Source organism: Luteimonas wenzhouensis, from assembly GCF_007859305.1.
GTDB classification, from domain to species: domain Bacteria; phylum Pseudomonadota; class Gammaproteobacteria; order Xanthomonadales; family Xanthomonadaceae; genus Luteimonas; species Luteimonas wenzhouensis.
On sequence record NZ_VOHE01000001.1, the window covers coordinates 398,789 to 452,904 of the forward strand.

Consider the following 54,116-nt stretch of genomic DNA (forward strand, 5'->3'; position numbering starts at 1 on the left):
GTATTCAGCAGCATGACGGCCAACGACGCAAGCCCCTATCCGCACCTGTTCGCGCCCCTGGACCTGGGATTCACCACCCTGCGCAACCGGGTGCTGATGGGCTCGATGCACACCGGGCTCGAAGACCGCAAGCGGGATTTCCCGAAGCTGGCGGCCTACTTTGCCGAGCGCGCCGAAGGCGGCGTGGCGCTGATCGTCACCGGCGGCTTCGCGCCCAACTTCGAAGGCTGGCTGACCCCGTTCGCCAGCCGCCTGGCCTGGCCGTGGGAAGCGCGCAAGCACCGCCAGGTCACCGGCGCCGTGCATGCGCATGGCGCCAGGATCTGCCTGCAGCTGCTGCATGCCGGCCGCTACGCCTACCACCCGCTGGCGGTGGCGCCATCGCGGATCAAGGCGCCGATCACTCCGTTCACGCCGCGCGAGCTCGGCGCGCGCGGTGTGGAGCGCACGATCGACGCCTATGCGAACGCCGCGAAGCTGGCGCGCGACGGCGGCTACGACGGCGTCGAGGTGATGGGCTCGGAGGGCTACCTGATCAACCAGTTCCTCAGCGCGCGCACCAACCGTCGCACCGACCGCTGGGGCGGCGACACCGCCTCGCGCATGCGCTTCGCGGTGGAGATCGTGCGCCGCGTGCGCGAGGCCTGCGGCCCGGACTTCATCATCGTCTATCGCCTGTCGATGCTCGAGCTGGTGCCGGACGGCTCGGACTGGAACGAGATCGTGCAGCAGGCGCGTGCGATCGAAGCCGCTGGCGCCACGATCATCAACACCGGCATCGGCTGGCACGAGTCGCGCGTCCCGACCATCGCCACCTCGGTGCCGCGTGCCGCGTTCGCCGGCGTCACCGCCAAGCTGCGCCCGCACGTGTCGCTGCCGCTGGTCGCCACCAATCGCATCAACATGCCGGACGTCGCCGAGCGGATCCTCGCACGCGGCGACGTTGACATGGTGTCGATGGCGCGGCCGCTGCTGGCCGACCCGCAGTGGGTGGCGAAGGCGCGCGCCGGCCGCCCGGAAGCGATCAACACCTGCATCGCCTGCAACCAGGCCTGCCTCGACCACGTGTTCCAGCGCAGGACCGCGAGCTGCCTGGTCAATCCGCGCGCCTGCGCCGAGACCGAACTCAATTACCTCCCCACCACGACGCGCAAGCGCATTGCCGTGGTCGGCGCCGGCCCGGCGGGCCTCGCCTGCGCCACCATCGCCGCGCAGCGCGGCCACGATGTGGTGCTGTTCGAACGCGACGCACGCATCGGTGGGCAGTTCAACCTCGCCCGCACCATCCCGGGCAAGGAGGAGTTCGGCGAGACGCTGCGCTGGTTCCAGCACCGCATCGTCGAGACCGGCGTGCAGCTGCGCCTGTCGACCGAGGCGACACCGGAACTGCTCCGGGACTTCGACGAGGTCGTGCTCGCGACCGGCGTGGTGCCGCGGCAGGTGGATTTCGAGGGCCACGACCATCCGAAGGTGGTCGGCTACCTCGACGTGCTGCGCGGACGGGTCGAGCCGGGGCGTCGCGTGGCGATCGTCGGCGCCGGCGGCATCGGTTTCGACGTCGCCGAATTCCTGGTCCAGCCTGCGCCGTCGCCGACGCTCGACGTGGAGGAATGGATGCGCGAATGGGGCGTGGATCCGGCGTTCGAGAGCGCCGGCGGCCTGCGCCCGCCGCGCGTGTCGCCGCCGCAGCGCGAGGTGTGGCTGCTGCAACGCAGCCCGGGGCGTCCCGGCGCGCGCCTGGGCAAGACCACCGGCTGGATCCATCGCGCCACGCTCAAGCACAAGGGCGTGCGCATGATCGGCGGCGTCGAGTACGTGGCCGTCGACGACGAAGGTTTCCATGTCCGCGTGGACGGACAGGCGCAGGTGTTGCCCGTGGACCACGTGGTCGTATGCGCGGGCCAGGAGCCGCTGCGCGCGCTGCATGCGCCGCTCGAGGCGGCCGGATGCCGCGTGCATCTGGTCGGCGGCGCCGACGTGGCGGCCGAACTCGACGCCAAGCGCGCCATCGCCCAGGCCAGTCGCCTGGCCGCGGCGCTGTGACGTATTCGCACGCGCACGCGTGCGGACGCGCCGTCGCATCATTCATCGCTTTCAATGCAGATGGCAAGTCATTGAAGCGGCGGCGCACGGGCGCGTGCCATCCGCGCTGACACGCCAATCACATCTTTCAACCCGGCACCACGTTCAGGAACGATTCGGGTTTCGCCCCTTACGGTGCGCGCACTTTTCCCGCCCCATCAACCTGGCGGGTAACCGGCCCGACCCGCGTTGCGCGGACTCCGGAGCCCGGGCGAAAGCGCCGCAGAGTCGCTGCCCTCCCCAACACGCCATGCCCGGTCATGCCGGCGCTCCTCCGTGGGCGCACGGCCGGGCGCAACGGAGCAAGGAGTTCCCGATGAAGCTGGACTGGATCCTGTGGCTCGCCTCGCTGATGTCCCCCGAGGCCGCCGATTCCCTTTGCCTGAGCACAACGCTGTACCTGGAAGCGCGCAACCAGTCCGTGCGCGGCCAGCAGGCGGTGGCCGAAGTCGCGCTGCGGCGCGAGGAAAGCGGCCTCTGGGGCGACTCGATGTGCGAGGTGGTGACCGCGCGCAAGCAGTTCGCGCCCACGATCGTCTCGCCGCGCACGCGCATGCACAACACCCGCGCCTGGGCGCAGGTGGTGGACGTGGCGCTCGAGGCCGAGCAGAACTGGGCGCTGCCGGTGGGCAAGCGCCGCGAGATCGTCCCCGGCGCGAGCCACTTCATGGCCCATTCGATCGCGAGCCCGAGCTGGCGCTACGCGCACCAGGTCGCGACGATCGGCGACCACACCTTCCTCAAGGTGCAGTCGCTCAAGCCCAAGGGCTGATCGACCTTATTCCCGCGACGGAACACGCAGGGACGGCGCGCAAACGCGCCGTCCCTTTTCGTGCCGCAATGCTCAGCTTCCCGCCTGCGGCCCGTCCTCCAGCGCGCGCCTGATCTCCTCCAGCGCGGCAGGATCGTCCAGCGTCGACAGGTCGCCCGGGTCGCGGTGCTCGGCGAGCGCCTGCAGCGAACGCCGCAGCAGCTTGCCCGAGCGCGTCTTTGGCAACGCGCCCACCACGTAGATGCGCGCGGGCCGGGCCACGCCGCCGAGCTGCTCCACCACCACCTTCTGCATCTGCTCGGCGGTTTCGCCCGGATCGGCGCCGCCGATGCGCTTGAGCGTGGCGAACACGATCGGCACCTGGCCCTTGACCTCGTCGTGCACGCCGATCACCGCCGCTTCGGCCACAGCCGGGTGGCTCGACACCGATTCCTCGATCTCGCGCGTGCCCAGGCGGTGCCCGGCGACGTTGATCACGTCGTCGGTGCGGCCGAGGATGAAGGTGTAGCCGTCCTGGTCGCGGATCGCCCAGTCCAGCGAGCTGTAGAGCAGCTCGCGGAAGTGGCTGAAGTAGCTGTCGACGAAGCGCTGGTCGTCACCCCATACCGTGGTCATGCAGCCGGGCGGCAACGGCGGCTGGATCACCAGCACGCCCTTCTCGCCGGCCGGCGCGTCCTCGCCGGTGACCTCGTTGATCACGCGCAGGTGGTAGCCGAGGTTGGGCAGGCCGGGCGAGCCGAGCCGCACCGGTTTCATGTCGAGGCCGGGCAGCAGGGTGAGCACCGGCCAGCCGGTCTCGGTCTGCCAGTAGTTGTCGATCACCGGCTTGCCGAGCACGTCGGAGATCCAGCGCGCGGTCGGCTCGTCCAGCGGCTCGCCGGCGAGGAACAGGTGCTCGAACTTCGACAGGTCGCGGTCGGTGATGAACGAGGCGTCGTGCTTCTTGAGCACGCGCAGCGCGGTCGGCGAGGAGAACATCGTGCGCACGCCGTACTTCTCCACGATCCGCCACCAGATGCCCGGGTCCGGAGAGGTCGGCAGCCCTTCGTACAGGATCGAGGTGGCGCCGGCGATCAGCGGCCCGTAGACGTTGTAGGAATGGCCCACCACCCAGCCGATGTCGGAGGTGGAGAACATCACCTGGCCGGGGCGGATGTCGTAGACCGACCACATCGACAGCGCCAGCGCGACCGCGTAGCCGCCCACGTCGCGCTGCACGCCCTTGGGCCTGCCGGTGGTGCCCGAGGTGTAGAGGATGTAGCTCGGCTCGTTCGATTCCAGCCAGGCCACCGGCACCTGCGCATCCTCGTGGTCGCGGCGCAGGTCGGCGTAGCGCGCGTCGCGCCCCTCGCGCAGCGGCAGCGGGCCGGCCAACCCGCGATCGACCACAACCACCCGCTCCGGCGGGTGCTGCGCGCGCTCGAGCGCGTCGTTCACCAGCGGCAGGAACGGAATCACCTTGCCACCGCGGATGCCCGCGTCCGCGGTCACCAGCACGCGCGGGCGCGCGTCGTCGATGCGCACCGCGAGGTTGTGCGCGGCGAAGCCGCCGAACACCACCGAGTGGATCGCGCCGATGCGCGCGCAGGCGAGCATCGCGATCGCCGCGTCGAGCGTGTGCGGCATGTAGATCACGACCCGGTCGCCGCGGCCCACGCCCTGCGCCTGCAGCACCGCGGCGAAGGTGTTCACCTCGCGGTGCAGCTCGCGGTAGGTGAGCTCGCGCACGCTGTCGGTCTCGGTCGACCAGCCCACCAGCGCGAGCTGGTCGCCGCGTTCGTCCAGGTGCCGGTCGACCGCGTTGTAGCAGAGGTTGGTCAGCCCGCCGACGAACCAGCTGCGGAACGGCGGCCGGGAATAGTCGAGGATGCGATCGGGCTGGCGGTGCCAATGGATGGCCTGCGCCTGCTCCGCCCAGAAGGCTTCAGGCTCCTCGATCGAGCGTCGATACCAGTCTTCGTACTTCACGACCATGGCTCCACGGAGACATGGCGCGAAGTCTGGACCCGCCCCCGCCGGGGGAGGTTAAGACCTTGGTCTTATGCCGGCAAAGCCTTGCATATCAATGGCTTGCGGCGCATCCGACATATTGATCGATCGGCTCAACCGGGTTGATCGAGACGGTCAATACCCGCATTTGCGCAGCCCGGCCAAGTGCCGGGCGCGCGAGGGAATCGCGGAAGGCGCAGCTGCCGCGCCTTCCGCATCGGCTCACAGCAGGTGGGCAACGCCCGCGCGTTCTTCCTCGAGCTCGGCCAGGGTCTTGTCGATCGCCTTCTGGCTGAACTCGTCGATCGGCAGGTCGCGCACCAGGGTGTACTCGCCGTTCTCGGTCGTCACCGGGAAGCCGAAGATCAGGCCCTCGGGGATACCGTAGGAGCCGTCGGACGGGATGCCCATCGTCACCCACTTGCCGTTGCTGCCCAGCGCCCAGTCGCGGATGTGGTCGATCGCCGCGTTGGCCGCCGAGGCCGCCGACGACAGGCCGCGCGCCTCGATGATCGCCGCGCCGCGCTTGCCCACCTTCGGGATGAACTCGTTGGCGTTCCAGTCGGCGTCGTTGATCCTGTCCTTGAGCGACTCGCCCTTGACCGTGGCGAAGCGGTAGTCCGGGTACATGGTCGGGCTGTGGTTGCCCCACACCACCAGCTTCTCGATGTCGCCCACGGCCACGTTGGCCCTGGCGGCGAGCTGGCTCAGCGCGCGGTTGTGGTCCAGGCGCAGCATGGCGGTGAAGTTCTTCGCCGGCAGGTCCGGCGCGGACTTCATCGCGATGTAGGCGTTGGTATTGGCCGGGTTGCCGACCACCAGCACCTTGACGTTGCGCGAGGCGACCTTGTTCAGCGCGGCGCCCTGGGCGGTGAAGATCTTGGCGTTCTCCAGCAGCAGGTCCTTGCGCTCCATGCCGGGGCCGCGCGGGCGCGCGCCGACCAGCAGCGCATAGTCGGCGTCCTTGAACGCGACTTCGGGATCATCGGTGCCGACCATGCCGGCCAGCAGCGGGAAGGCGCAGTCCTCGAGCTCCATCATCACGCCCTTGAGGGCGGCCTGGGCCTTCTCCATCGGCAGCTCGAGCAGCTGCAGGATCACCGGCTGGTCCTTGCCGAGCATCTCGCCCGAGGCGATGCGGAACAGCAGGGCGTAACCAATCTGGCCGGCGGCGCCGGTGACTGCGACTCGGACGGGAACTTTCATCGGGATTCCTCTTGCGAAGTGGACGGCGGGCGACGCTGGCCCGTCAGATGGAACCGGGTGCGGCCGCGCGGCCGTCGCGGCAGCGCGACGGCGCCAGGCGCAACGGACGCATGCGATCGGCGCGCCCCCCATCGGCGTGCCCCCCGGCGACGGCGACGCGCGTGCCTTCCCGTGAGGACGGGCCCGGGCTCGGCACGGCCATGCGGCGGGCGGCTGGGGGCATCGCGGGGGTCTCTTGGGGGGCCGGCGGCAGGCGCCGGCGGACCGATGGTGCAGCGCGGAATTCTAGCACGCGGGCCGCGGCGCCACCCCCGCCGCCCCCCCCCGCCGGACAGGCTCAGGCGGCCAGGATCCGGTTCCACTCGGCCACGCGATCGGCCTTCGCGGCCAGCACGGCCTCGGCGTCACCTTCGATCCGGATCGAGCGGATGCCGTCGCCCTGGCGGATGGCATCGACCACGTCCATGCCCTCGGCCACCTTGCCGAACACGGTGTGCTTGCCGTCCAGCCAGTCGGTGCGGATGTGGGTGATGAAGAACTGGCTGCCGTTGGTGTCGGGACCGGCGTTGGCCATCGACAGCACCCCGCGCTCGTGCGCGACGCCGTTGTCGGTCTCGTCCTCGAAGCGGTAGCCCGGGCCGCCGGTGCCAGTGCCGCGCGGGCAGCCGCCCTGGATCATGAAGTCGGCGATCACCCGATGGAAGTTCAGGCCGTCGTAGAAGCCGCGCCTGGCCAGGTTGACGAAGTTGGCGACCGTCAGCGGCGCCTTGTCGGGGTACAGCTCGACCCGGATCGTCCCGCGGTCGGTGTCGAAAATGGCGGACAGGCTCATTGGTTCAGCTCCAGATGGCCGGAACGGCCGGCAGGCCCGCTATAATAGCCGGCTTCCCTTCCGCCCTCCCTGCGCCCTGCCGGCACCCGGCACCGGGTGCGGCCCGCCCGATGCCCGGATCCATGTCCATCGAACGCCTGCGCAACATCGCCATCGTCGCCCACGTCGACCACGGCAAGACCACCCTCGTCGACCAGCTGCTCAAGCAGTCCGGCACCCTGGACGAACGTGCGGTCCTGCCCGACCGGGTGATGGACAGCGGCGACATCGAGAAGGAGCGCGGCATCACCATCCTGGCGAAGAACACCGCGATCCGCTGGACCCACCCGGGGACCGGCCAGACGTGGCGGATCAACATCGTCGATACCCCGGGACACGCCGACTTCGGCGGCGAGGTCGAGCGCGTGCTGTCGATGGTGGACTCGGTGCTGGTGCTGGTCGACGCGATGGACGGGCCGATGCCACAGACGCGCTTCGTCACCCAGAAGGCGTTCGCGATGGGCTTCAAGCCGATCGTGGTCATCAACAAGGTCGACCGCCCCGGCGCGCGCGCCTCCTGGGTGCTCGACCAGACCTTCGACCTGTTCGACCGCCTCGGCGCCAGCAACGAACAGCTCGACTTCCACACCATCTACGCCTCGGGCCTGCAGGGCTACGCCGGGCTCGACGAGAACGTGCGCGGCGGCGACATGACCCCGCTGTTCGAGGCGATCTGCGAGCACGTGCCGGCGCCGCCGGTGGACCCGGACGGCCCGTTCCAGATGCGCGTGACCTCGCTGGACTACAACAGCTACGTCGGCGTGATCGGCGTGGGCCGGATCCAGCGCGGCAAGGTGCGGACCAACCAGCAGGTGGTGGTGGTGGCGCCCGACGGCAGCCGCCGCAACGCCAAGGTGCTGCAGGTGCTGGGGTTCATGGGCCTGGAACGGGTGGAAGTGCCCGAGGCGCAGGCCGGCGACATCATCGCCTTCTCCGGCATCGAGGGCCTGGGCATCTCCGACACCCTGTGCGACCCGGCCGCGGTCGAGCCGCTGCCGGCGCTGACCGTGGACGAGCCCACGATCTCGATGACCTTCCAGGTCAACGATTCGCCGTTCGCCGGGGTCAAGGAGCGCTCGGGCGGCAAGTTCCTCACCAGCCGCCAGCTGCGCGACCGCCTGGTGCGCGAAACCCAGCACAACGTCGCGCTGCGGGTGGAAGACACCGCCGACGCCGACAAGTTCAAGGTCTCCGGGCGCGGCGAACTGCACCTGTCGATCCTGATCGAAAGCATGCGCCGCGAGGGCTACGAGCTGGCGGTCTCGCGACCGGAGGTGATCATGCGCGAGATCGACGGCGAGCTCCAGGAGCCCTACGAATCGCTGGTGGTGGACCTCGACGAGCAGTACCAGGGCGCCGTGATGGGCCGCCTGGGCGAGCGGCGCGGCCAGCTCAGGAGCATGGAGCCCGACGGCAAGGGACGGGTGCGCCTGGACTACGTCATCCCCGCGCGCGGGCTGATCGGCTTCCAGACCGAGTTCCGCACCCTCACCGCCGGCACCGGCCTGATGTTCCACGTGTTCGATCACTACGGGCCCAGGACCGATGGCGACATCGGCCAGCGCAGCAACGGCGTGCTGATCTCCAACGGCACCGGTCCGTCGCCCGCCTACGCGCAGATCGCGATGCAGGAGCGCGGGCGGCTGTTCATCGAGCCGGGCGAGGAGATCTACGAGGGCCAGATCGTCGGCATCCACGCCAAGGACAACGACCTCACGGTCAACGCCCTGCGCGGCAAACAGCTCACCAACTTCCGCGCCGCCGGCAAGGACGACGACGAAGGCCTGGTGCCACCGATCAGGCTTTCGCTGGAACAGGCGCTCGAGTTCATCGACGACGACGAGCTGGTCGAGGTGACCCCGAAGGCCATCCGCCTGCGCAAGAAGCTGCGCACCGAAGTGGAGCGCAAGCGCGCCAGCCGCGCGGCATGAGCCGGGCGCTGTTCCCGGGCTGGCGGCCCGATGCGGCCGGTCGGGAGCAGCTGGCGGCGATCCTCGCCCGCCTCCGGGCGGCGTGGCCGGCCGGTGCGCCGCCGCTGCGGCCGCGGCGTCCGGACCAGTGGCATGCCACCCTGTGCTTCCTCGGCCACGACATGGCGCACGTGGTGACCCCGGCCCTGCTCGACGCCTTGGCGGACGTGGCGGCGCGGGTGGCGCCGCATGCGCTGGAGATCGGCCGCCTCGACTACTGGCCCCGCCCCGGCGTGGTCGTCGCCCTGCCGCGCAACCCGGCGCCGCTCCAGACGCTGTGCGACGCGGTCGACGCCGCCGTGCGCGCCTGCGGCGTCGCCGCCGCCCAGGCCACTACCCGCCCGCACATCACCCTGGCCCACACCGATCGCGGGCTCGCCGCCACGCCCTGGCTGGCCGGCGTGGACTGCCGCAGCGCGCCGCTGCGCGTGGACGACTTCGAGCTGCTGGTCAATCCCGGCGGCCGCTACGAACCGCTGGGCCGGTGGCGGCTGTCGGGCGGAGCCGGCGGCAGCTGAACCCGACCCGCGCCTGCCCATGGACCGGGCGGGGGCGCGATCGCGCCGCGCGGCACTGCCGCCGGGCGCGGGCCCCGCTCAGGCGCTGACCGGTGGGTTGAGCTGGGCGTGCTTGCGCACGATCAGCATCGCCGTCTCCAGCGCCTGCTCGTAGTTCAGGCGCGGGTCCACGGTCGAGCGGTAGGCGCGCGAGAGGTCGATCTCGGTGAGGTCGCGCGCGCCACCGATGCACTCGGTCACGTCCTCGCCGGTCAGCTCCAGGTGCACGCCGCCCAGGCGGGTGCCGGCCGCAGCGTGGATGTCGAACGACTGCTCGATCTCGCTGCGGATGTTGTCGAAGCGGCGGGTCTTGTAGCCGTTGCTGGTCGACTCGGTGTTGCCGTGCATCGCGTCGCAGATCCACAGCACCCGGCGCCCCTCGCGCTTGACCGCGTCGAGCAGCGGCGGAAGCTTCTCCGCGACCTGGGACGCGCCCATGCGGTGGATCAGGCCAAGCCGGCCCGGCTCGTCGTCCGGGTTGAGCACGTCGATCAGGCGCAGCAGCTGGTCGGGCGTCACCGACGGACCGACCTTGACCGCGATCGGGTTGCGGATGCCGCGGAAGTACTCGGTGTGCGCGCCGTCGAGCGCGGCGGTGCGCATCCCGATCCACGGGAAGTGGGTGCTGAGGTTGAACCAGCCCCACTGCCGCGGCACCTGCCGGGTCTGCGCCTCTTCGTACGGCAGCAGCAGCGCCTCGTGCGAGGTGTAGAAGTCCACCCGGCTCAGGTTGTGTACCTTGATCCCGGCCAGCGTCTCCATGAAGCGGACCGCGTCGCCGATGCCGGCGACCATCTTCTGGTACTCGCCCGCCAGCGGCGACTGCTTGACCCAGCCCAGTCCCCAGTACTCGGGATGGTGCAGGTCGGCGAATCCGCCGTCGATCAGCGAACGCACGAAGTTCATCGTCATCGCCGAGCGCGCGTGCGCCTTGATCATGCGTCGCGGGTCGGGCTTGCGCGCCTCGGCGGTGAAGGCCGGGCCGTTGACGATGTCGCCGCGGTAGCTCGGCAGCGCGACGCCGTCGCGTACTTCGGTATCGGCCGAACGCGGCTTGGCGTACTGGCCCGCGAAGCGGCCCACGCGCACCACCGGCAGCTTCAGCCCGTGCACCAGCACCAGGCTCATCTGCAGCAGGACCTTGAGCCGGTTGGAGATGATCTCCGAACTGCATTCGGCGAAGTTCTCGGCGCAGTCGCCACCCTGGAGCAGGAAGCGCTTGCCCTCCTGCGCCTCCGCGAGCTGCTGCTTGAGGCTCAGGATCTCCCACGAGGTCACCAGCGGCGGCAGCGCGCGCAGTTCCTCCTGCACCTGGGCCAGCTCCTCCGGATCCGGATAGGTCGGCATCTGCAGGGCCGGACGTTCGCGCCAGCTGCCCGGATGCCAGTTGTCCGGAAGGTTGACTGCCTGGAGGGGTCGATCTGTCTTCATTGCTGCTGCCCGATTGGAGCGCGCATGGTGCGCCGGATGCTGCGGCGCGTCAATTTCACCTGCAACCGCCGCCGCGGTTCAGCGCCGGAATGCGGCGTGCAGCGCCCAGGCGGCGATCAGCACGAACCAGGCCAGGCTCCACCACGGCATCGACAGGCCGAGGAAGGTCCAGTCCACCGCTCCGCAATCGCCGGTGCCGGTGAGTACCTGGCGGATGAGGCTCGGGGTGTCCAGGGTCTCGCGCATGAAGGCGAACGGCGCGCCGCAGGCCGGGACCGGCGGCGGGAACAGCTGCAGCCAGACATGGCGCGCGGCGACCCCGATCCCGGCCGCCGCGGTGGCCAGGGCGAGCACGCCCCAGGCCCGGCGCCCGCCCGCGCCGCGCGGCGCGTGCAGGCCCGCGGCCAGCAGCACCACGCCCAGGGCGGCGAAGGCGATGCGCTGGAAGATGCACAGCGGGCACGGCTGCAGCCCCCAGGCGAACTGGCTGTAGATCGCGAAGGCGATCAGCGCGAAGCACGCGCCGGCAGCGATCAGCATGCGGGCGCGGAACGACCAGGCGAATGGATTCATGGGGCCCTGGTGGCGGTGTCGGGAGCGGCATTATCGCCCGCCACCCCGCCACGCACGACCGCCGGCGCCGGCGAGCGGGCCCGTCGCCGCCTCCTGCCCGGCGAGGCCAGCGCCGGAAACGCAAAAGCCCCGGCCGGGGCCGGGGCTTTCGGGCGGAACGCGTCGCCGCGGATCAGGCGTCGTTCTGCGGACGGTCCACCAGCTCGACGTAGGCCATCGGCGCGTTGTCGCCGGCGCGGAAACCGCACTTGAGGATGCGCAGGTAGCCGCCCGGGCGGTTGGCGTAGCGCGGGCCCAGGGTGGTGAACAGGTTGCCCACGGCCACCTTGTCGCGCAGGCGCGAGAAGGCGAGGCGGCGGTTGGCGACGCTGTCGGTCTTGGCCAGGGTGATCAGCGGCTCGGCGACGCGGCGCAGTTCCTTGGCCTTGGGCAGGGTGGTCTTGATCAGCTCGTGCTTGAACAGCGAGGCGGCCATGTTGCTGAGCATCGCCTGGCGGTGGGCGCTGGTCCGGTTGAACTTGCGGCCGGCTTTCTGGTGGCGCATGGTCTTGGTTCCTTGCGGATTGGAAGGTTGAAACCCTGTACGTCTCTGTCGCCGTCCTGGCGCTGAAAGCGGACTGCGGATGGCCCTTGCCGGCATCCCTCGCCGGTCGTGCCGCGGGCTGGGCCCGTCGGCGCCCGCCGCCAGTGGCGGCGGGTGTACTGCATGGTGCTAACGCGTCGCGCGGGTGGCAGCCGTGCCGCTCCCGCACGCGCTTGCTTCTCAGCCGAGCATGCCGTGGCTGGCGACGCCGGCCGGCGGCCAGTTCTCCAGCTTCATGCCGAGCGACAGGCCACGCTGGGCCAGCACTTCCTTGATCTCGGTGAGCGACTTCTTGCCCAGGTTCGGGGTCTTGAGCAGCTCGACCTCGGTCTTCTGGATCAGGTCGCCGATGTAGTAGATGCTCTCGGCCTTGAGGCAGTTGGCCGAACGCACGGTCAGCTCCAGGTCGTCGATCGGGCGCAGCAGGATCGGGTCGACGCCCGGGGCCTGGCTCTTCTGGCCGCCGCGCTCGCGCTGGGTGAAGTCGCCGAACACCGACAGCTGGTCGGTGAGGATGTCGGCGGCGGTGCGCACGGCTTCCTCGGCGTCGATCGTGCCGTTGGTCTCGATGTCCAGGATCAGCTTGTCCAGGTCGGTGCGCTGCTCGACGCGGGCCGCTTCGACCTCGTAGGCCACGCGGCGCACCGGCGAGAACGACGCGTCCAGCATCAGGCGGCCGATCGCACGGGTCTCCTCGTCGGGACGGCGGCGGGCGGCGGCCGGCTGGTAGCCGAAGCCGCGCTCGATCTTCAGCCGGATGTTGAGCTGGGTGTCCTTGGTCAGGTGCGCGATCACGTGGTCGGGGTTGAGCACCTCGACGTTGTGGTCGGTCTTGATGTCGGCCGCGGTGACCACGCCCGGCCCGCCCTTGCTCAGGGTCAGGGTGGCGCTCTCGCCGGTGCCCATGCGGATCGCCACGTCCTTGAGGTTCAGCAGGACCTCGAGCACGTCTTCCTGCAGGCCCTCGATCGTGCTGTACTCGTGCAGCACGCCGTCGATCTCGACCTCGGTGATCGCATAGCCGGGGATCGAGGACAGCAGCACGCGCCGCAGCGCGTTGCCGAGGGTATGGCCGTAGCCACGCTCGAGCGGTTCGATCACGACCTTCGCCCGGTTGCCCGAGAGGCGTTCGATCTGGGGACCACGGGGGCGCAGGACCTGGTTGGCGGTAACTGTCATATTCGTAGCATCTCCTGCAGGGCCATCGCGCCCGTCGACGCGCCGCCCTGGACGTTTGGAGCCCCTTGCTGCCAAGGGGTGGCCCGTGCGCGGCACGGGCCGGGGGGAGTTTCGCTGGTGCCGCGGGGGCGACCCGCCGCCAGTCCTTACTTCGAGTACAGCTCGACGATCAGCGCTTCGTTGATGTCGGCCGGCAGGTCGCTGCGATCCGGGACCGCCTTGAACACGCCGCTGAACTTCTTCTGGTCGACCTCGACCCAGGACGGGGTCAGGTCCATGGTCTGGGCGATGTTGAGCGATTCCTGCACGCGGAGCTGCTTCTGCGCCTTCTCCGACAGCGCGATCACGTCGCCGGACTTGACCTGGTAGGACGGCAGGTTCACCACCTGCCCGTTCACGGTCACGCCGCGGTGCGAAACCAGCTGGCGGGCCGAGGGACGGGTCACCGCGAAGCCCATGCGGTAGACCACGTTGTCCAGGCGGGTTTCCAGCAGCTGCAGCAGGTTCTCGCCGGTGTTGCCCTTCCGGTTCGAGGCCTTCTTGTAGTAGTTGCGGAACTGGCGCTCGAGCAGGCCGTAGATGCGCTTGACCTTCTGCTTCTCGCGCAGCTGGGTGGCGTAGTCGGACAGCTTGCCGCGGCGCATGGTGGCGCCATGCTGGCCGGGCTTCTGCTCGAGCTTGCACTTGGAGTCGAGCGCGCGGGCCGGCGACTTGAGCGACAGGTCGACGCCCTCGCGGCGCGCGAGCTTGCAGGTAGGACCGATGTAACGTGCCATGTGCTTGTCGCCCCCTTAGACGCGGCGCTTCTTCGGCGGACGGCACCCGTTGTGCGGGATCGGCGTCACGTCGACGATATTGGTGATCTTGTAGCCCACGTTGTTCAACGAACGCACGGCCGACTCACGGCCCGGGCCCGGGCCCTTGATGCGCACTTCCAGCGACTTCACGCCGTAGTCCAGCGCTTCCTTGCCCGCCTTCTCGGCGGCGACCTGGGCGGCGAACGGGGTTGACTTGCGCGAGCCGCGGAACCCCGCGCCGCCGGAGGTCGCCCACGCCAGCGCGTTGCCCTGGCGATCGGTGATGGTGACGATGGTGTTGTTGAACGAAGCGTGGACGTGGGCGATGCCGTCGGTGACGACGCGCTTGACCTTCTTCTTCTGCTTGCCTGCTGCCGGCTTGGCCATGTTGGTTGTCCTCGTTTACTTCCTGATGGCCTTGCGCGGACCCTTGCGGGTACGGGCATTGGTCCGGGTGCGCTGACCGCGCAGGGGGAGACCACGGCGGTGGCGCAGGCCGCGGTAGCAGCCCAGGTCCATCAGGCGCTTGATCGCCATGCCGACCTCGCGGCGCAGGTCGCCCTCGACCACGTACTTGCCGACCTCGGCGCGCAGGCGCTCGACCTCCGGCTCGGACAGGTCGCGGATCTTGGTGCTCGCGGGCACGCCCGCGGCCTCGCAGACGAGCTTGGAACGGGTACGGCCGATGCCGTAGATGCTTTGCAGCCCGACCCAGACGTGCTTCTGGGCAGGCAGGTTGACACCTGCAATACGCGCCATGCGCGGATCTCCAACTGGTTGGTCGTCCGGGAGGGGCGCTCCCGGCGGAGTGAACACGAAATTGTAACAGGGTCCCGGGTTCTCTGGAAGCCGGAGGCCGCCCAAGGGGCGCCCTTCCGACCCGGCATGGGGAGTGTGCCCATGCTCCGGCGACGGACCCCGGCTGGCAGGGGTCTCCCCCTGCCCCGCGCACTACTCTGGTGCGCGAATGGCCTGGATCCACCCCCGCGCGGGACCGCCGCGGGGGTCGCCCATCGTGCCGGGGGAGGCGAGGCTCCGCGCCGGCGTGTGTTCCCGCCCTCCTGGCCGGTGGACCGGCGGCTGCTGGCCGCCTGGATCCCGGACCCCGGCCCCGCCCTGCCTGGCGGCGCCGCCGGTCCCGCCCGACCGCTCCATGGCCGGATCAGGGTCCGTCCGCGCTCAGCGCGTCCGGGACCCGCCCTTGAGGTTCGCCTTCTTCAGCAGGCTCTCGTACTGGTGCGACATCAGGTGGGCCTGGATCTGGGCGATGAAGTCCATCACCACCACCACCACGATCAGCAGCGAGGTACCGCCGAAGTAGAACGAGACGTTGAGCTCGGTGCGCATGAACTCGGGCAGCAGGCACACCAGCACCAGGTAGGCGGCGCCGGCGGCGGTGAGCCGGGTCAACACCCCGTCGATGTACTCGGCCGTGGCCTTGCCCGGGCGGATGCCCGGCACCAGCGCCCCCGACTTCTTCAGGTTGTCCGCGGTTTCCTGCGAGTTGAACACCAGCGCCGTGTAGAAGAAGGCGAAGCCGGCGATCAGGCCCGCGTACAGCAGGATGTACAGCGGCTCGCCCGGGGACAGGGCCTGGGCCACCCGCTGCAGCCACTGGGCCGAGCCGGCCTGGCCGAACCAGGTGGTCGCGGTGGCCGGGAACATGATGATCGACGAGGCGAAGATCGCCGGGATCACGCCCGCCATGTTGAGCTTCAGCGGCAGGAACGAGGTCTGGTTCATGTACGCGTTGCGGCCACCCTGGCGGCGCGCGTAGTTGACCGTGATCCGGCGCTGCCCGCGCTCGACGAACACCACGAAGTAGGTCACTGCCAGCACCAGCACCGCGACCACGATCACCGCGATCGGGCTCATGTCGCCGTTGCGCGCCGCCTCCACCGTGCTGATCACGGCGCTCGGCAGGCCGGCCACGATGCCGGCGAAGATGATCAGCGACACGCCGTTGCCGATGCCACGCTCGGTGACCTGCTCGCCCAGCCACACCAGGAACATGGTGCCGGCGGTCAGGGCGACGATCGCGGTGAGCACGAAGCCCAGGCCGGGGGCGTAGACCACCGGGATCCCGGTGCCCGCGCCCTGGCTCTGCAGCGCGACGGCGATGCCGGCCGACTGGAAGATCGCCAGCGGGATCGCGCCGATGCGCGACCACTGGGTGATCCGGCGGCGGCCGGACTCGCCCTCCTTCTGGATCGCCTTCAGGCTGGGCACGATCTGCACCAGCAGCTGCATCACGATCGAGGCCGAGATGTACGGGATCACGTTCAGCGCGAACAGGCTGAAGCGCTCCAGGGCACCGCCGGAGAACATGTTGAACATGTCCACGATGGTGCCTTCCTGGCGCTCCATCAGCTGCAGCATGGCGTCGGGGTTCACGCCCGGCACCGGGATGAAGCAGCCGATCCGGTAGACGATCAGCGCACCGAGCACGAACAGCAGGCGCTGGCGAAGTTCGGTGAACTTGCCCGCGCCCGCCAGGCCCGACATCGCCCCTGCGCTTCGCGCCATGCCCCGGTTACTCCTGGACCTGGCCGCCGGCGGCCTCGATTGCCGCGCGCGCGCCCGCCGTCACCAGCAGGCCCTTGAGCACGAGCTTCTTCGACAGTTCGCCCTGCTTGACCACCTTGGCCTTCCTGGCCGTCGACGGCACCAGCTTGGCGGCGCGCAGCGCGGCGAAGTCGACCTCGCCGTCCAGGCGCTCGAGCTGGTACAGGAACACCTCGGCGGTGTCGCCGTTGAGCCGCGAGCGGAAGCCGACCTTCGGCAGGCGCATGTGCATGGGCATCTGGCCGCCTTCGAAGCCGGCCTTGATCTTGCCCTTGCCCGAGCGGGCGAACGAACCCTTGTGGCCGCGGCCGGCGGTCTTGCCGAGGCCGGAGCCGATGCCGCGGCCGACGCGGGTGCGCTCGGTGCGGGCGCCCTGCGCGGGCTTGAGCGTGTTGAGCTTCATGTGCTTACTCCTCGACCCGGACCAGGTAGTGGACCTTGTTGATCAGGCCACGCACCTGCGGGCTGTCCTTCAGTTCGCGGACGTCGTTGAGCTTGTTCAGGCCGAGCGCGCGCACGGACAGGCGGTGCCTGGCCTGCGAGCCGGCGAGGCCACGGACCAGGCGCACCTTGACGGTGCCGCCGGTGGCGTTGTTCTTAGCCATTGAGGATCTCCTCCACCTTCTTGCCGCGCTTGGCCGCGATCTTGGCCGGGGAGTGCATCTGCTCCAGGCCCTTGACCGTCGCGCGCACCAGGTTGATCGGGTTGCGCGAGCCGACCGCCTTGGCCAGCACGTCCTTCACGCCCACCGCCTCGAGCACGGCGCGCATGGCGCCGCCGGCGATCACGCCGGTACCCTCGGAGGCCGGCTGCATGAACACGCGCGCCGCGCCGTGGCCGGCCTTGACCGTGTGCCACAGGGTCGGGCCGTTGAGGTCGACGTTGCGCAGGTTTTTGCGCGCGTACTCCATCGACTTCTGGATCGCGACCGGCACTTCGCGCGCCTTGCCGTAGCCGAAGCCGACCCGTCCGTTGCCGTCGCCCACCACGGTCAGCGCGGTGAAGGTGAACTGGCGGCCGCCCTTGACGGTCTTGCTGACGCGGTTGACCGCGATCAGCTTCTCGATCATGCCGTCGTCGATTTCTTCCCGGTCGCGATTGCGGTCGCGCCCGCGGTTTTCACGTGGTTCTGCCATTGCCGTGTCTCTGTCTGGAAGGGAATGTTGCGGCTTGGCCGCTTATCGTTGTGGTCTGGAGCGGTAGATCGCTTCCGGCGGGCAGAAGCCGCGGAGCGCCCGGCACAGCCCGTGCCGGCGGGTCAGGCAGGAAGGCGGCGCAGGCACAGCCGCGCCGCCCCCGGGATCAGAACTGCAGGCCACCCTCGCGGGCGGCGTCGGCCAGCGCCTTCACGCGGCCGTGGTAACGGTAGCCCGAGCGGTCGAAGGCGACCTTCTCGATCCCCGCGGCCTTGGCCTTCTCGGCGATCGCGCGGCCGACCTTGGCGGCGGCCTCGATGTTCTTGGAGCTCTTGAGGCCCTCGCGCACGTCGGACTGGGTGGTGCTGGCGGCGGCCAGGACCTTCGAGCCGTCGGCGCTGAACACCTGGGCGTAGACGTGCTGGCCGGTGCGCAGCACCGACAGGCGCGGCACGCCGAGTTCGCGGATGCGGGCGCGGGTGGACTTGGCGCGGCGCAGGCGGGCGGATTTCTTGTCCATGGTTCTGGTCTCTACTGGAAGCGGATCGGCCGGCGGTGGCCCTGCCCGGGGGCGGGGCCGCCCGCGTTACGCCTTCTTGGCTTCCTTGCGGATGATGGTTTCGTCGGAGTACTTCACGCCCTTGCCCTTGTAGGGCTCCGGCGGACGGAATCCACGGATCTTGGCGGCGACCTGGCCCACCAGCTGCTTGTCGGCACCGGACACGACCACCTCGGTCTGGGTGGGCGTGGTGATGGTGATGCCCTCGGGGGCGGTGAACACCACCGGGTGCGAGAAGCCGAGCGAGAGGTTCAGGTCCTTGCCCTGGACGGCGGCGCGGTAGCCCACGCCCACGAGCTCGAGCTTGCGCTCGAAGCCCTGGGAGACGCCATGGACCATGTTGGCCACGACCGAACGGATGGTGCCGGTGATCGCGACCTGGGACGGGTCGGCGGGCGACAGCAGCGCGTTGCCGTCCTCGATCCGGATCTCGACGCCGGCCGGCTTGGCGACCGACAGCGAACCCTTCGGGCCCTTGACGCTGACCGATTCGGCCTCCGCCTTCAGTTCGACGCCCTTGGGCAGGGGAATGGGCTTCTTGGCGATGCGGGACATGCGCGTTACTCCCTTAGGCCACGAAGCACAGGACCTCGCCGCCGACGCCCTGCTGGCGCGCCTGCGCATCGGTCATGATGCCCTTGGAGGTGGAGATGATGGCGATGCCCAGGCCACCGAGGACCTTGGGCAGCGCGTCCTTGCCGCGGTACTGGCGCAGGCCCGAGCGCGACACGCGCTTGAGCTGCTCGATCACCGGGCGGCCTTCGTAGTACTTGAGCTCGATCTCGAGCTCGGCCTTGGCGCCGTTCTCGATCACGCGCAGGCCGGCGATGTAGCCCTCGTCCTTGAGGACGTTGGCGATCGCGACCTTGGTCTTGGAGGACGGCATCTTCACCGTCGGCTTGCCGACCGCGGCCGCATTCCTGATGCGGACCAGCATGTCGGCGATGGGATCAGTCATGCTCATGGAAGTTCCTTATGAACGCACCGATATCCGCTTTCGCGAAATCCGTCGTGTTGTTCCCCGACTCGCCACCGGGGCGGTCGGGGGGCCGCCAGGCGGGCCCGGACGAACGGGCAAGCCGACGATTATATACGAACCAGGCCACGCCAGGGGTGGCCTGGCCCTTCCCCGGCCGGGGCCGGAGGACCGCCTTACCAGCTGGCCTTGCGCAGGCCCGGCACGTCACCGCGCATGGTGGCTTGGCGCAGCATGTTCCGGCCCAGCCCGAACTTCGCGTAGACCGCGCGCGGGCGGCCGGTCAGGGCGCAGCGGGTGGTCTGCCGGGCCGGCGAGGAGTCGCGCGGCAGCTTCTGCAGCCTGGTCGCGGCCTCGAGCTTTTCCTCGTAGCTCGCCGTCTGGCTGGAGATGATCTTCTTCAGCTCCTCGCGCTTGGCGGCGTACTTCTTCACCAGCTTGGCGCGCTTGGCCTCGCGGTTGACCATGGAGGTCTTCGCCATGTGTGTTTCCTCAGTTGCGGAACGGGAAGCGGAAGGCCTCGAGCAAGGCCTTGGCTTCGGCGTTGGTCTTGGCGGTGGTGGTGATGGCGATGTCCATGCCGCGCACCGCGTCGACCTGGTCGAAGTCGATCTCCGGGAAGATCATCTGCTCCTTCACGCCCATGTTGTAGTTGCCGCGGCCGTCGAAGGAACGGGCGGACAACCCGCGGAAGTCGCGCACGCGCGGCAGCGACACGTTGATCAGCCGGTCGAGGAACTCGTACATCTTCGCCCGGCGCAGCGTGACCTTGCAGCCGATCGGCCAGCCGTCGCGGATCTTGAAGGACGCCACCGAGATGCGCGACTTGGTCACGATCGGCTTCTGGCCGCTGATGCGGGCCATGTCGGCGGTCGCGTTTTCGAGAACCTTCTTGTTCGCGGCGGCCTCGCCCACGCCCATGTTGAGCGTGATCTTGACCAGGCGCGGCACCTGCATGATGTTGCCGTAGCCGAACTGCTCCATGAGCTTCGGCACGACTTCATCCTTGTAGAACTTTTCCAGACGGGTCGTCATTGTCTTCTTTCCTGGTGATCAGGCGGCCGTGTTCAGACCGCCTCGCCACTCGAGCGGAACACGCGCAGCCGCCGTCCATCCTCGAGCACCTTGGTACCGACGCGCTCACCCTTGCCGGTGGCAGGGTTGAACAGCATCACGTTCGAGGCGTGGATCGGCGCTTCGCGCTCGATCACGCCGCCGGGCTGCCCCGCCTGGGGGTTGGGCTTGGTGTGGCGCTTGACGATGTTGACGTTCGAGACGACGACCTTGTCGCCGAGCACGCGCACCACCTCGCCGGTCTTGCCCTTGTCCCGCCCCGCGATCACGATGACCTGATCGCCTTTCCTGATTCGCTTAGCCATGGTCTTGTGTCCTTCCGCTCACAGCACTTCAGGGGCGAGCGAGACGATCTTCATGAACTTCTCGGAACGCAGCTCGCGGGTCACGGGCCCGAAGATGCGCGTGCCGATCGGCTCGTGCTTGTTGTTCAGCAGCACCGCGGCATTGCCGTCGAAGCGGATCAGCGAGCCGTCGGGACGGCGCACGCCCTTGCGGGTGCGCACCACGACCGCATCGTAGACCTCGCCCTTCTTCACCTTGCCGCGCGGGATCGCTTCCTTGACCGACACCTTGATGATGTCGCCGATCGCGGCGTAGCGGCGCTTGGAGCCGCCGAGCACCTTGATGCACATCACTTCCTTGGCGCCGGAGTTGTCGGCCACGTCGAGGTGGCTCTGCATCTGGATCATTGGACGCGTCCTCCGTTATTCGGCAGCGCGGGCGACGATCTCGACCACGCGCCAGTTCTTGGTCTTCGAGATCGGGGCCACTTCCACGAGGCGCACGATGTCGCCTTCCTTCGCGGAGTTGTCGGCGTCGTGGGCGTGCAGCTTGGTCGAACGGCGGATGTACTTGCCGTACAGCGGGTGCTTCACGTTGCGCTCCACGAGCACGGTCACGGTCTTGTCCATCTTGTCGCTGACCACCCGGCCCTGGACCGTGTTCTGCTTCTTTTCGCTGTTGTTCATGGTCTTGTGCCCTACTTCTTCGCCGACAGCAGCGTGTTGACGCGCGCGATCTCGCGGCGCACGCGGCGCAGTTCGTGCGTCCTGGTCAGCTGGCCGGTCGCCTTCTGCATGCGCAGGGCGAAGCGTTCCTTGTGCAGGTCCAGAAGATGGCCCTGCAGCTCCTCGGCGGACTTGCCGCGCAGTTCCTTGATCGTAGCCATCAGCGCACCGTCCGGGTCACGAAAGTGGTGGTGACCGAGAGCTTGGCGGCGGCCAGGCGGAACGCCTCGCGCGCCGTTTCCTCGGACACGCCCTCGATCTCGTAGATCACGCGGCCGGGCTGGATCTGCGCGACCCAGTACTCGACCGAGCCCTTGCCCGAGCCCATGCGGACCTCGATCGGCTTCTTGGTGATCGGCTTGTCCGGGAACACCCGGATCCACATCTTGCCGCCGCGCTTGACGTGGCGGCTGATCGAGCGGCGACCCGCCTCGATCTGGCGCGCGGTCACCTGGCCGGTCGAGGTGGCCTTGAGGCCGTACTCGCCGAAGCTCACGGCGTTGCCGCTCCACGCCAGGCCATCGTTGCGGCCCTTGTGCATCTTGCGGAATTTGGTTCGCTTGGGTTGCAGCATGGTTTAGTCCCTCGCCTCGCGGTCGCGGCGCGGGCCACGCGGGCGCTCGCGGTCACCGCGGTCGCCACGCTCGCCACGCGGCGAATCGTCCTGCTTCTCCTGGCCGACCTGGGCGAAGTCGAAGATCTCGCCCTTGTAGATCCAGGTCTTGATGCCGATGATCCCGTAGGTCGTCCTGGCCTCGGCGAAGCCGTAGTCGACGTCGGCGCGCAGCGTGTGCAGCGGCACCCGGCCCTCGCGGTACCACTCCGAACGCGCGATCTCGGCGCCGTTGAGGCGGCCGGCCACGTTGACCTTGATGCCCAGCGCGCCCAGGCGCATCGCGTTGCCAACGGCGCGCTTCATCGCGCGGCGGAACATGATGCGGCGCTCGAGCTGCTGCGCGATCGACTCGGCCACCAGCTGGGCGTCGAGCTCGGGCTTGCGCACCTCGGTGACGTTGATGTGGGCCGGGACGCCCATCATCGCCGACACGTCCTTGCGCAGCCTTTCGATGTCCTCGCCACGCTTGCCGATCACCACGCCCGGGCGGGCGGTGTGGATCGTCACGCGCGCGGTCTTGGCCGGGCGCTCGATCAGGATCTTGCTGATGCCGGCGGCCGACAGGCGCTTGCGCAGCATCTCGCGCACCTTCAGGTCCGCGGTCAGGTACCCGGCGTATTCCTTCTTGCCGGCGTACCACTTGGAGTTCCAGTCCTTGGCGATGCCGAGGCGGATGCCGGTGGGATGAACTTTATGACCCATTTACTTGCCCTCTCCCACGACGACGGTGATGTGGCTGGTGCGCTTGAGGATGCGCGTGCCGCGGCCCTTGGCCCGCGCCATGAAGCGCTTCAGCAGCGGACCTTCGTCGACCGTGATCTTCGCGATGCGGAGCTCGTCGATGTCGGCGCCGGCATTGTTCTCGGCGTTGGCGATCGCGGACTCGACCAGCTTCTTGATCAGCGCCGCGGCCTTCTTGTCGGAGAACTTGAGCAGGTTCACGGCGCGCTCGGCCGGCAGGCCGCGGACCTGGTCGGCGACCAGGCGCGCCTTCTGCGGCGAGATGCGCGCCATGCGCAGCACCGCGGTGCGCTTGCGGACCTCGGAGCGGGCGCGCTTGGCTTCTTCGTGCTTGGCTTTCGTTGCCTTGTCCATCGTGCGCTCCTTACCTGCCCGACTTCTTGTCGCCGCCATGACCCTTGAAGGTCCTGGTGATGGCGAACTCGCCGAGCTTGTGGCCCACCATGTTCTCGTTGATCAGCACCGGAACGTGGTTGCGGCCGTTGTGGACGGCGATCGTGAAGCCCACCATCTCCGGCAGGATCATCGAGCGGCGCGACCAGGTCTTGATCGGCTTCTTGGTGTTGCCCGCGGCCTCGACCTTCTTGATCAGGTGATGGTCGACGAACGGACCCTTCTTCAGTGAACGTGCCATGCTCTATCAGCTCCTGCGGTCGCGCACGATGAACTGCTGCGTCCGCTTGTTCTTGCGGGTCTTGTAGCCCTTGGTCGGCACGCCCCACGGGGTGACCGGGTGCGGGTTGCCCTGGCCGGCCTTGGCCTCGCCGCCGCCGTGCGGGTGGTCGACCGGGTTCATGGCCGCGCCGCGGACGGTCGGCTTGATGCCGCGCCAGCGCTTGGCACCGGCCTTGCCCAGCTTCTGCAGGTTGTGCTCGACGTTGCCGACCTCGCCGATCGTGGCCCGGCACTCGGCCGGCACGCGGCGCATCTCGCCCGAACGCAGGCGGATCAGCGCGTACACGCCCTCGCGGGCCACCAGCTGCACGCCGGCGCCGGCGGCGCGGGCGAGCTGCGCGCCCTTGCCCGGCTTCATCTCGATGCAATGCACCGTGGAGCCGACCGGGATGTTGCGCAGCGGCAGGGTGTTGCCGGCCTTGATCGGGGCGTCGTTGCCCGCGATCACCTGGTCGCCGGCCTTCAGGCCCTTGGGCGCGATGATGTAGCGGCGCTCGCCGTCGACGTAGCACAGCAGCGCGATGTGCGCGGTTCGGTTGGGGTCGTACTCGATCCGCTCCACGCGCGCCGGGATGCCTTCCTTGTCGCGCTTGAAGTCGATGATGCGGTAGTGCTGCTTGTGGCCGCCACCACGGTGGCGGGTGGTGATCCGGCCGTGGTGGTTGCGGCCGCCGGTGCGGTCCTGGGGCTCGACCAGCGCCGCGTGCGGCTTGCCCTTGTGCAGGTCGGGCGTCACCACGCGGACCGCGCTACGGCGGCCGGGGGACGTGGGCTTGAACTTCATCAATGGCATGGGAGCTTCCTCAGGCCGTCGCGTTGATCACGTCGATCGACTGGCCCTCGGCCAGCGTCACGTACGCCTTGCGCCAGTTGCCGCGGCTGCCCTGGCGGAAGCGGAAGGACTTGCTCTTGCCCTTCACGTTCACCACGTTGACGGCCCGGACCTTGACGTCGAACAGCTTCTCGACCGCGGCCTTGATGTCGGCCTTGGTCGCGTCCTTCGACACCTCGAACGCGTACTGGTTGGACACTTCCTGCAGGCGCGCGGTCTTCTCGGACACGCGCGGCGCACGGATCACTTCATAGAGCTTGGCGTCGTTCATGCCAGCCACTCCTCGATCTTCTTCACCGCCTCGGTGGTGACCAGGACGCTGTCGGCGCCGACCAGCGCGACCGGGTCCAGGCCCTGCACATCGCGCACCTCGACGTAAGGCAGGTTGCGCGCAGACAGGTACAGGTTCTCCGAGGCATCCTCGGTGACGATCAGCGGGCGCTTGCCCAGGTCGAACTCCTTGAGCCTGGCGACCAGGCCGGCGGTCTTCGGCGCATCGACATCGAACGACTCGACCACCTTGATCCGGCCCTGGCGGTTGAGCTCGGACAGGATCACGGCCATGGCCGCGCGGTACTGCTTGCGGTTGACCTTCTGCGCGAAGCTGCGCGGCTTGGCCGCGAACGTCACGCCGCCGCCGACGAAGATCGGCGCGGTCAGCGCGCCGTGGCGGGCGCCGCCGCCCTTCTGGCGCTTGGACTTCTTGGTGGTGCCGCTGACCTCGGCGCGGGTCTTCTGCGCCTTGGTGCCGGCGCGGCCGGCGTTGCGGTACGCCACCACCACCTGGTGGACCAGGTCTTCGCTGAATTCGCGCCCGAACACCGCGTCGGACACGGACAGCTTGTTGTTGCTGCCGTTGATGGCGAGTTCCATCGTCATCTCTCCTTATGCCTTGCTCGAGGGACGGACGATGACGTCGCCGCCCGGCGCGCCGGGGACGGCGCCCTTGACGGCGATCAGGCCGCGCTCGGCGTCGACCTTGACCACCTGCAGGCGCTGGGTGGTCTGGGTCACGTGACCCATGTGGCCCGCCATCTTCTTGCCCGGGAACACGCGGCCCGGCGTCTGGCGCTGGCCGATCGAGCCCGGGGTGCGGTGCGACAGCGAGTTGCCGTGCGTGGCATCGCCCATGCTGAAGTTCCAGCGCTTGACCGTGCCCTGGAAGCCCTTGCCCTTGGTCACGCCCTGGACGTCGACCAGCTGGCCGACCTCGAAAATGTCGGCCTTGATCTCGCCGCCGACCTGGAAGTCGCCGATCTTGTCGTCGGCCACGCGCAGCTCCCACAGGCCACGGCCGGGCTCGACCTTGGCCTTGGCCAGGTGGCCGGCCTCGGGCTTGGTGAGCAGCGAGGCGCGGCGCACGCCGGCGGTGACCTGCACGGCGCTGTAGCCGTCGGTCTCGACGGTCTTGACCTGGGTGATGCGGTTGGGGGTGGCTTCGATCAGGGTCACGGGCACGGACTTGCCGTCCTCGGTGAACACCCGGCTCATGCCGGCCTTGCGGCCGACGATGCCCAACGAATGGATCTTCGCGGTCATGGTTCGGGGCCTCAGGTCAGCTTGATCTGGACGTCGACGCCCGCCGCGAGCTCGAGCTTCATCAGCGCGTCCACGGTCTTGTCGTTGGGGTCGACGATGTCGAGCACGCGCTTGTGCGTGCGGGCTTCGTACTGGTCACGCGCATCCTTGTCGACGTGCGGCGACGTGAGGATGGTGTAACGCTCGATCTTGGTGGGCAGCGGGATCGGGCCGCGCACCTGCGCGCCGGTCCGCTTGGCCGTTTCGACGATCTCGCTGGCCGAACGGTCGATCAGCCGGTGATCGAACGCCTTGAGCCGGATCCGGATTTTCTGGTCCGCCATGACGGAATTCCTTCGTTGAAAGAGCGACGGGCCCGGCGACTGGGTGCGCCGGACCCCGTGTCGATCCCCCGACCACCGGACCAACCGCGTCCGGACACCCTGGGGAACGGGAAAAAAAGCAGGGCAGACCGGTTTCCCGATCCGCCCAGACCTGGATCACAAGCGTGCCGAAACGCCCCGCCTATGTGTCCCGGAGACCTCCGGAACGGGCGGAGCACCTGCCACGCGACAAGATCCCTGTCTGGCGAAAACGAGGCACTTCCTGCACCTCATTTCGCGGTTCCGCTGCCGCCCTGACCGGCTCGGCAGCGGTGAGTCGGACATTATGAAAGCTTCACGGCACGGATGCAAGGGGTGTGTAGGCCCTCGCGGCCCGGCGGGCGCGGCGCCCCCGGTCGTCCTGCGTCGCGCCCCGGCCGGCGGACGCCGCCCGGGGGCCTTCCCTGCGCAGCGGCGGGGGCGCCCTCCCGGCGGCGCTGCCAGCGACCCCGCCGTGGCGGGGTCCGTGCTTACTTGATGATCTTCGACACCACGCCCGCGCCGACGGTCCGGCCGCCCTCGCGGATCGCGAAGCGCAGGCCCTCGTCCATCGCGATCGGGTTGATCAGCGACACCGACATCTTCACGTTGTCGCCCGGCATCACCATCTCCGTGCCCTCCGGCAGCGTCACCGCGCCGGTGATGTCCGTGGTGCGGAAGTAGAACTGCGGGCGATAACCCTTGAAGAACGGCGTGTGGCGGCCGCCCTCGTCCTTCGACAGCACGTACACCTCCGCCTCGAACTCGGTGTGCGGGGTGATCGTGCCCGGCTTCGCCAGCACCTGGCCGCGCTCCACCTCGTCGCGCTTGGTGCCGCGCAGCAGCAGGCCCGCGTTGTCGCCCGCCTGGCCCTGGTCCAGCAGCTTGCGGAACATCTCCACGCCCGTCACCGTCGTCTTGGCCGTCGGACGGATGCCCACGATCTCGATCTCGTCGCCCACCTTGATCACGCCGCGCTCGATGCGCCCCGTCACCACCGTGCCGCGACCCGAAATCGAGAACACATCCTCCACCGGCATCAGGAACGGCTTGTCCACGTCACGCTGCGGCTCCGGAATCCAGCGGTCCAGCGCTTCCACCAGCTGGATGATCGCCGGCACCCCGATCTCCGACTGGTCGCCTTCCAGCGCCTTGAGCGCCGAACCCTTCACGATCGGGGTGTCGTCGCCAGGGAACTCGTACTTGCTCAGCAGCTCGCGGACCTCCATCTCCACCAGCTCCAGCAGCTCGGCGTCGTCCACCATGTCCGCCTTGTTCAGGAACACCACGATGTACGGCACGCCCACCTGCCGCGCCAGCAGGATGTGCTCGCGCGTCTGCGGCATCGGGCCGTCCGCCGCCGACACCACCAGGATCGCGCCGTCCATCTGCGCCGCACCCGTGATCATGTTCTTCACGTAGTCCGCGTGGCCCGGGCAGTCCACGTGCGCGTAGTGGCGCGTCGGAGACTCGTACTCCACGTGCGAGGTCGAGATCGTGATCCCGCGCGCCTTCTCCTCCGGCGCCTTGTCGATCGCGTCGTAGGCGTGGAACTCGCCCCCGAAACGCTCCGCGCCGATCTTCGTCAGCGCCGCCGTCAGCGTCGTCTTGCCGTGGTCCACGTGGCCGATCGTGCCCACGTTCACGTGGGGCTTGGTGCGCTCGAACTTACCCTTTGCCATTGCTGTTGCCTCTGTGATTCGAAATGGTGACTGCCAGCCAGGCGGCGGCTGGAAACGCCTGGACGCCCCGCCCGCCGCGGCCCGCGCGCCTCCCGGCCGCGGGTCCGGGGGCGGACCGCGCCCTTAGTTCTTCTTGACCACCGCCTCGGCGATGTTGGCCGGGGCCTCGGCGTAGTGGTCGAACTCCATGGTGAAGGTGGCGCGGCCCTGCGACATCGAACGCAGCTGGGTCGCGTAGCCGAACATCTCGCCCAGCGGAATCATCGCGTTGATGATCTTGCCCGAGGGGCTGTCGTCCTGGCCCTGCAGGATGCCGCGGCGACGGCTCACGTCGCCCATCACGTCGCCCAGGTACTCCTCGGGCGTGACCACCTCGACCTTCATGATCGGCTCGAGCAGCACCGGGGAGGCCTTCATGAAGCCTTCCTTGAAGCCCATCGAGGCGGCGATCTTGAACGCCATTTCCGAGGAGTCGACCTCGTGGTACGAACCGTCGAACAGCTTCACCTTGACGTCCACGACCGGGTAGCCGGCGAGGATGCCGTTGGCCATCGCCTCCTGGATGCCCTTGTCGACCGCCGGGATGTATTCCTTCGGCACCACGCCACCGACGATCGCGTTCTCGAACTCGTAGCCCTTGCCCGGCTCCTGCGGCGAGATCTCCAGCCACACGTGGCCGAACTGGCCCTTGCCGCCCGACTGGCGGACGAACTTGCCTTCCTGCTTGACCGTCTTGCGGATGGTCTCGCGGTAGGCGACCTGCGGCTTGCCGACGTTGGCCTCGACGTTGAACTCGCGCTTGAGGCGGTCGACGATGATGTCCAGGTGCAGCTCGCCCATGCCCGAGATGATCGTCTGGCCCGACTCCTCGTCGGTGCGGACGCGGAAGGACGGGTCCTCCTGCGCCAGGCGGCCCAGCGCCAGGCCCATCTTCTCCTGGTCGGACTTGGTCTTGGGCTCGACCGCCATCGAGATCACCGGCTCCGGGAAGGTCATGCGCTCGAGCACGATCGGCGCGTCCTGGGCGCACAGGGTGTCGCCCGTGACCACGTCCTTCAGGCCCACCGCGGCGGCGATGTCGCCGGCCAGGACCTCCTTGATCTCGTCGCGGTTGTTGGAGTGCATCTGCAGGATGCGGCCGATGCGCTCCTTCTTGCCCTTGACCGAATTCAGCACCTGGTCGCCGGCGCTGAGCTTGCCCGAGTACACGCGGAAGAAGGTCAGCGAACCGACGAAGGGGTCGGTCATGATCTTGAACGCCAGCGCGGAGAACGGCGCCTTGTCGCTGGGCTCGCGGGTGAGCTCCTTGCTCTCGTCGTTCACGTCCACGCCGCGCACGGCCGGCACGTCGACCGGCGACGGCAGCAGCTGCACCACGCCGTCGAGCATCGCCTGCACGCCCTTGTTCTTGAACGCCGAGCCGCAGTACATCGGCACGATCTCGGTCTTGAGCGTGCGCTCACGCAGCCCGCGGATGATCTCCTCCTCGCTCAGCTCACCGCCCTCGAGGTACTTGTCCATCAGCTCTTCGCTGGCCTCGGCGGCGGACTCGACCATGAACGCGCGCGCCTCCTCGGCCTGGGCCTTGAGGTTCTCGGGGATGTCGCGGTACTCGAAGCTCAGGCCCTGGCTGGCGGAGTCCCAGTAGATGGCGCGCATGCGGACCAGGTCCACCACGCCCTCGAAGCCCTCCTCGGCGCCGATCGGCAGCTGCATCGGCACCGGGAACGCGCCCAGGCGCGACTTGAGCTGGTCGCGGACCTTGAAGAAGTTGGCGCCGGTGCGGTCCATCTTGTTGACGAACGCGATGCGCGGCACGTGGTACTTGTTGGCCTGGCGCCACACGGTCTCGGACTGCGGCTGCACGCCGCCAACGGCGCACAGCACGAACACCGCGCCGTCGAGCACGCGCAGGCTGCGCTCCACCTCGATGGTGAAGTCGACGTGGCCCGGGGTGTCGATGATGTTGAAGCGGTGCTCGGGGAACGACTTGTCCATGCCGCGCCAGAACGCGGTGGTCGCCGCCGACTGGATCGTGATGCCGCGCTCCTGCTCCTGCTCCATCCAGTCCATCGTGGCCGAACCGTCGTGGGTCTCGCCCAGCTTGTGGCTCTTGCCCGTGTAGAACAGGATGCGCTCGGACGTGGTGGTCTTGCCGGCATCGATGTGGGCCATGATGCCGAAGTTGCGGTAGCGTTCGATGGGGGTCGTGCGGGCCACGGGATTGCCTCAGGTTCGATGCGGTGGGAAGTCCGCGCAGGTTCGCCCGGACTGTCGCGAAGGACTCGCTTCAATGGCCGAATGCCGCCTCGCGGCGGCATCGGACATCGCGTGCGGCGGGGCCGCGGGTTGGCACCCTCGGGTGCCGCGGGGGCCGTGGCCCCCGGGAAGGATCACCAGCGGTAGTGCGCGAACGCCTTGTTCGCATCCGCCATGCGGTGGGTTTCCTCGCGCTTCTTGATCGCGCCGCCGCGATTCTCGGAAGCGTCGATAAGCTCGGCCGCGAGCTTGCGCGGCATCGAGTTCTCGCCGCGCTTGCGCGCCGACTCGATCAGCCAGCGCATCGCCAGCGCCATGCGCCGCGACTGCCGCACCTCGACCGGGACCTGGTAGGTGGCGCCGCCGACGCGGCGGGACTTCACCTCGACCGCCGGGGACACGTTGCCCAGCGCCTTCTCGACCAGCTCCAGCGGGTTGCCGTTCTTCTCGCTGATCACGTCCATGGCGCCGTACACGATCCTCTCGGCGACCGACTTCTTGCCGCTCTTCATCACCATGTTGATGAAGCGGGCGATGGTCTCGCTGCCGTGCTTGGGATCGGGCAGGACCGAACGCTGCGGGGTATTGCCTTTACGCGACATGATGTGATCCTCAGGCCTTCGGGCGCTTGGCGCCGTACTTGGAACGCGCCTGCTTGCGCTTGGCGACGCCGGCGGCGTCGAGCGCGCCGCGCACGGTGTGGTAACGCACGCCCGGCAGGTCCTTGACGCGACCGCCGCGGATCAGCACCACGCTGTGCTCCTGCAGGTTGTGGCCCTCGCCGCCGATGTACGAGATCACCTCGTAGCCATTGGTCAGGCGCACCTTGGCCACCTTGCGAAGGGCCGAGTTCGGCTTCTTCGGGGTGGTGGTGTACACGCGGGTGCACACGCCGCGGCGCTGCGGGCAGTTGGCCAGCGCAGGCGACGGGCTCTTGTAGACGACTTGGCTGCGCGGCTTGCGCACCAGCTGGTTGATCGTTGCCATCGGTCGGAAAGGTTCTTGGGTTTCGGGGCTTGCGCCCTCGTGAAAATGACGGCAGGCGGGGGCGCACCCTGCCTGCCGAGACGGAAAAGTATAGCCCGCGCCGACGGAAACCGTCAACGCAAGCCATGCCCAGACCCGCCGCCGCGGTGGCCGCGGCCGGGTGCCAAGGCGTTGTTCCGCCCCTCCTGGGCCGGACACGAGGCGCTCCCTGCGCCTCATTCCGAAATCTGGGCGGGCCCGGGGGCCCGCCGGGATGTTACCGCATCAGTTGCCGGTGGATTCCTCGCCGGGCGCCGCGGCCGGGGCCGCCGGGGCGTCCTCGAGCATGACCGCCGAGGCGTCGGCCGGAGCCTCCTCGACCGGGCCGCCGCTCAGGGTCTCGAGCTCGGAGTCGGTCAGGCCGGTGGCGCGGTTGCGGCGCCGGGTGTGGTAGGCCAGGCCGGTACCGGCCGGGATCAGCCGGCCGACGATCACGTTCTCCTTGAGCCCGCGCAGGTTGTCGCGGGTGCCGCGGACGGCCGCCTCGGTCAGCACGCGGGTGGTCTCCTGGAAGGAAGCCGCCGACAGGAACGACTCGGTCGCCAGCGAGGCCTTGGTGATGCCCAGCAGCACCGGCTCGAACTTGATCGGCAGTTCGTTGCGCGACTCCAGGCGCTGGTTCTCCTCCAGCACCCGCTGGCGCTCGACCTGCTCGCCCACCAGGTAGCGGCTGTCGCCCGGGTCGGTGATCTCGACCTTGCGCAGCATCTGGCGAATGATCACCTCGATGTGCTTGTCGTTGATCCTCACGCCCTGCAGGCGGTAGACGTCCTGGATCTCCTTGGTCAGGTACGAGGCCAGCGGCTCGATCCCGAGCAGGCGCAGGATGTCCTGCGGGCTCGGCTCGCCGTCCACGATGGTCTCGCCCTTCTCCACGTGCTCGCCCTCGAACACGATGATCTGGCGGTACTTCGGGATCAGCTCCTCGTGGTCCTCGCCGTCGGCGCCCTTGATGATCAGGCGCTGCTTGCCCTTGGTGTCCTTGCCGAAGCTGACGATGCCCGACTTCTCGGCCAGGATCGCCGGGTCCTTCGGCTTGCGCGCCTCGAACAGGTCGGCCACGCGCGGCAGGCCGCCGGTGATATCGCGGGTCTTGGAGGCTTCCTGCGGGATCTTGGCGACCACGTCGCCCACGCCCACCGGGGCGCCGTCCTGCAGGTTGACGACCGAGCGCGGCGGCAGCAGGTACTGCGCCGGCAGGTCGGTGCCCGGGATGTTGAGGTCGTTGCCGTCGGCGTCGACGATGCGCACGATCGGGCGCAGGTCCTTGCCCTGCGAGCCGCGACGCTTGGGATCGGTGATCTCGCGCGAGGCCAGGCCGGTCAGCTCGTCGGTCTTCTCGATGACGGTGACGCCGTCGACGAAGTCCACGAAGCGGATGAAGCCCGCCACCTCGGACACGATCGGGTGGTTGTGCGGATCCCAGTTGGCGACGGTCTGGCCGGCCTTGATCTCGGCGCCGTCCGGCACCGCCACGGTCGCGCCGTACGGCAGCTTGTAGCGCTCGCGCTCGCGGCCGTGCGGGTCCAGCACCGACAGCTCGCCCGAACGCGAGACCACGGTCAGGTGGCCGGCCGCGTGCTGCACGGTCTTGAGGTTGTTGAACTTGATCGTGCCGGTGGTCTTGACCGTGATGCTGTCGATCGCCGCCGCGCGCGAGGCCGCGCCGCCGATGTGGAAGGTCCGCATCGTCAGCTGGGTGCCGGGCTCGCCGATCGACTGCGCGGCGACCACGCCCACGGCCTCGCCCAGATTCACCAGGTGGCCACGGCCCAGGTCGCGGCCGTAGCACTGCGCGCACACGCCGAAGGCGCTTTCGCAGGTGATCGTCGAGCGCACCTTGATCGACGGGACGCCCGATTCCTCCAGCCTCTGCACCCAGCTCTCGTCGAGCAGGGTGTTGCGCGTGACCAGCGGATCGTCGTCGTTGCCCGGCAGGTACACGTCCTCGGCCACCACGCGGCCGAGCACGCGGTCGCGCAGCGGCTCGACCACGTCGCCGCCTTCCACGATCGGGGTCATGGTCAGGCCGCGCAGGGTGCCGCAGTCGTGCTCGGTGATCACCACGTCCTGGGCCACGTCGACCAGGCGACGGGTCAGGTAGCCCGAGTTCGCGGTCTTGAGCGCGGTGTCGGCCAGGCCCTTGCGCGCGCCGTGGGTCGAGATGAAGTACTGCTGGACGTCCAGGCCCTCGCGGAAGTTCGAGGTGATCGGGGTCTCGATGATCGAGCCGTCGGGCTTGGCCATCAGGCCACGCATGCCGGCCAGCTGGCGGATCTGCGCCTGCGAGCCACGCGCGCCGGAGTCGGCCATGATGTAGATCGAGTTCATCGACTTCTGGTCGACGGTCTCGCCCTTGGCGTTGACCACCTTCTCGGTGCCGATGGTGTCCATCATCGCCTTGGCCACCCGCTCGTTGGTGCGCGACCAGATGTCGACCACCTTGTTGTAGCGCTCGCCCGCGGTGACCAGGCCCGACTGGTACTGCTGCTGGATCTCCAGCACCTCGGCCTCGGCCTCGGCCAGGATGTCCTTCTTCTCGGCCGGGATGGTCATGTCGTCGATGCCGATCGACACGCCGGCGCGGGTGGCGAAGCCGAAGCCGGTGTACATCAGCTTGTCGGCGAACACCACGGTGTCCTTCAGGCCAAGCTGGCGGTAGCAGCTGTTGATCAGGCGCGAGATGTTCTTCTTGGTCAGCTCGGTGTTGACCAGCGCGAACGGCAGGCCCTCGGGCAGGATCTCGGCCAGTAGCGCGCGCCCGACCGTGGTGTCCACGATCGAGGACTTCTTCTCGCGGTTGCCCTCCTCGTCGGCCACGGACTCGACGATGCGCACCTTCACCTTGGCGTGCAGGCCGGCGACCTTGTTGTCGTAGGCGCGACGCACCTCGGCCACGTTGGCGAACACCATGCCCTCGCCCGGCACGTTTTCAAGCGCGCGGGTCATGTAGTACAGGCCGAGCACCACGTCCTGCGACGGGACGATGATCGGCTCGCCGTTGGCGGGCGAGAGGATGTTGTTGGTCGACATCATCAGCGCGCGCGCTTCCAGCTGGGCCTCCAGGCTCAGCGGGACGTGCACCGCCATCTGGTCGCCGTCGAAGTCGGCGTTGAACGCGGTGCAGACCAGCGGGTGCAGCTGGATCGCCTTGCCCTCGATGAGCACCGGCTCGAACGCCTGGATGCCCAGGCGGTGCAGGGTCGGGGCGCGGTTGAGCAGCACCGGGTGCTCGCGGATCACCTCTTCGAGGATGTCCCACACCTCGGCCTCTTCGCGCTCGACCAGCTTCTTGGCGGCCTTGATCGTCGTGGCCAGGCCACGGCGCTGCAGCTTGGAGAAGATGAACGGCTTGAACAGCTCCAGCGCCATCTTCTTCGGCAGGCCGCACTCGTGCAGGCGCAGGGTCGGGCCGACCACGATGACCGAGCGGCCCGAGTAGTCCACGCGCTTGCCCAGCAGGTTCTGCCGGAAGCGGCCCTGCTTGCCCTTGATCATGTCGGCCAGCGACTTGAGCGGGCGCTTGTTGGTGCCGGTGATGGCGCGGCCGCGGCGGCCGTTGTCCATCAGCGCGTCCACCGACTCCTGCAGCATGCGCTTCTCGTTGCGCACGATGATGTCGGGCGCGTTGAGCTCGAGCAGGCGGCGCAGGCGGTTGTTGCGGTTGATGACGCGGCGGTACAGGTCGTTGAGGTCGGAGGTCGCGAAGCGACCGCCGTCCAACGGGACCAGCGGGCGCAGGTCGGGCGGCAACACCGGCAGGACGGTCATCACCATCCACTCGGGGCGGTTGCCCGACTCGACGAACGCCTCGATCAGCTTGATCCGCTTGGTCAGGCGCTTGAGCTTGGTCTCCGAACCGGTGGCGGCGATCTCCTCCTTGAGCTTGAGGATCTCGGCCTGCAGGTCGATGGTGCGCAGCAGGTCATAGACCGCCTCGGCGCCCATCGCGGCCTCGAAGTCGTCGCCGTGCTCCTGGCGCGCCTGCATGTACTGCTCCTCGGTGAGCAGCTGGCCGCGCTCCATCGGGGTCAGGCCCGGCTCGGTGACCACGAACGCCTCGAAATAGAGGATGCGCTCGATGTCGCGCAGGGTCATGTCGAGCATCAGGCCGATGCGCGACGGCAGCGACTTGAGGAACCAGATGTGGGCGACCGGCGAGGCCAGGTCGATGTGGCCCATGCGCTCGCGACGCACCTTGGCCAGGGTGACCTCGGTGCCGCACTTCTCGCAGACCACGCCGCGGTGCTTCATGCGCTTGTACTTGCCGCACAGGCACTCGTAGTCCTTCACCGGGCCGAAGATGGCGGCGCAGAACAGGCCGTCGCGCTCGGGCTTGAAGGTGCGGTAGTTGATCGTTTCGGGCTTCTTCACCTCGCCGAACGACCAGGAGCGGATCAGGTCGGGCGAAGCCAGCCCGATCTTGATCGCGTCGAAGTCGGGCGTCTGCCGCTGCTGGTTGAAGAGGTTGAGCAAGTCTTTCATGTCGTTCTCCGGGATTGAGGGCCTGGTGGCGGGACCGTTGTTCGCGCGGGACGGGGCGTGCCCCGCCCGCGCGCGGCGCCTCAGTGCTCCTCAAGCTCCATGTTGATGGCCAGCGAGCGGATTTCCTTGACCAGCACGTTGAAGGACTCGGGCATGCCCGCGACCATCTCGTACTCGCCATCGACGATGTTCTTGTACATCTGGTTGCGGCCCTGCACGTCGTCGGACTTCACCGTCAGCATCTCCTGCATGGTGTAGGCCGCGCCGTAGGCCTCCAGCGCCCACATCTCCATCTCGCCGAAGCGCTGGCCACCGAACTGCGCCTTGCCGCCCAGCGGCTGCTGGGTGACCAGCGAGTACGGGCCGGTGGAACGCGCGTGCATCTTGTCGTCGACCAGGTGGTTGAGCTTCAGCATGTGCATGTAGCCCACGGTCACCGGGCGCTCGAACGGTTCGCCGGTGCGGCCGTCGTACAGCTGCGTCTGGCCGCTGGTCGGCAGGTCGGCGAGCTCGAGCATCTTCTTGATCTCGGCCTCGGTCGCGCCGTCGAACACCGGGGTGGCCATCGGCACGCCGTCGACCAGGTTCGTGGCCAGCTCGATCAGCTCCTCGTCGCTGAACTGCGACAGGTCCACGCGCTGGGCCAGCGCCTCCCCGTCGTGGTTGTAGATCCGGTCGAGGAACTCCCGCAGCTCGGCCACGTTGGCCTGCGCCTGCAGCATGCGGTCGATCTTCCGGCCCAGGCCCTTCGCGGCCCACCCCAGGTGGGTCTCCAGGATCTGGCCGATGTTCATGCGGCTCGGCACGCCCAGCGGGTTGAGCACGATGTCGACGGTGGTGCCGTCGGCCATGTAGGGCATGTCCTCGACCGGAACGATCGTGGACACCACGCCCTTGTTGCCGTGGCGGCCGGCCATCTTGTCGCCGGGCTGGATGCGGCGCTTCACGGCCAGGTAGACCTTGACCATCTTCAGCACGCCCGGGGCGAGGTCGTCGCCCTGGGTGATCTTGGCGCGCTTGTCGGCGAAGCGCTTCTCGAACTCCTTCTCGTGCACCTCGATCTGCTTCTGCGCGCGTTCGATCGCCTCGGCGGCGTCCTCGTCCTTCATCCGCAGCTGGAACCAGTCGGACTTCTTCAGCCCGTCGAGCACCAGCGAGGTGACGGTGTCGCCCTTCTTCAGGCCGGGGCCGCCGTTGGCGACCTTGCCGATCAGCTGCGAGCGCAGGCGGTCGTAGATCGCGGCCTCGAGGATCCGGAACTGGTCGTCGAAGTCCTTCTTGACGCGCTTGATCTCGGATTCCTCGATCTGCTTGGCGCGCTTGTCCTTCTCGATGCCGTCGCGGGTGAAGACCTGCACGTCGATGACGGTGCCGTCCATGCCCGGCGGCACGCGCAGCGAGCTGTCCTTCACGTCGGAGGCCTTCTCGCCGAAGATCGCGCGCAGCAGCTTCTCCTCGGGGGTCAGCTGGCTCTCGCCCTTGGGCGTGACCTTGCCGACCAGGATGTCGCCGGCGCGCACTTCGGCGCCGATGTACACCACGCCCGACTCGTCGAGGCGGTTGAGCGCCTGCTCGGAGACGTTCGGGATGTCGGCCGAGATCTCCTCCGGGCCCAGCTTGGTATCGCGGGCGACGCAGGTCAGCTCCTCGATGTGGATGGTGGTGTAGCGGTCCTCCTGGACCACGCGCTCGGAGAGCAGGATCGAGTCCTCGAAGTTGTAGCCGTTCCAGGGCATGAACGCGACCAGCATGTTCTGGCCCAGCGCCAGCTCGCCCAGGTCGGTCGAGGGGCCGTCGGCCAACACGTCGCCGCGCGCGACCACGTCGCCCACGTTCACCAGCGGGGTCTGGTTGATGCAGGTGTTCTGGTTGGAGCGGGTGTACTTGATCAGGTTGTAGATGTCGACGCCGGCGTCGGTCTCGCCCGAGATCTCGTCCTCATTGACCTTGACCACGATGCGGGCCGCGTCGATCTGCTCGATCACGCCGCCGCGGCGCGCGTTCACGGTCACGCCCGAGTCGCGCGCCACCGCGCGCTCGATGCCGGTGCCCACCAGCGGCTTCTCGGCGCGCAGCGTCGGCACCGCCTGGCGCTGCATGTTCGCGCCCATCAGCGCGCGGTTGGCGTCGTCGTGCTCCAGGAACGGCACCAGCGCGGCCGCAACCGACACGGTCTGCATCGGAGAGACGTCCATGTAGTGGACCTCGCTCGGCGGCTTGAGCAGGTTCTCGCCCTGGTAGCGGCAGGCCACGAACTGGGCGTCGAGGTTGCCCTCGGCGTCCTGCGGCGCATTGGCCTGGGCGATGACGAACTCGTTCTCCTCGATCGCCGACAGGTACTCGATCTCGTCGGTGACCTTGCCGTCCACGACCTTGCGGTACGGCGTCTCGAGGAAGCCGTAGCGGTTGGTGCGGGCGAACACCGCCAGCGAGTTGATCAGGCCGATGTTCGGGCCTTCCGGAGTCTCGATGGTGCAGACGCGACCGTAGTGGGTGGGATGCACGTCGCGCACCTCGAAGCCGGCGCGCTCGCGGGTCAGGCCGCCCGGGCCCAGCGCCGAGACGCGGCGCTTGTGGGTGACCTCCGACAGCGGGTTGTTCTGGTCCATGAACTGCGACAGCTGCGAGGAGCCGAAGAACTCCTTGACCGCGGCCGCGACCGGCTTGGCGTTGATCAGTTCCTGCGGGGTCAGGCCGTCCGCCTCGGCCATGGTCAGGCGCTCGCGCACGGCGCGCTCGACGCGCACCAGGCCGACGCGGAACACGTTCTCGGCCATTTCGCCCACCGAACGCACGCGGCGGTTGCCCAGGTGGTCGATGTCGTCGACCACGCCGCGGCCGTTGCGGATCTCGCACAGCACCTTGATCACGTCCAGGATGTCGGACATGTCGCCGTACTGCTCGCGCATGCGCACGGACTCCTCGTCCTTGCGCTCGGCGAAGTACTTCGCGTCGTAGAGCACCGGCGCGCCGGTCACCTCGCGGCGGCCCAGGCGGCGGTTGAACTTCATCCGGCCCACGGCCGAGAGGTCGTAGCGCTCGAAGGCGAAGAACAGGTTGTGGAACAGGTTCTGCGCGGCGTCCCTGGTCGGCGGCTCGCCCGGACGCATCATGCGGTAGATCTCGACCAGCGCGTCGAGCTGGGTCTTGGTCGGGTCGACACGCAGGGTGTTGGAGAGGTACGGGCCGCGGTCGAGGTCGTTGGTCCAGATCGTGCCGATGGCGTCGATGCCGGCCTTGCGCAGCGCCTGCAGGGTTTCCTCGGTGATCTCGTCGTTGGCCGAGGCGATGAGCTCGCCGGTGGAGGCGTCGACCACGTCGTGCGACAGAACCCGCCCGACCAGGTACTCGTCGGGAACCGCCAGCGCGGTGATGCCCGAGGCCTCGAGCTGGCGCACGTGGCGGGCGGTGATGCGGCGCCCGGCCTCCACGATCACCTTCTCGCCATCGGCCAGGTCGAAGTTCAGGGTCTCGCCTCGCAGGCGCTCGGGCACCAGCTCCAGCTGCACGCCCTCGCCCTCGGGCAGGATGTGGAAGGTGTTGATCTCGAAGAACTCGTTGAGCATCTCCTCGTTGGAGTAGCCCAGCGCGCGCAGCAGCACGCTGACCGGCAGCTTGCGGCGGCGGTCGATGCGGGTGTACAGCGCGTCCTTCGGGTCGAACTCGAAGTCCAGCCACGAGCCGCGGTAGGGGATCACGCGGGCCGAGAACAGCAGCTTGCCCGAGCTGTGGGTCTTGCCGCGGTCGTGGTCGAAGAACACGCCCGGCGAGCGGTGCAGCTGGGAAACGATGACGCGCTCGGTGCCGTTGACGATGAAGGTGCCGTTCTCGGTCATGAGCGGGATCTCGCCCATGTACACTTCCTGCTCCTTCACGTACTTGATCGCCTTGCTCGACGACTCGCGGTCGTAGATCACCAGGCGCACGGTCACGCGCAGCGGCGCGCCGTAGCTCATGCCGCGCTGGCGGCACTCGCGCTCGTCGAACACCGGCTCGCCGAGCTTGTAGCCGACGTACTCCAGCGCGGCGTAGCCGTTGTAGCTGACGATCGGGAACACCGACTTGAGCGCGGCGTGCAGGCCCTTGTCCTGGCGCTTGCCGGGCTCGACGTCCGCCTGCAGGAACTCGCGGTAGGAGTCGACCTGGATCGCGAGCAGGAACGGCACCTCGAGGATCGAGCGGCGCTTGCCGAAGTTCTTGCGGATGCGCTTCTTCTCGGTGAACGAGTAATCCGACTGGAGCTGGGTAGTCGTCATGGGGGGCTGATGCCTCGGTCTTGGGCGCGCGCGGGCGCGCGTCCGGGAAAACGGATAGTTGTCACTGGGCAGTCGCTGGTATTGCCGGCACCAGCACGCCCTCTCCTGCTACTGACCACTGACAACTGTTGGAGCGGCGGTTCCGCGGCCGGGCGCCGTGGTGCGGACACCGGCGGCGGGCCTCCGCCTTACAACGACCGAAGGCCGGAGACATGCGTCCCCAGCCTCGGGTCCCACCGGCGCGCCCGCCGGGGCGGGCACACGGTGGCTGCTGCTTCGATTTGCGCTCGGTTGAGGGCCAATCTTTTCCTCTTGCTGGTCCCCGCCGGGGGCGGGGAGCTGCCGCGACCCGGCGTGCGGGTCGAAGTGGCGGCGGCCCGGGGCGCCCGAGGACGTCCCGGACCGTGGCGTCACTTGACCTCGACGGTCGCGCCGGCGGCTTCCAGGTCCTTCTTGATCTTCTCGGCGTCTTCCTTCGAAGCGCCTTCCTTCACGGTGCCGCCGGCCTCGGTGAGGTCCTTGGCTTCCTTCAGGCCCAGGCCGGTGATGGCGCGCACCACCTTGATGACCTCGACCTTCTTCTCGCCGGCCGACTTCAGCACGACGTTGAACTCGGTCTGCTCCTCGGCCGGGGCGGCAGCGCCGGCAGCGGCCGGGCCGGCGGCCACGGCGACCGGGGCGGCAGCGGACACACCGAACTTCTCTTCGAAAGCCTTGACCAGCTCCATCACCTCGACGAGGGTCTTGCTGCCGATGGCTTCCAGGATTTGCTCGTTGGAAAGGGACATTGTGATTACCTTGACTGATTGGTTCGTATGACGATCGGATCGATGGCGTTGCGAACGGCGCTCAACGCGGACTTCAGGCTGCCTTCTGCTGGCCGACCGCGTTGATCACGCGGGCGGTCTGCGCGGCGGGCTCGGCGAGCACGCGGGCCAGCATGGTGGCCGGCTGCGCGATCAGGCCCACCAGCATGGCCAGGGCCTGCTCGCGGGTCGGCAGCGACGCCAGGACATCCACGTGGGAGCCCGGGTACTTCTGCCCACCCAGCGAAACCAGGCGCGGCTTCAGCTTGTCGGCGGTCTTGGCGAAGTCCTTGATGAGACGGCCGGCGGCGCCGGGGTCTTCCTGCGAGAAGGCGAACAGCAGTGGGCCGGTCAGCTCGTCCTGGATGACGGCATAGTCGGTCCCTTCCACCGCGCGCGAGACCAGCGTGTTCTTGGCAACCTTCAGGAACACGCCCGCCTGGCGGGCCTTCTTGCGCAAGTCGGTCAACTGCTCGACCGTGAGACCCGCGTACTCCGCGGCGACCAGCGAGTGCGCCTTGGAGGCGACCTCGGCCAGTTCGGCAACGACTTCCTTCTTCTGGTTCAGATTCAGAGCCATTGCGCTTCCTCTCTTGCTTCAATTCCGCCCCGGCGCACCTACGCCGAGACAGGCCATGTGCCGCATCGTTCCCTCGACGCGGGGAACGCCACGGAGGGCGTTCCGTCTGGCGGCCGTTTTCCAGGAACCGGTCGAACCAATCACTGGAGGGCGGCAACCATCTACGCAGGCCCCTTCGTGCTCTCGCACCCGGGATTAAGCGGCCTGGCCGGCGACGGCGGCGATTCCCTGCCATTCCGAGCTTCCCTGCCCGTCGCCGCCGCGGCGTCAGCCGCGCCTGCGGTCTTTGACGGCTCCGGCCGGCGCCAATGCCCCGGCCGGTGCCCCCAAAACTTCCACCCCGGGCGTCGCGTGGCCGCGCCGCCCGGGGGCATATCACTTCAGGTTGAGCGTCGAGTGGTCGACGATGACGCCGGGGCCCATCGTCGAACTGATCGAGACCTTCTGCAGGTACTGGCCCTTGGCGGCGGCCGGCTTGGCCTTGACCAGGTCGGCCAGCAGCGCCTGCAGGTTCTCCTTGAGGCGCTCGGGCTCGAAGTCGGCCTTGCCGATGGTGCAGTGGATGATGCCCGCCTTGTCGGTGCGGTAGCGGACCTGGCCGCCCTTGGCGTTCTTCACCGCCTCGCCCGGGTTCGGGGACACCGTGCCCACCTTGGGGTTGGGCATCAGGCCGCGCGGACCGAGCAGGGTGCCGAGCCGGCCGACCACGCGCATCGCGTCGGGGGTGGCGATGACCACGTCGTAGTTCAGGTCGCCGCCCTGCATCTTCTCGGCCAGGTCGTCCATGCCCACGGCGTCGGCGCCAGCGGCCAGGGCCTCGTCGGCCTTGGCGCCCGGGGGCGCGAACACCGCCACGCGGACGGTCTTGCCGGTGCCCTGCGGCAGCACGGTCGAGCCACGCACCTGCTGGTCCGACTTCCTGGCGTCGACGCCCAGACGGACGGCGACGTCCACGGCCTCGACGAACTTGGCCTTGCTGTGTTCCTTGACGATCTGCAGCGCCTCGTCGACCGGATACGCCTTGCCCGGCTGCACCGCGGCCTTGATCGCCTTCTGTCGCTTGGTCAGTGCCATGTCCTCAGCCCTCCACCACCAGGCCCATCGAACGGGCCGAGCCCGCGATGGTGCGTACCGCCGCCTCCAGGTCGGCCGCCGTGAGGTCGGCCTCCTTCGCCTTGGCGATCTCTTCCAGCTGCTTGCGGGTCACCTTGCCCACCTTCTCGGTGTTGGGCCGCTTCGAGCCGGTGCCCACGCCGGACGCCTTCTTCAACAGCACCGTGGCCGGGGGGCTCTTGGTGACGAAGGTGAAGGTGCGGTCGGAGTACGCGGTGATGATGACCGGGATCGGCAGGCCCGGCTCGAGCTTCTGCGTGGCGGCATTGAACGCCTTGCAGAACTCCATGATGTTCAGGCCGCGCTGGCCCAGGGCAGGACCGACGGGCGGGGACGGATTGGCCTGCCCGGCCTTGACCTGCAGCTTGATGTAGCCGATGACTTTCTTCGCCATGCTTGGACTCTCCGGGTGCTAGCGCCGTTCAGGCTCCCCATCGGGCCGGGAAAATCACGCGTCCCGGCGTCGCGGTGCCCCGACCGCACGAAAGGCCGCCATCGCGGCGGCCGACGCTGTCACCCGGCATCCCGGGGGCGGGGAGCCGGCTAGTATAGCGGGTTTCCTGGCCTTCGGGCAGCCCGGCCCGACCAGGCAGGGGTCAGGCCTTCTCGACCTGCCCGAACTCCAGCTCCACCGGGGTGGAGCGGCCGAAGATCAGGACCGCGACCCGCAGGCGGCTCTTCTCGTAGTTGACTTCCTCGACCACGCCATTGAAATCGTTGAACGGGCCGTCGATGACCCGGACCATCTGGCCCGGCTCGAACAGGACCTTCGGGCGCGGCTTCTCGACCCCTTCCTGGACCCGGTCGAGGATCGCGGCCGCCTCCTCGTCGCGGATCGGCAGCGGGCGGTCGGCGGTCCCGCCGATGAAGCCCATCACCTTGGGGGTCTCCTTGACCAGGTGCCAGCACTCGCTGTCGATCCGGGGGATCCCGTTCTCCTCATGGGTGGCGATCTGGACCAGGACGTAGCCGGGAAAGAACTTGCGCTCGGAGCGCCGCTTCTGGCCGGAGCGCATCTCCACGACCTCCTCGGTCGGGACCAGCACGTCGCCGAAGCGGTCCTGCATCTCCGCACGGGCGATCCGGTCGCGGAGCGCCTGCGCCACCGACTTCTCGAAGCCGGAGTACGCGTGCACCACATACCAACGCTTGACGCCTTGCGCTTCCATCGGGCCCGTACTCTCCGTCATTGGGCAAGGAACAGCTTGACCAGCCACTGGATGACCGCGTCGAACCCGGCCAGCAGCAGCGCGATGATGACCACCACCAGGATCACCACCCAGGTCATGCGGGTGGCCTCCTGGCGGGTGGGCCAGACCACCTTGCGCAGCTCGAAGCGCGACTCGTAGAGGAACTCCCGCGTCTGGTGGCCCTTGGCGGTGGTCATGAACACCGCGGCGGCGGCCACGACCGCCACCGCCACCACCGCGATCCGGGCGGCGCCGGGCCATTGGCCGTCGAACCAGTAGAACGCGAACACCCCGGCGGCGACCAGCAGCAGCGCCAGCGCGTACCTGACCATGTCGGCCGCGGAAGCGGACCCGGGTTGTTCGACTCTGCTGTTCACTCGTCTCGCTACTCTGGATGGCACGCCAGGAGGGACTCGAACCCCCAACCTGCGGTTTTGGAGACCGCTGCTCTGCCAATTGAGCTACTGGCGTACGGAAATTCGCCCCGCCCCCGGAAAAGGCAACGGCGGCTTGCGCCGCCTTGCCCCGATCCGGGCCGGGCGCCGCGCGGTGGCCTGCCGCGGCACCCGGTTCCGGTCCCCGCCGTGGCGGGGTCCGTGCTTACTTGATGATCTTCGACACCACGCCCGCGCCGACGGTCCGGCCGCCCTCGCGGATCGCGAAGCGCAGGCCCTCGTCCATCGCGATCGGGTTGATCAGCGACACCGACATCTTCACGTTGTCGCCCGGCATCACCATCTCCGTGCCCTCCGGCAGCGTCACCGCGCCGGTGATGTCCGTGGTGCGGAAGTAGAACTGCGGGCGGTAACCCTTGAAGAACGGCGTGTGGCGGCCGCCCTCGTCCTTCGACAGCACGTACACCTCCGCCTCGAACTCGGTGTGCGGGGTGATCGTGCCCGGCTTCGCCAGCACCTGGCCGCGCTCCACCTCGTCGCGCTTGGTGCCGCGCAGCAGCAGGCCCGCGTTGTCGCCCGCCTGGCCCTGGTCCAGCAGCTTGCGGAACATCTCCACGCCCGTCACCGTCGTCTTGGCCGTCGGACGGATGCCCACGATCTCGATCTCGTCGCCCACCTTGATCACGCCGCGCTCGATGCGCCCCGTCACCACCGTGCCGCGACCCGAAATCGAGAACACATCCTCCACCGGCATCAGGAACGGCTTGTCCACGTCACGCTGCGGCTCCGGAATCCAGCGGTCCAGCGCTTCCACCAGCTGGATGATCGCCGGCACCCCGATCTCCGACTGGTCGCCTTCCAGCGCCTTGAGCGCCGAACCCTTCACGATCGGGGTGTCGTCGCCAGGGAACTCGTACTTGCTCAGCAGCTCGCGGACCTCCATCTCCACCAGCTCCAGCAGCTCGGCGTCGTCCACCATGTCCGCCTTGTTCAGGAACACCACGATGTACGGCACGCCCACCTGCCGCGCCAGCAGGATGTGCTCGCGCGTCTGCGGCATCGGGCCGTCCGCCGCCGACACCACCAGGATCGCGCCGTCCATCTGCGCCGCACCCGTGATCATGTTCTTCACGTAGTCCGCGTGGCCCGGGCAGTCCACGTGCGCGTAGTGGCGCGTCGGAGACTCGTACTCCACGTGCGAGGTCGAGATCGTGATCCCGCGCGCCTTCTCCTCCGGCGCCTTGTCGATCGCGTCGTAGGCGTGGAACTCGCCCCCGAAACGCTCCGCGCCGATCTTCGTCAGCGCCGCCGTCAGCGTCGTCTTGCCGTGGTCCACGTGGCCGATCGTGCCCACGTTCACGTGGGGCTTGGTGCGCTCGAACTTACCCTTTGCCATGACTGTGACTCTCGCTGACGTTGTTGTTTTTGCCGGTGTGGAAACCCGGCCGCTGGCGGCCGGGTCGTCGCGGGCCTGGCCCGCCTTGTATGGTGCTCACGAATGGAATCGAACCATCGACCTCCTCCTTACCAAGGAGGTGCTCTACCGACTGAGCTACGTGAGCGTGAATTGTTGTTGCCTGGCGCGGGACCTGCAGCAGGGCAATGGAGCGGGAGACGGGAATCGAACCCGCACCATCAGCTTGGAAGGCTGAGGTTCTACCATTGAACTACTCCCGCGCCGTGCGGAAACCTCGTGCCTGCGCTGGACCGACTGGTGGAGGGAGGTGGATTCGAACCACCGAAGGCGTAAGCCAGCAGATTTACAGTCTGCCCCCGTTGGCCGCTTGGGTATCCCTCCGTCAGAAGCGCAAACCCGTGAAACAGCCCGTTATTTTGACCATGCCGTGGCGGACTGTCAACGCGCACTTTCGCCAGCTGCGCCGGTCGCCCGGCGCAGCTGTTCCAGCTCGGTCCGCAGCAGGCGGATCTCGTCCCCGAGCGCGACCAGGCCCGGGTCCGCGCCGCCCGCGGCCGCGCCCGGAAACGGCGCCGGGGCACCTGCCTCCCGCTCATGCCCGGCGCCCGCGCCCTGCTCCTGGAGCGCCTGCATCGTGTTGACGATGATGGCGACGAACAGGTTCAACATGGTGAAGGTGGCGAGCAGGATGAAGGGCACGAAGAACACCCAGGCCCAGGGGTAGGCCTCCATCACCGGGCGCACCAGTCCGGACGACCAGCTGTCCAGGGTCATGACCTGGAACAGGGTGTAGAGCGAGGCGCCGAGGCTGCCGAACCAGTGCGGGAAGCGCTCGCCGAACATGCCGGTGGCCACCACCGCGGCGACGTAGAACAGGATCAGCATCAGCGCGGCGATCGCGCCGATGCCCGGGATCGCCCGCAGCAGCGCCTCCACCACGAAGCGCAGCCTGGGCATCATCGAGGCCAGCCGCAGCACCCGCAGCACCCTGAGCACCCGCAGCACGGCGAACGGCCCGGAGGCCGGCACCAGCGCGATCCCGACCACCACCAGGTCGAACACGTTCCAGCCACTGCGGAAGAAGCGCGGGCCGTGGCCCCACAGCTTCAGCGTCAGCTCGACCACGAACACCGCCAGGCAGGCCTGGTCGAGCACGGCCAGCCAGCCGCCGGCCGCGTCGCGCAGCGCCGGGGAGGTCTCCATGCCGAGGATGACCGCATTGGCCACGATCACCCCGACCACGAACCGCTGCACCGGGGCCGACTCGACCCAGGCCAGCGCCCGCCCGCGCAGCCCACCCCTCCCCGCATCCATGGCGATCGCGTCCGGTTCCATCCGGGCCCCTCCGGTCAGACGTTGAAGCGGAAATGCAGGACGTCGCCCTCCTGCACCCGGTAGTCCTTGCCCTCCAGGCGCAGCCGGCCGGCCTCGCGCGCGCCAGCCTCGCCACGATAGCGGACGAAGTCCTCGTAGGAGATGGTCTCGGCGCGAATGAAGCCCTTTTCGAAGTCGCTGTGGATCACCCCGGCGGCCTGGGGCGCGGTGGAGCCAGCCTTCACCGTCCAGGCGCGGACCTCCTTGACCCCGGCGGTGAAGTAGGTCTGCAGGCCCAGCAGCCGGTAGGCGCCCCGGATCACCCGGTTAAGGCCGGGCTCGTCGAGGCCGTAGCCGGCCAGCATCTCGTCGCGGTCGGCGTCGTCGAGCTGGCTCAGCTCCTCCTCGATCGCGGCCGAGACCGGCACCACCTCGGCGCCCTCGGCCGCGGCGCGGGCGCGGACCGCGTCCAGGTGCGGGTTGTCCCGGAACCCGTCCTCGAGCACGTTGGCGATGTACAGCACCGGCTTCATGGTCAGCAGGAACAGCTCGCGCACCAGCACCCGCTCCTCGTCCGCCAGCGGCACCGAACGGGCCGGCTTGCCCTCGTCCAGCGCCGCGCGCAGCCGGGCCAGGACCTCGAGCCGCGCCCTGGCGTCCTTGTCGCCGCTCTTGGCCACCCGCTCGTAGCGGGCGATGGCCTTGTCCACGGTCTCCAGGTCGGCCAGGGCCAGCTCGGTGTCGATGGTGTCGATGTCCGCGACCGGATCGACCCGGTTGGCCACGTGAATCACGTCCGCATGCTCGAAGCAGCGCACCACGTGGGCGATCGCGTCGACCTCGCGGATATGGGCCAGGAACTTGTTGCCCAGGCCCTCGCCGCTGGCCGCGCCGGCAACCAGGCCGGCGATGTCGACGAACTCGACCACGGTCGGCACGACCCGCTCGGGCTTGACGATCTCCGCCAGCTCGGCCAGCCGCGGGTCGGGCACGGGGACCACGCCCACGTTCGGCTCGATGGTGCAGAACGGGAAGTTGGCCGCGGCGATGCCCGCCTTGGTCAGTGCATTGAAGAGCGTCGACTTGCCCACGTTCGGCAGGCCGACGATGCCGCATTGGATGCCCATGTTCCGGGGGTTCCGTGACTGGTGGTTCGTGACTGGCGACCCGGGTGCCGGATCGCCAGTCACCAACCACGAATCAGGCCTTGCTGGTGTGCAGGCGCTTCATCGCCTCGTTGAAGTCGCCCTGGACGGCGAGCGGGAGGACGTCGAGCGCGTCGTCGACCGCCCGGTTGATCAGGATGTCGTCCTCGGTCCCGGGACGTCCCAGGACCCACGAGGTCACCCGGTCCTTGTGCCCGGGATGGCCGATGCCGATGCGCAGCCGGTGGAAGCGGCCGTGGCCAAGCAGGCGCATGACGTCGCGCAGGCCGTTCTGGCCGCCGTGGCCGCCGTCGAACTTCAGCCGCGCCACGCCGGGCGGCAGGTCGAGCTCGTCATGGGCCAGCAGCGCCTGTTCGGGCTCGATCTTCCAGTAGCGCAGGGCAGCCACCACCGACTTGCCACTGAGGTTCATGAACGTGGACGGGCGCAGCAGCCACAGGCTGCGCCCGGCCACCTCGACCTTCGTGGTCTCGCCGAACAGCTTGCCCTCGGCCCCGAAGCGCGCCCCGGCCCGCTCGGCCAGGGCGTCCACGAAACGGAACCCGGCGTTATGCCGGGTCCGTGCATGTTCGGGCCCCGGGTTGCCGAGGCCGACGATGAGCCGCAATCCTTCCATTCGCTCGGGTCCGTGCCGGCGGAGCGGTCCCGCTCAGCGCGCGGCAGGGGCCGTGCCGGCCCCTGCCGGACGCCCGGGGGCCCACCCCACGCCGTCGGCGCGGGGCACCCTCCGCCGGACCGGGATCACTTGCCGTCGTCGGGCTTGGCCGCGGCGTCGTCGCCCTCGGCCGCCTCTTCCGGCGCGGCCTCCTCGCGGCCGTGCTTGGCAATCACCACCGCGTCGTCGTGGTCCTTGCCCAGCTTGAGCTGCGGGATCTCCACGCCCTTGGGCAGCTTCAGGTCCGACAGGTAGACGATGTCGCCGACCTTGAGCTCGGACAGGTCGACCTCGATCGCCTGCGGCAGGTCGGACGGCAGGCACTCGACCGTCACTTCCTTCAGCTCGCGGGTGATCACGACGTCGGCGGCCTTGCCGGCCGGCGACTTCTCTTCGTTGACGAACAGCAGCGGCACCGCGGTGCGCAGCGTCTCCTTCTCGTTCACGCGCTGGAAGTCCAGGTGCAGGATCAGCTGCTTGTACGGATGGCGCTGGATGTCGCGCAGCAGCACCTTCTGGATGTCGCCGCCCAGGCTCAGGTCCAGGATCGACGAGTAGAACCACTCGTGCTGGCTGGCCAGCCACACCGGCTCGTGGTCGAGCTGGATGCTGACCGGCGGGAGGTCGCCACCGTAGACGATGGCCGGGATCTTGCCGCTGCGGCGAAGGCGGCGGCTCGCACCCTTCCCTTCGTCCTCGCGGCGCTCGACCTTGATTTCGTGAGTCGTTGCCATGTTTGCTTCTCTTCTTCAGTAGGTAGGACCGCCTCGCGGCGGTCTGGAACGCTCGCCCGCGACCAGGCGAGCGGTGGCGTCAGTCCAGGTAGAGCGAACTGACGGATTCTCCGAACGCGATCCGGCGGATCGTCTCGGCCAGCATCTCGGCGACGCTGAGCTGGCGGATGCGGCCGCAGGCACGGGCCGCCTCCGACAGCGGGATGGTGTCGGTGACCACCAGCTCATCGAGCTGCGAACGGGTGATGTTGTCGATCGCCGCGCCCGACAGCACCGGGTGGGTGCAGTAGGCCACGACCTTCTGCGCGCCATTGGCCTTGAGCGCGCCGGCGGCGGCGCACAGCGTGCCGGCGGTGTCCACGATGTCGTCGACCAGCACGCAGGTCTTGCCCTCGACCTCGCCGATGATGTTCATCACCGTGGCCACGTTGGCCTTGGGCCGGCGCTTGTCGATGATCGCCAGGTCGGCGTCGTCCAGGCGCTTGGCCAGGGCCCGGGCGCGGACCACGCCGCCCACGTCCGGAGACACCACGATCACGTTGCCGGTGCCGTGCTCGCGCCAGATGTCGGCCAGCAGCAGCGGCGAGGCGTACACGTTGTCGACCGGGATGTCGAAAAAGCCCTGAATCTGGTCGGCGTGCAGGTCGACGGTGAGCATGCCGTCGGCGCCGGCGGCGGTGAACATCTTGGCCGCCAGCTTGGCGGTGATCGGCACCCGCGAGGAGCGCATGCGGCGGTCCTGGCGGGCGTAGCCGAAGTACGGCACCACCGCGGTGACCGAGGCGGCCGAGGCGCGCTTGAGCGCGTCGATCAGGGCCAGCAGCTCCATCAGGTGCTCGGCGCAGGGCGCGCACGTGGGCTGGATGACGAATACGTCCTGGCGCCGCACGTTCTCCTCGATCTCGACCTGCAGCTCGCCGTCGGAGAACGTGGACACCAGCGCCTTGCCCGGACGGACGCCCAGTTCGCGGCACACGGCCTGCGCCAGCGGCCGGTTCGCGTTGCCCGAGAAGATCAGCAGGTTCCTGTCTTCGTTCATGTCCGACTGCTCCGCTCCGCTCTGACCGTGCGGTGATGGTGATGGTGGTGGTGGCTCCGCGACCGGTGCCCACGGGCCCCGCCGTGCCGCGGCGCACGCCTGCGCCGGGCAACGGGGGACCCGCGATCACCAGTCACGATCGAAATGGCAGGGGCGGAAGGATTCGAACCTACGAATGCCGGGATCAAAACCCGGTGCCTTAACCACTTGGCGACGCCCCTGCGGACGTGACCGGTCATTCGTGGCTGGCGATGCGACGCGGCCGCCGCCGTACCTATCGCCAACCACCAATCACCGACCACGGTTCCTACCACTCTCCAGCCACTGCCGATCCTTCGAGCGCATCCAGCAACGGGGACCGCGACGCACCCGGCGCGACCCAGGCCCGCAGGCCCGGCGCCAGGCGCCGCAGCGCAGCCGCCGCGGAGCCGCCGTCGGCGAACTCCACGAAGCAGCCGCTGCCCGACCCGGTCAGGCGCGGCCGGCCGATCCGCGCCAGCGCATCGAACGCCGCCTCGACGGCGGGTTCGCGGCGGCGCAGCACCGGCTCGAACGCATTGCCGAGCCAGGCTCCCGAAACGAAGTCCGCTATTGTCGCGGGCGCGGCATTTCGCGTCAATTCAGGGGCTTGGAACAGCTCCGCGGTGCGCGCATGGACGCCCGGGTCGACCAGCACGTACCAGGCCGGTGGAAGTTCCAGGGGAACCAGGCGCTCGCCCACCCCTTCGGCCCAGGCGTTGCGGCCGCGCACGAACACCGGCACGTCCGCGCCCAGCGCCAGTCCGAACGCGGCCAGCCGGTCCTCGCCCAGGTCCAGCCCCCAGAGCCGGTCGAGCGCCCGCAGCACGGTCGCCGCGTCGGATGACCCGCCGCCGAGGCCGGCACCGGCGGGGATGCGCTTTTCGACGGAGATGTCGGCACCAAGCGCGACGTTCGCTTCCGATTGCAGCAGTCGTGCGGCCTTGACCAGGAGATCGTCGTCCGCGTCCACGCCGGCGACCGACGCCCCGACCCGGCGGATCCGACGATCCCGGCGCAGGCGGATGCGGACCGTATCGCCCCAGGCCAGGAGCCGGAACACGGTCTGCAGCTCGTGATAGCCGTCCGCGCGGCGGCGCGGGATCCGCAGGAACAGGTTGAGCTTGGCTGGGGCCGGCCAGCGGGTCCAGCCGTCGACGGGTGCGAGCCCGGCCATCCTCAGCCTCCGTGGACGGCGCCGTCCGCGTCCCGCCCGTGCGCGGGCGGCGGCGCATCTTCCGGGGCGGCGGGCGCGAGGGTCCAGTCGTCCACCACCAGCCGCACCCGCGCATCGCCCCGGCTGGCCTCGATCCGGCGCGGCATCGCCGGCCGGTTGGCGCCAGCCTCGAACCAGTCCCGGTAGCCGATCGTCCACCCGGCCTGTTCCAGCCGGACCGGCAGCGCGTCGGCGCCGTACTCGACCCGCGCCGGGCCGTGCATCGCCTCCGGCGCCGCCACTCCCCGCACCCAGGCGACCAGGGCCCGGACCGGAATGTCCCAGCCGGTGGCCTCCAACAGCAGGGCCTCGACATCCGCGCCCTCGCGCGGTCCGCCCTCCACGCCCTCGAGCCGCGCCCGCCCGGCATCGCCGCTCAGGCGCCAGCCCTGGCGGGTCACCGGCGCCGACAGCGTGACCTCGTAGCGGCCGCCCTGCTGGACCCAGTCGAGCCGGCCGCTGCCGCCCTGGCGGCCGCCGGAGATCGCCACCCGGCCGGCCAGGCCCCAGGCCTCCAGCGAGGCGCGCCGGGCATCGGCGTGACCGGCGACCGCCGGATCGACCTGCGCCGGGACGCGCACCGGCGCCGAAACGCAGCCGGCGAGCAAGGCCATCACGGCCAGCGCCGCGGCCGCGGAGCGGACCACGTTCATGCGCCGAGCTTCTCCAGCGCGCGCCGCAGCGCGCGGTTCTCGGGATCGAGCCGGCGCGCGTCGTCGAAATAGCGCCGGGCCTCGTCGCGGCGGCCCATGACCCAGAGCACCTCGGCGATGTGCGCGGCGATCTCGGCGTCCTTCTGCAGGGTGTAGGCCCGGCGCAGTTCCACCAGCGCTTCCTCGTGGCGGCCGAGGCGGTACAGCACCCAGCCGTAGCTGTCGATGATCGCGGCGTTGCCCGGCTCGGCCACCCGCGCGCGGTCGATCAGCTCCAGCGCCTCGACGTAGCGGTCGGTGCGGTCGGCCAGGGTGTAGCCCAGGGCGTTGAGCGCGGCGACGTTCTCCGGGTCGGCGAGCAGGATCTTGCGCAGGTCGGCCTCGGCCCGCTCGATGTCGTCGTAGCGTTCCCACATCAGGGCGCGGGCGTAGAGCAGCGACGGCTCGTCCGGCCAGTCGGCCAGGGCGCGGGCGTAGGCGTCGTTCTCGGCCTCGAGGTCGCGGTCGCGCGCGCGCAGCTCGCCCTCCACCAGGTAGGCCGCGCGCCGGGCCTCGTCGCTGATCGACCCGTCCGCCTGCATCCGGTGCAACGCGGCGTAGGCCTCGTCGCGTCGATCCAGCTCGTGCAGTACCCGGGTGGCCTGGAGCCTGGCCTGGAGCCGCGCCTCGCCGCCGGCCACGCTCTCGTACCACTCCAGCGCCTCGGCGTGCAGGTCGAGGAACTCGGCCACCTGGCCCAGCAGCAGCCGGTAGCCCGGTTCGGGGTTGGCGGCGCCGCGCCGCAGTTCCTCGTAAAGGGCGGCCAGCGCCTCGCGGTCCTCGGCCTTGGCCAGCAGCGAGGCGCGCACGGCCTGGACGTGGCGGTCCTGGGGGCCCTTCGCCAGCAGCCGCTCGGCGGTGGCCGGATCGCCCAGGGCGTCGTATTCGGCGGCCAGGGCCAGGCGCAGCTCGGGCAGGATCGCGACCGCGTCGCCCGCTTCGGCCAGGGCCGCGCGGGCGCCGTCGAGGTCGCCCGCCTCGCGCAGCTGCGAGGCGCGCAGCAGGGCCACCCGCGGCTCGCCGGGGAAGCGCTCGACGATGCGCGCGATCACCAGCCGGGTCAGCTGCTCCTGGTCCAGGCGCTGGGCCAGGTCGCCGAAGGCCAGCCAGGCGTGCAGGGTGTCGGGCACCGCGTCCTCGTCGAACAGCGCCCGCATGATCCTGGCCGAGGCGGCCGGATCGCGCGGCCCGGTCGCGATCACCGCCAGCGCATGCCGCCAGCCGGCCGGATCGGGTTCGGCCATCAGGCCGCGCAGGTGGCGCAGCGCACGGCGGCTGCGGCCGTTGCGCAGCGCCAGCGTGGCCTCGGCCGCGCGCATGGCCAGCGACTCGGGCGCGCGCGCGCGCCACAGGGCCAGCGCCGCGGCGGCGGTGCGGTCGTCCTTGCCCAGCAGGGCGATCCGGGTGGCGCGCTCGGCCAGGCCGGGATCCCCGTCCCCGGCGGCGCGGGCCGCGTCCAGGTACCAGGCGGCGGCCTCGTCCAGGCGCCCGGCCTGGAGCGCGAACTCGCCGGCCATGGTGGCGCCGAGCACGTCTTCACGCAGCGGATCGGACGCTGGCGGCGGGGCCGCCCACGCCACTGCCAGGCAGGCCGACAGCGCGACGCACGGCAGGATCCGGCGCACGGAGTTGGGGAAAACGGGCATCGGAGTCGGCCGGACCTTAGAATGGGCACTCGACCCGGAAGCTTATCGCAAGCGCCTGAACGGACACGCCGTGCGGGCAGCCAGCCAAAGCGCATGACCCTGTACGCCCTCGGCATCAACCACCAGACCGCCCCGGTCGCCCTGCGCGAGCAGGTCGCGTTCGCCGAGCGCGACGTCCCGGCCGCGCTGGCCGACCTGCGCGCCTTGCCGGGGGTGCGCGAGGTGGCCCTGCTGTCGACGTGCAACCGCACCGAACTCTACGCCAGCGCCGACGACGACGCGGCACTGGCGCGATGGCTGGCGTCGCACCGGGGCGGCGACGGCGACCTCCACGGCTACCTGTACCGGCATG

The 54,116-nt window shown here is 69.2% G+C and carries 58 protein-coding genes and 5 tRNA genes (1 of these 63 cut by a window edge); 5 read left to right on the forward strand and 58 right to left on the reverse strand.

Going from position 1 to position 54,116, the window contains the following annotated elements; all coding sequences use genetic code 11:
- Positions 1-12 precede the first annotated feature (12 nt).
- Positions 13-2,043, forward strand: a complete 2,031-nt coding sequence (locus FQY79_RS01725; protein ID WP_146310164.1) for an NADPH-dependent 2,4-dienoyl-CoA reductase — start codon at positions 13-15, stop codon at positions 2,041-2,043.
- Positions 2,044-2,398: 355 nt separating this feature from the next.
- Positions 2,399-2,854: a cell wall hydrolase gene (locus FQY79_RS01730; protein ID WP_027071868.1), complete on the forward strand. Its 456-nt coding sequence runs from the start codon at positions 2,399-2,401 to the stop codon at positions 2,852-2,854.
- A gap of 72 nt (positions 2,855-2,926) precedes the next feature.
- On the opposite strand, the gene prpE is transcribed toward FQY79_RS01730, so the two are convergent.
- The 3 genes from prpE to FQY79_RS01745 form a co-directional block, all read right to left on the reverse strand.
- Positions 2,927-4,822 carry a propionate--CoA ligase gene (gene prpE, locus FQY79_RS01735; protein WP_146310811.1) on the reverse strand — a complete coding sequence of 632 codons (1,896 nt, stop codon included), beginning with the start codon at positions 4,820-4,822 and terminating at the stop codon, positions 2,927-2,929.
- Between the two features lie 243 nt (positions 4,823-5,065).
- Entirely contained in the window at positions 5,066-6,049 is a 984-nt protein-coding gene (locus FQY79_RS01740; RefSeq protein WP_146310166.1) for a malate dehydrogenase, read from the reverse strand.
- Between the two features lie 337 nt (positions 6,050-6,386).
- Positions 6,387-6,881, reverse strand: coding sequence for a peptidylprolyl isomerase (locus FQY79_RS01745; RefSeq protein WP_146310168.1), 495 nt, complete (start codon positions 6,879-6,881; stop codon positions 6,387-6,389).
- Positions 6,882-7,003: 122 nt separating this feature from the next.
- On the opposite strand from FQY79_RS01745, the gene typA reads away from it, so the two are divergent.
- On the forward strand, positions 7,004-8,851 hold the full coding sequence (gene typA / locus FQY79_RS01750; RefSeq protein ID WP_146310170.1) for a translational GTPase TypA: 1,848 nt from the start codon (positions 7,004-7,006) through the stop codon (positions 8,849-8,851).
- Entirely contained in the window at positions 8,848-9,408 is a 561-nt protein-coding gene (locus FQY79_RS01755; protein ID WP_146310172.1) for a 2'-5' RNA ligase family protein, read from the forward strand. The genes typA and FQY79_RS01755 overlap by 4 nt, the downstream gene beginning before the upstream one ends.
- Positions 9,409-9,486: 78 nt before the next feature.
- Here FQY79_RS01755 and FQY79_RS01760 read toward each other — a convergent pair whose 3' ends face one another.
- From FQY79_RS01760 to FQY79_RS02030, 55 genes are all read right to left on the reverse strand, one after another.
- Positions 9,487-10,878, reverse strand: a complete 1,392-nt coding sequence (locus tag FQY79_RS01760; RefSeq protein ID WP_146310174.1) for a class II 3-deoxy-7-phosphoheptulonate synthase — start codon at positions 10,876-10,878, stop codon at positions 9,487-9,489.
- A 78-nt stretch (positions 10,879-10,956) separates the two neighbouring features.
- Positions 10,957-11,451, reverse strand: coding sequence for a disulfide bond formation protein B (locus FQY79_RS01765; RefSeq protein ID WP_146310176.1), 495 nt, complete (start codon positions 11,449-11,451; stop codon positions 10,957-10,959).
- Between the two features lie 172 nt (positions 11,452-11,623).
- On the reverse strand, positions 11,624-11,995 hold the full coding sequence (rplQ, locus tag FQY79_RS01770; protein WP_027071877.1) for a 50S ribosomal protein L17: 372 nt from the start codon (positions 11,993-11,995) through the stop codon (positions 11,624-11,626).
- A 219-nt stretch (positions 11,996-12,214) separates the two neighbouring features.
- The gene (locus tag FQY79_RS01775) at positions 12,215-13,213 is read right to left on the reverse strand and encodes a DNA-directed RNA polymerase subunit alpha (protein WP_146310178.1); all 999 of its coding nucleotides are present in this window, start codon (positions 13,211-13,213) and stop codon (positions 12,215-12,217) included.
- Positions 13,214-13,359: 146 nt separating this feature from the next.
- Positions 13,360-13,989: a 30S ribosomal protein S4 gene (gene rpsD, locus FQY79_RS01780; protein ID WP_146310180.1), complete on the reverse strand. Its 630-nt coding sequence runs from the start codon at positions 13,987-13,989 to the stop codon at positions 13,360-13,362.
- 15 nt (positions 13,990-14,004) lie between these two features.
- Positions 14,005-14,397, reverse strand: coding sequence for a 30S ribosomal protein S11 (rpsK, locus tag FQY79_RS01785; RefSeq protein ID WP_146310182.1), 393 nt, complete (start codon positions 14,395-14,397; stop codon positions 14,005-14,007).
- Between the two features lie 15 nt (positions 14,398-14,412).
- The gene (rpsM, locus tag FQY79_RS01790; RefSeq protein WP_146310184.1) at positions 14,413-14,769 is read right to left on the reverse strand and encodes a 30S ribosomal protein S13; all 357 of its coding nucleotides are present in this window, start codon (positions 14,767-14,769) and stop codon (positions 14,413-14,415) included.
- A 420-nt stretch (positions 14,770-15,189) separates the two neighbouring features.
- A complete protein-coding gene (secY, locus tag FQY79_RS01795) occupies positions 15,190-16,515 on the reverse strand; it encodes a preprotein translocase subunit SecY (RefSeq protein WP_425463171.1) in 1,326 nt (441 codons plus the stop codon).
- Between the two features lie 28 nt (positions 16,516-16,543).
- Complete coding sequence (gene rplO / locus FQY79_RS01800) at positions 16,544-16,978, reverse strand: 50S ribosomal protein L15 (protein ID WP_146310188.1); 435 nt, start codon at positions 16,976-16,978, stop codon at positions 16,544-16,546.
- A gap of 4 nt (positions 16,979-16,982) precedes the next feature.
- Positions 16,983-17,180, reverse strand: a complete 198-nt coding sequence (gene rpmD / locus FQY79_RS01805) for a 50S ribosomal protein L30 (RefSeq protein WP_146310189.1) — start codon at positions 17,178-17,180, stop codon at positions 16,983-16,985.
- Positions 17,173-17,712, reverse strand: a complete 540-nt coding sequence (gene rpsE, locus FQY79_RS01810) for a 30S ribosomal protein S5 (protein ID WP_146310191.1) — start codon at positions 17,710-17,712, stop codon at positions 17,173-17,175. Before rpsE ends, rpmD begins: the two co-directional genes overlap by 8 nt.
- A gap of 166 nt (positions 17,713-17,878) precedes the next feature.
- On the reverse strand, positions 17,879-18,232 hold the full coding sequence (rplR, locus tag FQY79_RS01815) for a 50S ribosomal protein L18 (RefSeq protein WP_146310193.1): 354 nt from the start codon (positions 18,230-18,232) through the stop codon (positions 17,879-17,881).
- 66 nt (positions 18,233-18,298) lie between these two features.
- Positions 18,299-18,826: a 50S ribosomal protein L6 gene (gene rplF / locus FQY79_RS01820; protein WP_146310195.1), complete on the reverse strand. Its 528-nt coding sequence runs from the start codon at positions 18,824-18,826 to the stop codon at positions 18,299-18,301.
- Positions 18,827-18,839: 13 nt separating this feature from the next.
- Positions 18,840-19,235 carry a 30S ribosomal protein S8 gene (gene rpsH / locus FQY79_RS01825; protein ID WP_146310199.1) on the reverse strand — a complete coding sequence of 132 codons (396 nt, stop codon included), beginning with the start codon at positions 19,233-19,235 and terminating at the stop codon, positions 18,840-18,842.
- Positions 19,236-19,423: 188 nt separating this feature from the next.
- Positions 19,424-19,729 (reverse strand): 30S ribosomal protein S14, encoded by a 306-nt coding sequence (gene rpsN / locus FQY79_RS01830; RefSeq protein WP_146310201.1) that lies wholly within the window; start codon positions 19,727-19,729, stop codon positions 19,424-19,426.
- A gap of 10 nt (positions 19,730-19,739) precedes the next feature.
- Entirely contained in the window at positions 19,740-20,282 is a 543-nt protein-coding gene (gene rplE, locus FQY79_RS01835; protein ID WP_146310203.1) for a 50S ribosomal protein L5, read from the reverse strand.
- Between the two features lie 32 nt (positions 20,283-20,314).
- The gene (gene rplX, locus FQY79_RS01840) at positions 20,315-20,626 is read right to left on the reverse strand and encodes a 50S ribosomal protein L24 (RefSeq protein WP_146310205.1); all 312 of its coding nucleotides are present in this window, start codon (positions 20,624-20,626) and stop codon (positions 20,315-20,317) included.
- An 18-nt stretch (positions 20,627-20,644) separates the two neighbouring features.
- On the reverse strand, positions 20,645-21,013 hold the full coding sequence (gene rplN, locus FQY79_RS01845) for a 50S ribosomal protein L14 (protein ID WP_027071892.1): 369 nt from the start codon (positions 21,011-21,013) through the stop codon (positions 20,645-20,647).
- Positions 21,014-21,028: 15 nt separating this feature from the next.
- Positions 21,029-21,292 (reverse strand): 30S ribosomal protein S17, encoded by a 264-nt coding sequence (rpsQ, locus tag FQY79_RS01850; RefSeq protein ID WP_027071893.1) that lies wholly within the window; start codon positions 21,290-21,292, stop codon positions 21,029-21,031.
- Positions 21,293-21,303: 11 nt separating this feature from the next.
- Entirely contained in the window at positions 21,304-21,492 is a 189-nt protein-coding gene (rpmC, locus tag FQY79_RS01855) for a 50S ribosomal protein L29 (protein ID WP_027071894.1), read from the reverse strand.
- Positions 21,492-21,905, reverse strand: a complete 414-nt coding sequence (gene rplP / locus FQY79_RS01860; RefSeq protein WP_146310207.1) for a 50S ribosomal protein L16 — start codon at positions 21,903-21,905, stop codon at positions 21,492-21,494. Before rplP ends, rpmC begins: the two co-directional genes overlap by 1 nt.
- Positions 21,906-21,908: 3 nt before the next feature.
- Positions 21,909-22,649, reverse strand: a complete 741-nt coding sequence (gene rpsC, locus FQY79_RS01865) for a 30S ribosomal protein S3 (protein WP_146310209.1) — start codon at positions 22,647-22,649, stop codon at positions 21,909-21,911.
- Positions 22,650-22,961 (reverse strand): 50S ribosomal protein L22, encoded by a 312-nt coding sequence (gene rplV, locus FQY79_RS01870; RefSeq protein WP_246122983.1) that lies wholly within the window; start codon positions 22,959-22,961, stop codon positions 22,650-22,652.
- A gap of 91 nt (positions 22,962-23,052) precedes the next feature.
- Positions 23,053-23,322, reverse strand: coding sequence for a 30S ribosomal protein S19 (gene rpsS / locus FQY79_RS01875; RefSeq protein ID WP_027071898.1), 270 nt, complete (start codon positions 23,320-23,322; stop codon positions 23,053-23,055).
- Positions 23,323-23,328: 6 nt separating this feature from the next.
- The gene (gene rplB / locus FQY79_RS01880; protein ID WP_146310213.1) at positions 23,329-24,156 is read right to left on the reverse strand and encodes a 50S ribosomal protein L2; all 828 of its coding nucleotides are present in this window, start codon (positions 24,154-24,156) and stop codon (positions 23,329-23,331) included.
- 10 nt (positions 24,157-24,166) lie between these two features.
- Complete coding sequence (gene rplW / locus FQY79_RS01885; protein ID WP_146310214.1) at positions 24,167-24,466, reverse strand: 50S ribosomal protein L23; 300 nt, start codon at positions 24,464-24,466, stop codon at positions 24,167-24,169.
- Entirely contained in the window at positions 24,463-25,068 is a 606-nt protein-coding gene (gene rplD, locus FQY79_RS01890; protein ID WP_146310216.1) for a 50S ribosomal protein L4, read from the reverse strand. Before rplD ends, rplW begins: the two co-directional genes overlap by 4 nt.
- A gap of 12 nt (positions 25,069-25,080) precedes the next feature.
- A complete protein-coding gene (gene rplC / locus FQY79_RS01895; protein WP_146310218.1) occupies positions 25,081-25,734 on the reverse strand; it encodes a 50S ribosomal protein L3 in 654 nt (217 codons plus the stop codon).
- Between the two features lie 11 nt (positions 25,735-25,745).
- The gene (gene rpsJ / locus FQY79_RS01900) at positions 25,746-26,057 is read right to left on the reverse strand and encodes a 30S ribosomal protein S10 (RefSeq protein WP_027071903.1); all 312 of its coding nucleotides are present in this window, start codon (positions 26,055-26,057) and stop codon (positions 25,746-25,748) included.
- A gap of 509 nt (positions 26,058-26,566) precedes the next feature.
- Positions 26,567-27,757, reverse strand: a complete 1,191-nt coding sequence (gene tuf / locus FQY79_RS01905; RefSeq protein WP_146310220.1) for an elongation factor Tu — start codon at positions 27,755-27,757, stop codon at positions 26,567-26,569.
- A 123-nt stretch (positions 27,758-27,880) separates the two neighbouring features.
- Positions 27,881-29,977, reverse strand: a complete 2,097-nt coding sequence (fusA, locus tag FQY79_RS01910) for an elongation factor G (RefSeq protein WP_146310221.1) — start codon at positions 29,975-29,977, stop codon at positions 27,881-27,883.
- Between the two features lie 173 nt (positions 29,978-30,150).
- Positions 30,151-30,618 carry a 30S ribosomal protein S7 gene (gene rpsG / locus FQY79_RS01915; RefSeq protein WP_146310223.1) on the reverse strand — a complete coding sequence of 156 codons (468 nt, stop codon included), beginning with the start codon at positions 30,616-30,618 and terminating at the stop codon, positions 30,151-30,153.
- A 10-nt stretch (positions 30,619-30,628) separates the two neighbouring features.
- Positions 30,629-31,003 (reverse strand): 30S ribosomal protein S12, encoded by a 375-nt coding sequence (rpsL, locus tag FQY79_RS01920; RefSeq protein WP_146310225.1) that lies wholly within the window; start codon positions 31,001-31,003, stop codon positions 30,629-30,631.
- A 264-nt stretch (positions 31,004-31,267) separates the two neighbouring features.
- Positions 31,268-35,527, reverse strand: a complete 4,260-nt coding sequence (gene rpoC / locus FQY79_RS01925; RefSeq protein ID WP_146310227.1) for a DNA-directed RNA polymerase subunit beta' — start codon at positions 35,525-35,527, stop codon at positions 31,268-31,270.
- Positions 35,528-35,607: 80 nt separating this feature from the next.
- On the reverse strand, positions 35,608-39,783 hold the full coding sequence (gene rpoB, locus FQY79_RS01930) for a DNA-directed RNA polymerase subunit beta (RefSeq protein ID WP_146310229.1): 4,176 nt from the start codon (positions 39,781-39,783) through the stop codon (positions 35,608-35,610).
- Between the two features lie 410 nt (positions 39,784-40,193).
- Positions 40,194-40,571, reverse strand: coding sequence for a 50S ribosomal protein L7/L12 (rplL, locus tag FQY79_RS01935; protein ID WP_146310231.1), 378 nt, complete (start codon positions 40,569-40,571; stop codon positions 40,194-40,196).
- 73 nt (positions 40,572-40,644) lie between these two features.
- Positions 40,645-41,169 (reverse strand): 50S ribosomal protein L10, encoded by a 525-nt coding sequence (gene rplJ, locus FQY79_RS01940; protein WP_146310233.1) that lies wholly within the window; start codon positions 41,167-41,169, stop codon positions 40,645-40,647.
- A 375-nt stretch (positions 41,170-41,544) separates the two neighbouring features.
- The gene (gene rplA / locus FQY79_RS01945; RefSeq protein ID WP_146310235.1) at positions 41,545-42,243 is read right to left on the reverse strand and encodes a 50S ribosomal protein L1; all 699 of its coding nucleotides are present in this window, start codon (positions 42,241-42,243) and stop codon (positions 41,545-41,547) included.
- A gap of 4 nt (positions 42,244-42,247) precedes the next feature.
- Positions 42,248-42,676, reverse strand: coding sequence for a 50S ribosomal protein L11 (rplK, locus tag FQY79_RS01950; RefSeq protein ID WP_146310237.1), 429 nt, complete (start codon positions 42,674-42,676; stop codon positions 42,248-42,250).
- A 202-nt stretch (positions 42,677-42,878) separates the two neighbouring features.
- Complete coding sequence (nusG, locus tag FQY79_RS01955; RefSeq protein WP_186759685.1) at positions 42,879-43,451, reverse strand: transcription termination/antitermination protein NusG; 573 nt, start codon at positions 43,449-43,451, stop codon at positions 42,879-42,881.
- A 17-nt stretch (positions 43,452-43,468) separates the two neighbouring features.
- Positions 43,469-43,849, reverse strand: coding sequence for a preprotein translocase subunit SecE (gene secE, locus FQY79_RS01960; protein WP_146310241.1), 381 nt, complete (start codon positions 43,847-43,849; stop codon positions 43,469-43,471).
- Between the two features lie 18 nt (positions 43,850-43,867).
- Positions 43,868-43,943: transfer RNA gene (locus FQY79_RS01965), tRNA-Trp, on the reverse strand.
- Between the two features lie 129 nt (positions 43,944-44,072).
- On the reverse strand, positions 44,073-45,263 hold the full coding sequence (gene tuf / locus FQY79_RS01970; RefSeq protein WP_146310220.1) for an elongation factor Tu: 1,191 nt from the start codon (positions 45,261-45,263) through the stop codon (positions 44,073-44,075).
- 90 nt (positions 45,264-45,353) lie between these two features.
- Positions 45,354-45,429: transfer RNA gene (locus tag FQY79_RS01975), tRNA-Thr, on the reverse strand.
- 41 nt (positions 45,430-45,470) lie between these two features.
- Positions 45,471-45,544 (reverse strand) — tRNA-Gly (locus FQY79_RS01980).
- Positions 45,545-45,579: 35 nt separating this feature from the next.
- Positions 45,580-45,665 (reverse strand) — tRNA-Tyr (locus FQY79_RS01985).
- 57 nt (positions 45,666-45,722) lie between these two features.
- Positions 45,723-46,619, reverse strand: a complete 897-nt coding sequence (locus FQY79_RS01990) for an ion transporter (RefSeq protein WP_222434229.1) — start codon at positions 46,617-46,619, stop codon at positions 45,723-45,725.
- Between the two features lie 14 nt (positions 46,620-46,633).
- The gene (gene ychF, locus FQY79_RS01995) at positions 46,634-47,725 is read right to left on the reverse strand and encodes a redox-regulated ATPase YchF (protein WP_146310243.1); all 1,092 of its coding nucleotides are present in this window, start codon (positions 47,723-47,725) and stop codon (positions 46,634-46,636) included.
- Positions 47,726-47,798: 73 nt separating this feature from the next.
- The gene (pth, locus tag FQY79_RS02000) at positions 47,799-48,380 is read right to left on the reverse strand and encodes an aminoacyl-tRNA hydrolase (protein ID WP_146310245.1); all 582 of its coding nucleotides are present in this window, start codon (positions 48,378-48,380) and stop codon (positions 47,799-47,801) included.
- Positions 48,381-48,505: 125 nt separating this feature from the next.
- A complete protein-coding gene (locus FQY79_RS02005) occupies positions 48,506-49,153 on the reverse strand; it encodes a 50S ribosomal protein L25/general stress protein Ctc (protein ID WP_146310247.1) in 648 nt (215 codons plus the stop codon).
- 79 nt (positions 49,154-49,232) lie between these two features.
- Entirely contained in the window at positions 49,233-50,192 is a 960-nt protein-coding gene (locus FQY79_RS02010) for a ribose-phosphate diphosphokinase (protein WP_146310249.1), read from the reverse strand.
- 145 nt (positions 50,193-50,337) lie between these two features.
- Positions 50,338-50,413, reverse strand: a tRNA-Gln gene (locus tag FQY79_RS02015).
- 86 nt (positions 50,414-50,499) lie between these two features.
- A complete protein-coding gene (gene ispE, locus FQY79_RS02020) occupies positions 50,500-51,387 on the reverse strand; it encodes a 4-(cytidine 5'-diphospho)-2-C-methyl-D-erythritol kinase (protein WP_146310251.1) in 888 nt (295 codons plus the stop codon).
- 2 nt (positions 51,388-51,389) lie between these two features.
- On the reverse strand, positions 51,390-52,079 hold the full coding sequence (lolB, locus tag FQY79_RS02025; protein WP_146310253.1) for a lipoprotein insertase outer membrane protein LolB: 690 nt from the start codon (positions 52,077-52,079) through the stop codon (positions 51,390-51,392).
- Positions 52,076-53,764, reverse strand: coding sequence for a tetratricopeptide repeat protein (locus tag FQY79_RS02030; RefSeq protein ID WP_146310255.1), 1,689 nt, complete (start codon positions 53,762-53,764; stop codon positions 52,076-52,078). The genes lolB and FQY79_RS02030 overlap by 4 nt, the downstream gene beginning before the upstream one ends.
- Positions 53,765-53,857: 93 nt before the next feature.
- Here FQY79_RS02030 and hemA point away from each other — a divergent pair, with 93 nt between their 5' ends.
- Positions 53,858-54,116, forward strand: partial view of a glutamyl-tRNA reductase gene (gene hemA / locus FQY79_RS02035; RefSeq protein WP_146310257.1) — the beginning only. The gene runs 1,016 nt beyond the window's last position; 259 of the gene's 1,275 nt are visible here — the first part of the coding sequence; the start codon lies at positions 53,858-53,860; its stop codon lies off the right edge, out of view.

What these genes read in the sequence shown, in the direction of transcription:
- rpmD (WP_146310189.1), bottom strand. Translation starts at nt 17,180, where the DNA reads ATGGCTAAGAACAACGCCACCGGCGGCACCGTCAAGGTGCGCCTGGTC.
- FQY79_RS01740 (WP_146310166.1), bottom strand. Translation starts at nt 6,049, where the DNA reads ATGAAAGTTCCCGTCCGAGTCGCAGTCACCGGCGCCGCCGGCCAGATT.
- tuf (WP_146310220.1), bottom strand. Translation starts at nt 45,263, where the DNA reads ATGGCAAAGGGTAAGTTCGAGCGCACCAAGCCCCACGTGAACGTGGGC.
- rpsH (WP_146310199.1), bottom strand. Translation starts at nt 19,235, where the DNA reads ATGAGCATGACTGATCCCATCGCCGACATGCTGGTCCGCATCAGGAAT.
- rpsE (WP_146310191.1), bottom strand. Translation starts at nt 17,712, where the DNA reads ATGGCAGAACCACGTGAAAACCGCGGGCGCGACCGCAATCGCGACCGG.
- rplO (WP_146310188.1), bottom strand. Translation starts at nt 16,978, where the DNA reads ATGAAGCTCAACACGCTCAAGCCCGCGCAGGGCGCCCGCACCGAGCGC.
- FQY79_RS01760 (WP_146310174.1), bottom strand. Translation starts at nt 10,878, where the DNA reads ATGAAGACAGATCGACCCCTCCAGGCAGTCAACCTTCCGGACAACTGG.
- rplN (WP_027071892.1), bottom strand. Translation starts at nt 21,013, where the DNA reads ATGATCCAGATGCAGAGCCACCTCGACGTGGCCGACAACTCCGGCGCC.
- lolB (WP_146310253.1), bottom strand. Translation starts at nt 52,079, where the DNA reads ATGAACGTGGTCCGCTCCGCGGCCGCGGCGCTGGCCGTGATGGCCTTG.
- rplD (WP_146310216.1), bottom strand. Translation starts at nt 25,068, where the DNA reads ATGGAACTCGCCATCAACGGCAGCAACAACAAGCTGTCCGTGTCCGAC.
- rpsD (WP_146310180.1), bottom strand. Translation starts at nt 13,989, where the DNA reads ATGGCACGTTACATCGGTCCTACCTGCAAGCTCGCGCGCCGCGAGGGC.
- FQY79_RS01725 (WP_146310164.1), top strand. Translation starts at nt 13, where the DNA reads ATGACGGCCAACGACGCAAGCCCCTATCCGCACCTGTTCGCGCCCCTG.
- ychF (WP_146310243.1), bottom strand. Translation starts at nt 47,725, where the DNA reads ATGGGCATCCAATGCGGCATCGTCGGCCTGCCGAACGTGGGCAAGTCG.
- tuf (WP_146310220.1), bottom strand. Translation starts at nt 27,757, where the DNA reads ATGGCAAAGGGTAAGTTCGAGCGCACCAAGCCCCACGTGAACGTGGGC.
- rpsM (WP_146310184.1), bottom strand. Translation starts at nt 14,769, where the DNA reads ATGGCGCGTATTGCAGGTGTCAACCTGCCTGCCCAGAAGCACGTCTGG.
- rplC (WP_146310218.1), bottom strand. Translation starts at nt 25,734, where the DNA reads ATGACCGCGAAGATCCATTCGTTGGGCATCGTCGGCCGCAAGGCCGGC.
- FQY79_RS01765 (WP_146310176.1), bottom strand. Translation starts at nt 11,451, where the DNA reads ATGAATCCATTCGCCTGGTCGTTCCGCGCCCGCATGCTGATCGCTGCC.
- rplP (WP_146310207.1), bottom strand. Translation starts at nt 21,905, where the DNA reads ATGCTGCAACCCAAGCGAACCAAATTCCGCAAGATGCACAAGGGCCGC.
- pth (WP_146310245.1), bottom strand. Translation starts at nt 48,380, where the DNA reads ATGGAAGGATTGCGGCTCATCGTCGGCCTCGGCAACCCGGGGCCCGAA.
- rplX (WP_146310205.1), bottom strand. Translation starts at nt 20,626, where the DNA reads ATGGCTAAGCGAATCAGGAAAGGCGATCAGGTCATCGTGATCGCGGGG.
- rplB (WP_146310213.1), bottom strand. Translation starts at nt 24,156, where the DNA reads ATGCCATTGATGAAGTTCAAGCCCACGTCCCCCGGCCGCCGTAGCGCG.
- secY (WP_425463171.1), bottom strand. Translation starts at nt 16,515, where the DNA reads ATGTCGGGCCTGGCGGGCGCGGGCAAGTTCACCGAACTTCGCCAGCGC.
- FQY79_RS02010 (WP_146310249.1), bottom strand. Translation starts at nt 50,192, where the DNA reads ATGAACGAAGACAGGAACCTGCTGATCTTCTCGGGCAACGCGAACCGG.
- rplK (WP_146310237.1), bottom strand. Translation starts at nt 42,676, where the DNA reads ATGGCGAAGAAAGTCATCGGCTACATCAAGCTGCAGGTCAAGGCCGGG.
- rplV (WP_246122983.1), bottom strand. Translation starts at nt 22,961, where the DNA reads ATGGCGCGCATCTCGCCGCAGAAGGCGCGCCTGGTCGCCGACCAGGTC.
- rplJ (WP_146310233.1), bottom strand. Translation starts at nt 41,169, where the DNA reads ATGGCTCTGAATCTGAACCAGAAGAAGGAAGTCGTTGCCGAACTGGCC.
- rpmC (WP_027071894.1), bottom strand. Translation starts at nt 21,492, where the DNA reads ATGGCTACGATCAAGGAACTGCGCGGCAAGTCCGCCGAGGAGCTGCAG.
- rpsG (WP_146310223.1), bottom strand. Translation starts at nt 30,618, where the DNA reads ATGTCGCGTAAAGGCAATACCCCGCAGCGTTCGGTCCTGCCCGATCCC.
- FQY79_RS02005 (WP_146310247.1), bottom strand. Translation starts at nt 49,153, where the DNA reads ATGGCAACGACTCACGAAATCAAGGTCGAGCGCCGCGAGGACGAAGGG.
- rpsJ (WP_027071903.1), bottom strand. Translation starts at nt 26,057, where the DNA reads ATGGCGGACCAGAAAATCCGGATCCGGCTCAAGGCGTTCGATCACCGG.
- FQY79_RS01745 (WP_146310168.1), bottom strand. Translation starts at nt 6,881, where the DNA reads ATGAGCCTGTCCGCCATTTTCGACACCGACCGCGGGACGATCCGGGTC.
- FQY79_RS02030 (WP_146310255.1), bottom strand. Translation starts at nt 53,764, where the DNA reads ATGCCCGTTTTCCCCAACTCCGTGCGCCGGATCCTGCCGTGCGTCGCG.
- rpsL (WP_146310225.1), bottom strand. Translation starts at nt 31,003, where the DNA reads ATGGCAACGATCAACCAGCTGGTGCGCAAGCCGCGCAGCCAAGTCGTC.
- FQY79_RS01990 (WP_222434229.1), bottom strand. Translation starts at nt 46,619, where the DNA reads ATGGAACCGGACGCGATCGCCATGGATGCGGGGAGGGGTGGGCTGCGC.
- rpsK (WP_146310182.1), bottom strand. Translation starts at nt 14,397, where the DNA reads ATGGCCAAGCCGGCAGCAGGCAAGCAGAAGAAGAAGGTCAAGCGCGTC.
- rplL (WP_146310231.1), bottom strand. Translation starts at nt 40,571, where the DNA reads ATGTCCCTTTCCAACGAGCAAATCCTGGAAGCCATCGGCAGCAAGACC.
- rpsS (WP_027071898.1), bottom strand. Translation starts at nt 23,322, where the DNA reads ATGGCACGTTCACTGAAGAAGGGTCCGTTCGTCGACCATCACCTGATC.
- rplF (WP_146310195.1), bottom strand. Translation starts at nt 18,826, where the DNA reads ATGTCCCGCATCGCCAAGAAGCCCATTCCCCTGCCCAAGGGCGTCGAA.
- rpoC (WP_146310227.1), bottom strand. Translation starts at nt 35,527, where the DNA reads ATGAAAGACTTGCTCAACCTCTTCAACCAGCAGCGGCAGACGCCCGAC.
- rplA (WP_146310235.1), bottom strand. Translation starts at nt 42,243, where the DNA reads ATGGCACTGACCAAGCGACAGAAGGCGATCAAGGCCGCGGTGCAGCCG.
- FQY79_RS01755 (WP_146310172.1), top strand. Translation starts at nt 8,848, where the DNA reads ATGAGCCGGGCGCTGTTCCCGGGCTGGCGGCCCGATGCGGCCGGTCGG.
- typA (WP_146310170.1), top strand. Translation starts at nt 7,004, where the DNA reads ATGTCCATCGAACGCCTGCGCAACATCGCCATCGTCGCCCACGTCGAC.
- rplR (WP_146310193.1), bottom strand. Translation starts at nt 18,232, where the DNA reads ATGGACAAGAAATCCGCCCGCCTGCGCCGCGCCAAGTCCACCCGCGCC.
- rpsQ (WP_027071893.1), bottom strand. Translation starts at nt 21,292, where the DNA reads ATGAACAACAGCGAAAAGAAGCAGAACACGGTCCAGGGCCGGGTGGTC.
- rplE (WP_146310203.1), bottom strand. Translation starts at nt 20,282, where the DNA reads ATGACGACCCGTCTGGAAAAGTTCTACAAGGATGAAGTCGTGCCGAAG.
- FQY79_RS01775 (WP_146310178.1), bottom strand. Translation starts at nt 13,213, where the DNA reads ATGACAGTTACCGCCAACCAGGTCCTGCGCCCCCGTGGTCCCCAGATC.
- rplW (WP_146310214.1), bottom strand. Translation starts at nt 24,466, where the DNA reads ATGAACGACGCCAAGCTCTATGAAGTGATCCGTGCGCCGCGCGTGTCC.
- ispE (WP_146310251.1), bottom strand. Translation starts at nt 51,387, where the DNA reads ATGGCCGGGCTCGCACCCGTCGACGGCTGGACCCGCTGGCCGGCCCCA.
- rplQ (WP_027071877.1), bottom strand. Translation starts at nt 11,995, where the DNA reads ATGCGCCACCAGAAAGCCGGCCGCAAGTTCAACCGGACCAGCGCCCAC.
- FQY79_RS01730 (WP_027071868.1), top strand. Translation starts at nt 2,399, where the DNA reads ATGAAGCTGGACTGGATCCTGTGGCTCGCCTCGCTGATGTCCCCCGAG.
- rpsC (WP_146310209.1), bottom strand. Translation starts at nt 22,649, where the DNA reads ATGGGTCATAAAGTTCATCCCACCGGCATCCGCCTCGGCATCGCCAAG.
- rpoB (WP_146310229.1), bottom strand. Translation starts at nt 39,783, where the DNA reads ATGACGACTACCCAGCTCCAGTCGGATTACTCGTTCACCGAGAAGAAG.
- nusG (WP_186759685.1), bottom strand. Translation starts at nt 43,451, where the DNA reads ATGGAAGCGCAAGGCGTCAAGCGTTGGTATGTGGTGCACGCGTACTCC.
- rpsN (WP_146310201.1), bottom strand. Translation starts at nt 19,729, where the DNA reads ATGGCGAAGACCTCCATGGTCAACCGCGAGGCCAAGCGCGCCAAGCTG.